This is a genomic window from Neptunomonas sp. (assembly GCF_016744175.1).
GTDB lineage: Bacteria > Pseudomonadota > Gammaproteobacteria > Pseudomonadales > Balneatricaceae > Neptunomonas.
In genome coordinates this window covers 18,240-75,910 of record NZ_JADGEV010000005.1, presented here as the reverse complement: position 1 = coordinate 75,910, position 57,671 = coordinate 18,240, and the positions used below count along the sequence as shown (strand labels likewise).

Here is a 57,671-nt window from a genome sequence, read left to right as displayed (position 1 = left end):
TTTTACTGTCCGCTCTGTAATACCTAGCGTTCGAGCTATCTCTTTATTTGAAGCGCCCGTAACCACATTATCGAGCACTTCTGATTCACGCCCTGTGAAGCCGTAACTAACCGATCCCTTATGCCCAGAAATAACTCCTGCCGCTTGGATGTTAGATAATACTTGTTTCATTAAAATTTGCGTTATAGAGGGACCAGCCCATATATCATTGTTAGCAACTGTGCTAATAAGCCTGCTGAATATCGCTTGGGATACATAAGTATTTATGTAACCACGAAAACCCTTCTCTAAATAAAAAAGCCCCTCGGCATCATCGGGATAGTCACTCATTGCAACCCACTTGATACTTGGGCACTTCACGCATAACTGTTCAAGAACATCATTGCTTAAGGCGCCCACATGTACCAGAACACATCCCTGATCATCCATCTTTTTTAAAAGCAACAGGTTTGGTTCTAATACTTCAACCTCGTGACCCTCTGCATATGCAGTCCAACGTTTTACCACTTCCTTATTGGCGGAAACGATATACAACTTCATCTTAATATTCCATTAACTCAAATATCAAAAAAGGATAGCTTAAAAAATGATATTCACCACAATCACACAGAATTTAAATGGCTATTATGAAACAAAGCACTGCGAAACATAACAAGCTTAACGTTCGGTTAATGCTCGATTTTTTCCTTTAAGTATTGGTTTCAACAAGTAATCCATTACTGTTTTTTTACCTGTCATAATATCAACGCTCACTGTCATTCCGCTGATAAGAGGCAAGAGTGCCTTTTCTTTACCTATATACGGTTTATCTGTTTTTAAGCGAACAATATAATGCGGCATACCTTCTTCATCTAATACCGTACTCGGAGAAACAAAGCTAACTTCTGCATCGACACCACCGTATATACTAAAATCATAAGCAGATACTTTAATCACGGCTCTTTGCCCTGCATTAACTTGAGCAATATCGGAGGGCTTTAGTTTAGCTTCAACCAATAACGTATCTTCCCACGGTATAATATTAATAAGCTCATCACCGGGTTGAATAACCCCTTCTATTGTATTTACTAATAGCTGCTTAACCGTTCCCTTTACCGGCGCACGCACTTCTGTACGCGTTATTTTGTCTTGCATACCATTCAGAGCTTCTTTCAAGCGCGACCCTTCTGATAAAACCTCGTTAAGCTCGGCTCGAGCGACACTGATAAATTGCAACTCAGCTTCAGCGAGCTTTTGCTTCGTTTCGCTCAACGAAGATTTAATACGAGGAATACTGAGACGAACCCCGTCTAACTCACCTCTTAGATCGTTAACTTGACGTCTTAAACGCAAAAACTCAACTTCGGAAATAACGCCCTCACTAACGAGAGGCTGTGTGATTTTAACTTCTTTATTTAACAACCCATAACTACGCGAAAGCTGCGTTTTCTTTGACTCAGCTTGACGTAATTCTTGACGTTTTTGAGCCACCTGCTGCTCTAAAATATCCAATGTTGCTTTTAGTTCATTATTACGCGCCACATGCAATGTCTGCTCTTGCACAATTAGAGCCTTATACTCCAGAGGAAAGTCATCAGGAATCACAAAAGGCTCGCCAGCCGCTTCAGCTTTTAATCTTGCCGCCTTCGCAAGCAACTCTAGTTCACGCACTTTATTCTCTTTAAATGAACTCGCAAACCTTGTGTCATCAATACGTAAAAGCACTTGCCCTTTTTCTACAAGATCACCCTCTGAGACTAAGATATCAGAAATAATCCCCCCCTCTAGGTTCTGCACTACTTGTAGCTGCTTAGAAGGAATAATTTCCCCTTCCCCTCTACTTATTTCATCCAACGTAGCCCAGTTAGCCCAAGCAATAGCGATTATCACAAAAACAACCATGCTCCAAAGAAGCATGCGAGCTCCTTTAGGCGTTTGCTCCAGCATCGCTTCACTAACACTGGGCATATATAACAAATCATCCGTAGATAATTTCTGATTCATAACATTTCCTTAACGCTGAATGTGCAGACGTCCCTGCTTAAGAGCGTCCAAAACCACTGCTTTAGGGCCATCAGCCACTACTAAGCCGCCGTCCATTACAATAATCCTGTCAACTAGCGACAACAGTGACATTTTATGGGTCACCAAAATGACTGACCGACCTTTGCCATATAACTCCAACTGCCCCCGGATATATTCCTCCGAAGCGTTATCCATTGAATTAGTCGGCTCATCTAAAATAAGAATGGAAGGTTTATGTATTAATGCTCGCGCTATAGCAACCGCCTGACGCTGCCCTCCTGACAATGCCGCCCCACGCTCCCCTACAGGCAAGTCAAAGCCTAAAGGGTGCCGATGTACGAAACTGTCCACACCCGCTAATGAAGCAACCTCTAACAACACCTCGTCTCCTACTTCAGGAGAGCCCATTACTATATTATCTCTTACTGTTCCGTCGAAAAGCATGATGTCTTGCGGGACATAACCTATGTGCCGGCGTAGATCAACAGGGTCAATCTGATTCAGATCTATGTCATCCAAACGAATAGAGCCACTATCAGGCTTATAAAGCCCCATAATCAACTTCTCTATAGTTGTTTTCCCCGAACCAATACGACCAATAAGTGCAACTTTTTCACCTGGATTAAGTTTAAACGAAGCTTTTTCAAGGGACACCTGCTCAGCGCCAGGGTATTTAAAATGCACGTCTTTAAATTCAATTTTCCCTGTTAACGTTGGTCGGTGCACAAACTGTCGATCTTTATCCCTCTCATCAGGGAGCTGCATAATACTATCGAGTGTTTCAAGTGCAGTACGAGACTGGTGAAAATTAGTTATTAAACTTGCTACTTGCGCCATAGGCTGAAGCACACGCCCAGTCAAAATCACACACGCGATTAGAGCGCCCATGGACAATTCACGCTCAGCAATAAGGTAAACACCATAAACAACCAAAGAAACAGAGCAAAGCTGTGTGACTAATCCTGCAAAATTCATTACCGAATTTGATAACATTTTTGCATGCATACCCCATTTGGCAATATACCCGACAGCTTGCTCCCAGCGAAGCTGCAAAGAAGAAGCTGCACGTTGTGTTTTTACCGTCTCCATAGCAGTTAAACACTCAACCAATGTTGAATTCTTCTCCGCAGAGGAGGCAAAAGTTTTTTCTACAGCAATTTTAAGCTTGCCTGTGATAAACAATGAATAGATAACAATAATGGGAACACCCACGAGCGGAACAATCACTAACGGACCGCCGATCATGCCAATAACGATAAGAAAGATCACAGCAAAAGGAAGATCAATCAAAATAGAGTTAGTCGTAGAGCTTAAGAAGCCTCGAATACTTTCAAATTCACGCAAATTATTTGAAAATGCCCCTACCGAGCGAGGCATTACGGCATATTGTAATGACATTACTTTTTCAAAAAGCATGGAAGATAATAAAATATCGGTTTTCTTTCCGGCCAACTCAATAAAGTAAGCACGTAACATTTTCAGACCAAAATCAAACAAGTAAACGATAAAAACACCTATCGCAAGCACCCATAAGGTTTCTATGGCGCTGTTTGGAACCACCCGGTCATAAACATTCATTACAAATAAAGGGTTCGCCAGAACAAATAAATTTATCAAAAACGATGCGATCAATACGTCTCTGTAAATTTTTGCAGACCGCCAAATAGTTCCCCAGAACCAATGTCCCTCTTGTTGATCTAACACTCGAGAAACTCGTTCAGTGAAGCGGTATTCTAATCGTACAAAAATAGCATGGCCGGAGTAATTGCTTTCTAAATCATCCAAGGACAATCGGTGAGCCCCGCCACTTTCTGGCTGGATAATGACGGCCTCACCTGTTTCAGTATCAATTTCTTGAAAAATACAGGCTTGGTCATCATTAAGTAATAAAACAACCGGCAAGGTAAGCGGCGAAATGCCGGATAACTTTCGCTTGACGATCCTGGAGGAAAAACCCGCTCTTTTAGCCGCTCTCACAAAGAGCTTGGGAGTCAGCTTATAATCAATAAGCGGCAACCCTTCGCGGAGAACATCAGCCGACATAGGGCGGTGGTTCTGCTGGGTCAAATGCACTAAACAATTAAGAAGTGGGTCTTGCACTGCATCCATTATCTTGACCAATATCTACGAAAGCCTACATACTAGCATGTATCTAAGTAACTGAAAGAAGAATGGTTTATGTTATATGCACTACGTAACTCAGAAGGTCGCATTACAGGCTTATCAGAAACTTTGCAAGAAGGCGCTGAAGCCGTCGATCTAAAAAACCCTGACGTTTTAGCTTTTCTATCACTCAACGACGGCGAAATGACTCCAGATGCTTATCTAGACAATTCAGATACAGGCATTGCCCGTATCGTTGAAGATTTGGTAGAACTTATGGTGTCACGAAACCTCATCACCTTCACTGATCTACCCGATGCTGCCCAAAGAAAACTACTAACACGCAAGCTAGCACGAAAGCTGATTAACCAGGATGATGACGAACAAGACGACAGAGAGAACACATCCATTTTATCTGATGATGACTCTTGGATTTAACGCGCTTCAATTCTCATCTGAATCTCAGAATAACGCTGTAAAAGCACCTTAAACCGCTTGTGTTGTTTTATTGAAAAAGCACCGAAATTCAATTGATTCAAGCGCAGTAAACAGTCTACCCAATCCTGAAGTGAAAGATCACTGCCTGCTTTAGGCTTTATTTCGAGCGTAACCTGGGTCAAATTAAGAACCAATGCAACACTTCCTTCGCGTTCTTTATCTGCCTGGCGAAATAAACCATTAGCACCCGCTAGGTCTTTATTTTTATATTTTTGCAACCCTGCCTTCATAAAAGTAACCCAAGCAGGTGTTTCTTTTGCTTGTAGCAACTGAGCCCTGATCAGCCTCACTTCATCAGAAAAAGACATACCGTCAGTAGCATCTACAACCCAATCCAACCAGCGCCACTGGTCAGCAATAGACATTTGCTTGAACAACTCCATTGCTTGGCGAATTTCTGCTTCCTCTAACTCCTCGTTCCCCAGCACTTTTCTCAACTCTGCGAGCACAAGATGGGCCCTAAATTGCACGGACATATCATCGGAGAAGTCCCTACTCACATCTTCCATTGCTCTAATCGCTTCAAGCTCAAGCTCTTCCTTCTTATCAGCTTTTACTTGGTATTGGGCTATAAGACAGCGCACTAACGAAAAATAATGATCAGGATGCTGAAACACCGAATAACGTGAATATTTCAATACCGCACGAAACGCCTCAATAGCCAACGGCCATTCTTCAGCGTAGGCTGCCAAATTACCCATTTCTGACTGCAACTGAGGCACCGTGGGTTGTAGCATCACAGCTTTACGCATTAAGGTGATTGATTGTGATACATCGCCGCATACCTGCATACTTCTCGCCAGCCAAGAAAAAGCTTCAACCGAAATATGCTGCTGATCTACAACTTGCTGTAAAATTTTAATAGCATCAGTATGGCGCCCCAGAAAATAAAACGACATGCCCTGCCCGACTTGCGCCCACACCTGTTTACGAGAAACAACGAGTTGACTAAACAGCTTTTCAGCATCCTGGTAACGCTTCGACTCCAATAAGCAAACACCTTGTAGACGCTCTAGGTAAACTCTAATACCGGGGTATACGTCAATTAAGCGCGCACAATAATCAAGCGCCATCCCCCATTCTTCTTTGTCCATCGCCTCTTCTACGCGATACACAACTTTTTTGACACGTTGCAATTTTTCTAACAGGTTTTGAATTTTCGCACGATCATATGGACGGGTGATATAAGCATCAGGCGCACTTTCAAGCGAACCTACGAGCAGAGATGATGAAGTAGAGTCAATAATCAGTAAAAAGCGTGTTTGGAAAAGACGTAATCGTTCAGCAAAAGCTTCCTGCACCAGTTGCAGGCCATTCTTCTCAGCTTTCCCCATATCATAAGCAACAAGAACAATATCAAACGCCTGCTCACGCAGGTAGCTAACCGCCATATTAACAGATGCAGCCCCTTCTACCTGCTCAAAACCCAAGCCCGACACGATATCTCTCAGCCCAGATAATTCATCAAGCTTATAGTCGACAATCAGAACTGATTTTCCGAAACGGCTGTTTGACATTAACTCGCATCTTTAAAAAACATAAACCAATATAAATCAGCCTATTAGAAAAACGCTTTTTATACAAAAAAACCCGCTATTGAGCGGGTTTTTTTCATATTTTACTTTTAGAAATCAATCCTCAAGCAAGTTACGACCTTTACCAGCAGCGATACGCATACGAAGTGCATTCAATTTAATGAAGCCTTCAGCATCTTTCTGATCATACGAGCCTGCATCATCTTCAAATGTAGCAATGCTCTCATCAAACAAGCTATCATCAGAACGACGACCAACAACAACTACATTACCTTTATAAAGTTTCAGACGAACATCGCCGTTCACATTACGCTGGCTATAGTCGATCATCTGCTGAAGCATCTTACGCTCTTCTGACCACCAGAAGCCATTATAGATCAACTTAGCATATCGAGGCATTAATTCATCTTTTAAGTGTGCAGCTTCACGATCCAACGTAATAGACTCAATAGCACGATGCGCTTTCAGCATAATCGTGCCACCCGGTGTTTCGTAACAACCACGCGCTTTCATACCCACAAAGCGGTTTTCTACGATATCCAAACGGCCAATGCCATTTGCGCCACCGATTGTATTCAGATTTTCTAGTACGGTTGCTGGAGAAAGCTCTTCACCATCAATTGCTGTAATATCGCCGTTAGTATAAGTCAACTCAATATATGTTGGCTTATCTGGTGCAGCTTCTGGAGAAACAGACCAACGCCACATGTCGTCTTCAGCTTCAGCCCACGGCTCTTCTAGAACGCCACCTTCATAAGAGATATGAAGCAGATTGGCATCCATTGAATAAGGTGATTTTTTCTTGTTCGTTGAGAAATCAACAGGAATATCATGCTCTTCACAATACGCCATCAGTGTTTCACGCGACGTCAGATCCCATTCGCGCCAAGGAGCGATAACAGTTACACCAGGCTTCAGTGCATAGGCACCCAACTCGAAACGTACCTGATCATTACCTTTACCTGTAGCACCGTGAGAAATAGCATCAGCACCGGTCTCATTGGCAATTTCAATTAAGCGTTTAGAAATAAGAGGCCTAGCGATTGAGGTACCTAACAGGTATTCACCTTCATAAACAGTGTTAGCACGGAACATTGGGAAAACAAAATCACGTACAAATTCTTCGCGCAGATCATCAATATAGATCTCTTTCACACCCAGCGCTTCAGCCTTAGCACGAGCAGGTTCAACTTCTTCGCCTTGCCCCAAGTCTGCTGTAAATGTAACCACTTCACAGTTATACGTTTCCTGCAACCAGCGGACAATAACCGATGTATCCAATCCACCAGAATAAGCCAGTACTACTTTTTTAATATCGGACATCAACAAAGAGCTCCACTGAATAACAGTTGTGCACAACCACAACTATGAGAATAGACTTTTCAAAGCGCGATATTGTAGCAGCTCTTAAGCAGAAGAAACACATCCATGATTAACGCTCAAGACGAATCGTCACGCGTCGATTTCGAGCACGGTTCTTTGCCGATGTATTTGCAACAACCGGGTAGCGCTCACCGTGGTATCGAGTAGTAAGCACTTTTTCATCAATACCTTGAGCAACAAAATAACGTGTTACTTCTTCAGCTCTTTGTTTTGATAAGTCGCGGTTTAAAAGCCTTCGCCCACCATTGTCAGAATGGCCATCTACATAAACAGACGCCACTCGATCGTCTGCTTTTATATACTCTATGATAAGATTCAAGCGATCTTTCGTTGAGTCAGAAAGGCGCCATTGTGCTGGCGGAAAAAGTACGGCGGTTCTTGCCACTTGTCGATAATTTACAGGCAGCAACTGATCTACACATTCAATATAGTTATTATAGGATTTCTGAAAGTTAGCTGCTGACAACCCTACACGCAGCACTTCGTTTGAACCCATCCAACCAGTCATTGTGAACGTCGGCGACATCCCACGATACAGGGACACCAACATCTCCCCAGCATAATCAGACTTAACACTCACAAGACGGTCACTTGCTTTCACATTTACTACACCGATAAGTTCAGGTGACACACCCGGCTGCCAAGCAGAAGCCTCTGCAACCAATTTAACTTTCCCAGACAAACTACCCTTTTGAGTAGGCAAAAGCTGAAAAACAGCTTTTTCACCCGCTTCATGAAAAAATCGAGCAACACCATAAGAAGGAATGACCTGTTCCAATCGACATGAAAATTGCGACGTTTCCACATCCCATGTCGACTGATCAATAGCCACCATAAAGGTTACCGCATGCACTGCATGCAGAGGTAACATAAACACGATCAAAAAGAACAGCTTAATTCTTAGTTTCATAATCCGGACAACAATTTAAGAGAAAACTTCCAACAGCCAAAGAACAACTATAAGCTCTAATACGAATATGGGACACTTCTGTTTGGCTAACATCAATTCTGGCTGCTAGAATGTCTCGAATGAAAGAACATTTCAAGCAGTCATTATTAAGGATACCTTTTGAGTAATAATACAATCTCTCAGTTAATGTCTGAGCGCTTTCGCGGTTATCTACCTGTGGTTATCGACGTAGAAACAGCTGGCTTTAATGCTCGCACTGATGCATTACTGGAAATTGCTGCAGTAACTCTGACAATGGACGAGCAAGGATACCTGATCATTGATCAAAGTTTTGTTGCTGAAGTTGAGCCTTTTGAAGGCGCCAATCTAGAGCAAGCAGCTTTAGACTTCACAGGTATAGACCCTTACGACCCTAACAGAGAATCAATACCTGAAATCCAAGCGATGGAACAGATATTCAAGCCTATTCGACGTGCGGTAAAAGCACATGGGTGTAAGCGAGCGATATTAGTCGGCCATAATGCTTCTTTTGATCATGGCTTTGTTAGTGCAGCGGCTTCTCGAGTAGACATGAAACGCAACCCTTTCCACCCCTTTTCAACATTTGATACAGCAGCGTTATCAGGGCTTGCCTACGGCCAAACTGTTTTAGCTAAAGCATGCGATGTTGCCGGCATTCCTTTTGATGGAAAACTAGCGCATTCAGCATTGTATGACACAGAAAAAACAGCTGAGCTATTCTGCGGAATTGTTAATCGCTGGAAAGACCTTGGCGGCTGGGACATGGTATTAGCTTTACAAGATCACGACGACTAGCTTAACGAATAACAACCTCGAAATTGATGTCTGCCATTGACTAGAGCAAAACACAAAATCTAGACATAAAAAAACCCGCCGCTTTAACAGCGCGGGTTTTTTATTGCCTCTAATTTATTACAGCTTATCAGACTCTGCTGTTAGGTATGCAGCAACACCATCTGGAGAAGCATTCATACCTTTATCGCCTTTATTCCAACCAGCAGGGCAAACTTCACCGTGCTCTTCATGGAACTGCAACGCATCAACTAAACGGATCAACTCATCCATGTTACGTCCTAATGGCAGGTCATTAACGATCTGCGAACGAACATTACCTTCTTTATCGATCAAGAAAACGCCACGAAATGCAACACCAGCATCATGCTCAACATCGTACGCTTTACAGATTTCATGCTTAACGTCAGCTACCAACGTATACTTAACAGGACCAATCCCGCCATCGTTGATAGGTGTGTTGCGCCATGCGTTATGCGTGAACTGAGAGTCGATTGAAACACCGATAACTTCAACGCCACGCTCTGTGAACGCGCCCATACGGTGATCAAGTGCGATCAACTCTGAAGGACAAACGAAAGTGAAATCCAGTGGGTAAAAGAATAGCAAACCACATTTTCCATTGATTGCTTCTTTAAGATTGAAACCATCTACAATCTCACCATTACCCAGTACTGCAGCAGCAGTAAAGTCAGGAGCCTGTTTTCCTACAAGTACGCCCATTGTTCTCTCCGATATCGTCCGGTTTAATATTCAAAAATAAGGATAGCAAAATGACTACCTTAAAAATTCTTACTCGCTTGCTGCGCTATCATCAGCTTCAGCAGCAGCTTTCACTAGAGTATCTAGTTCACCTGACTCAGCCAGCTCACAAATAATATCGCATCCACCTACTAGCTCACCGTTAATCCACAGCTGAGGAAAAGTAGGCCAATTCGCATATTTTGGTAACTCAGAACGAATCTCTTGGTTTTCCAAAATATTTACAAATGCAAATTTCTCTCCGCATGCCATCAGCGCTTCTGATGATTTTGATGAGAATCCGCACTGAGGGAAGCGAGGGGTTCCCTTCATATATAACAGGATTGCATTGCTATCGATCTGTTCTTTAATGGTATCAATTACGCTCATCTGGCTACCTTCTGAAGACACTGATGTTATTTGAGACTTATCATAATAAATTAGAAAAATTTTACCACATACCCAACCATATTACTCGGGTAAGGCATCAAAAAAAACAACACACAACCTGCCGCTTTTTTCTACTATTAGACCTTTTATGGTGTTTACCTCAAAGGATTTCAAGTTGATGATCCTTCATAGTTGCGAAAAAAGACTACTATCAATAGAATGATGTTCTTTAAATGGCAGCCATGGCTGCCTTTTTTCGTTGTAGGGAGAAAATAATATGGCGCAACAGCCTTTAATGAATACTTACAATCGACTCTCCGTCAGTTTTGAACGCGGAGAAGGCTGCTGGCTGTTTGATACTGACGGCAACAAATACCTCGATGCTCTTTCTGGTATAGCCGTCTGCGGACTTGGGCATGCACATCCTGCTGTCACACATGCAATTTGCGAGCAGGCTGGCCAGCTAATCCATACTTCTAATTTATACAAAATACCTTTACAAGAAGAGCTTGCTTCACGCCTTACTAACATTTCAGGGATGGATAAAGTCTTCTTTAGCAATTCAGGTGCTGAAGCAAATGAAGCGGCTATCAAAATAGCTCGCAAATTTGGTCATGCTAAAGGGGTCGACAAACCTTCCATCATTGTTATGGAAAACTCTTTTCATGGCCGCACTGTTGCAACACTGAGTGCTACTGGAAACCGGGCAGCCCAAGCAGGCTTTGAACCTCTTCTTAATGGGTTTGTCCGCGCACCATTTGACGATGTAGAGGCTATTCGCGCTATAGCCGCTAACAATAAAGATGTTGTCGCCATCCTAGTAGAACCTATCTTAGGTGAAGGCGGTGTTCAAGTTCCCGCTGACGACTACCTCGTTGAATTAAGGGCTATTTGTGACGACAATGACTGGCTTCTCATGCTGGATGAAGTACAAACCGGCAATGGTCGAACAGGTCGTTATTTTGCTTATCAGCACACCTATATCATCCCTGATGTTGTTACCACTGCAAAAGGCCTAGGAAACGGTTTCCCTATCGGTGCATGTCTTGCAAAAGGTCGTGCTGCTAGCACTTTCGTGCCAGGCTCCCATGGATCAACCTTTGGCGGCTCTCCACTTGCTTGCGCTGTTGGTTTAGCTGTAACTGACACGATCATGAATGAAAATTTATGTGAACGTGCAGCAACACTAGGAAAACGAATCCTCGATGGCTTTGAAGAGCAACTAGGTGGCACGAATTATATTAAGGAAATTCGCGGCAAGGGCCTAATGATTGCTATTGAGCTTAACGAAGCTGGCACAGAACTTGGCATATTAGCTAAAGTTAAAGGCATCCTTCTCAATATCACAGGTGGCGGTCATGTTGTTCGCCTATTACCACCATTGGTAATGACCGACACAGAAGCTGACCTGATGGTTAACACGCTTTCTAAGCTAATCAAAATTTATGCCGCTGACGAACGCTCTAAGCCTAGAAGCTAACTACTGCATTATTTCAACTTGGAAAGCCGCTTAGGCGGCATTACGGTATATGAATACAAGACATTTTTTAACACTTCAGGACCTTTCTTCTGAAGAGCTAAAACAGATTATTAAGCGCGCCATAGAACTTAAAGCCATTCGTAATAGAGGTGAAGTCTACTCGCCTCTTAACAACAAAGTCATGGCAATGATTTTTGAGAAGTCCTCGACCCGCACCCGCGTCTCTTTTGAAGCCGGCATGTCCCAACTGGGCGGCCATGCAATGTTCCTATCTTCTCGTGATACTCAGTTAGGCCGCGGAGAGCCCATTGAAGATTCTGCACGTGTGATTTCTAGCATGGTCGATATAGTGATGATCCGTACATTCGGTCATGACATTATCGAAACTTTTGCTAAGCACTCAACAGTGCCTGTTATCAACGCACTAACGGATGATTACCACCCTTGTCAGCTTTTGGCTGACATGCAGTGCTTCTTTGAACACCGCGGCGACATCAAAGGCAAAACGGTGACATGGATTGGCGACGGCAATAATATGTGCCACTCCTATATTAACGCTGCTGCACTGTTAGACTTTACATTAAACATTGCATGCCCAGAAGGGTTTGATCCTGATCCAGCCCTTGTATCAAAGCACCATGATAGAGTGAACATATTCAGAGATCCGAAAGAAGCAGTGAAAGGTTCACATCTTTTAGTTACTGACGTTTGGGCATCCATGGGACAAGAAGATGAGCAAGAAGCCCGTCTTAAAAGCTTCGAAGGCTACCAAGTAAACCAAACGCTAATGGATATGGCACACCAAGACGCTATATTCATGCACTGCCTTCCTGCACATAGAGGTGAAGAAGTCAGCCATGAGATGATGGATGACCCAAGATCTGTCGTTTTTAATGAAGCAGAAAACAGATTACACGCCCAAAAGGCACTCATAGAGTTCTTGTTAGTAAAATAAGAGTAAACGGCCGATCGACACTAAGATTGGCCGTCCCCCCCCTTTTCCGTCTACACTGTGAATATCTGGTATTTCATACAGCTCTATTTCAGGACTGATGCATGATTGAATTAAGACATCTCAAAACACTTTCAGCCTTAAGGGATGCTGGCAGCTTAGTCGAAGCAGCCGAACGCGTTCACCTTACACAATCAGCCCTATCCCACCAGATTAAAGATTTGGAAGACCGGCTTAATTGTTCGTTATTCATACGCAAAACAAAACCAATTTGTTTCACCTCTGCAGGACAACGACTACTAACACTAGCTGACGATGTTCTGCCAATGATACGTAACTCAGAAAGGGATATAGCCCGCCTTGCCGGAGGTGAAACAGGACGATTAAACATTAGTATTGACTGCCATAGCTGCTTTGACTGGCTAATGCCTACCATTGATCGTTTTCGCCAAAATTGGCCCGAAGTAGAAATGGATTTATCTAGCGGCTTCACTTTTCAGCCATTACCCGCACTAGCTCGAGGCGATTTAGATTTAGTTATAACCTCCGATCCCGAAGAACGAAATGGTATTACTTACATTCCTCTTTTTAGCTACGAGTCTGTTTTAGCACTCAGCAAACGCCACAAATTAATTTCACGCAAGTTCATACAAGCACAAGATTTAGCACACGAAACTGTCATTACTTATCCCGTCGACCAAAACCGACTTGACCTATTTACTCGCTTTCTTGAACCGGCTTCTGTTGAGCCCCACGCTATTCGCACTGCTGAGCTTACGCTAATGATTCTCCAGTTAGTAGCCAGTGGACGAGGGGTTGCCGCACTGCCTAACTGGGCACTACATGAATATTTACAGCGTGAATATGTGGTAGCAAGACCTCTAGGAGAAAAAGGCGTTTGGTGCACACTTTATGCCGCTATTCGCAAAGACCAAAAAAACGCTGAATTTATGGTCGACTTCTTAAGCACCGCTAAAGAGGTCTCCTTTAGCACACTAACAGGTATAAAGTCGGCGTAGATAAGCTTTGTTTATATCTGCCATCACACATCAATAACTCTGTAATCAGTACACAGAGTTATTGAACAACAGACCACTTAACAATTTATTTATTACTCGCTTCATATTCATCTAGCGCTTCTTTAGCTGCTCTAAATGCTTCTTGAGCTGCCGGTGCACCGCAATACACAATGGAGTGCAATAACACTTCTTGGATCTCTTTCGGTGTGCAACCATTATTCAGCGCGCCTCGAACATGCCCTTTCAATTCTGCCGGTGCCTTAAGCGCAGCCAGCATACCAATAGTAACCAGAGAGCGAGTACTTCGAGGCAAGCCATCGCGCTGCCAAGTAGATCCCCAAGCATGCTCATTTATCCAATCCTGAACAGGCTGCGTTAGCTCGGTTGTATTGTCGATAGCACGCTGAACGAACTCCTCACCCATCACTTCTGTACGGACCTTTAACCCATTTTCATAATCTTCTCTCGACATACCATTACCCTCGTTGCAATTTTATGATGATTAATTTGCTTAAAATGACCCAAAGGTTACACCATAGCAGCGCTAGAAATGAGCTTTATACCTGCTTAAACCCTTACTACAGGCACTATCAACTCTTCTCAAACACATTTCATGACTTCAACACTTGTTTATTAGTGATGATTCCTTACACTGTGTTGCTCTTATAAACCCTGATGATATAGACGGATCACCATGACTATCTGGACCCCAAGCAGCTGGAGAAACAAACCCATTGTACAACAACCAACCTACGCAGACGCCAACAAGGTTCGTCTTGTAGAACAACAGTTGGCAGACTTTCCTCCCTTGGTGTTTGCGGGCGAAATCCGCTCATTACACAAAAAACTCGAACAGGTATCACAAGGTAAAGCCTTTTTACTTCAAGGCGGTGATTGTGCCGAAACCTTTACCGAGTTTAATGCCAATAAAATTCGCGATACATTTAAAGTCTTATTACAAATGGCTGTCGTCATGACATTTGCAGGCAGTGTTCCTGTGATTAAAGTAGGACGTATGGCAGGACAATTTGCCAAACCTCGCTCTTCTGATGTTGAGACAAAAGATGGCATTACATTGCCTACTTACCGCGGCGACATCATCAATGATAACGCCTTCACACCCGAAGCACGCATCCCAGATCCAGAGCGTCTATTAAAAGCATACAATCAATCAGCAGCCACGCTTAATCTTCTACGTGCTTTTGCTCAAGGCGGCTTTGCTGATTTGCACCAGGTACACCGCTGGAACCTTGGCTTTGTAGCAAAAAGCCCATTGGGTGAAAAATACCAACACATGGCCGACCAAATTGATCAAACTCTCGCCTTCATGGAGGCGTGTGGCATTCATGCAGAGAACACTTCGCAGATCAATGAAACGGCGGTTTATACCTCTCATGAGGCGTTATTACTAGGCTACGAGCAAGCGCTTACTCGCCAAGACAGCATAAGCCAAGATTGGTATGACTGTTCTGCTCACATGCTCTGGATTGGTGACAGAACACGCCAAGCCGATCATGCTCATGTTGAGTTTCTACGCGGTGTACAAAATCCAATTGGTATCAAAGTAGGTCCAACCACAGCACCAGATGACCTCATCCAGCTGTTAGACATACTAAACCCCAACAACTTGCCTGGGCGCATAACACTGATTGCTCGGATGGGCGCCAAACAAATTACCGATAAACTGGCGCCTTTAGTAAGAACAGTCAAAAGTGAAGGGCGCCATGTAGTATGGAGCTCTGATCCAATGCATGGAAATACCATGACAGCGACTAGCGGTTACAAAACCCGCAGTGTTGACGCTATTCTGGAAGAAATCCAAGGCTTCTTTGCAGTTCATCGTGCCGAAGGAACACACGCAGGTGGTGTTCACTTAGAGATGACGGGCAATAACGTTACTGAATGTATCGGTGGTGCATTTAAGATTACTGAAGAAGGTTTAGCGCATCAATATGACACTTTCTGTGACCCTCGACTTAATGGAGAGCAAGCACTAGAACTTGCTTTCATGATTACTGACACAATGAAAGCTGCAAGAAGTCAGTCATGAAAGATCAACATGACGAACTCTTAAACATTCTTAATGCCATTTCAAGCGAAATGGCACTTAAGAAATTATGGCAGTCTACGCCCCCGGCTGATGAAGCCCTTAGCAGTACCCAGCCTTTTTGTGTTGATACGCTAACATTTTGCGAATGGATACAATGGATAATGCTGCCAAAGCTAGAAAGCATGGCCCAGTCTAAAGTCCCACTACCTAACAATAGTGATATGTTTTCGATGGCCGAAGAGGCATTCAAGCGTGCCGAGCAAGATACAACAACCTTGCTTGGTTTAATTTTACAACTAGATAACTGTTTACGTACTGCTCATTAGAACGAGAATAGTTACAGCAGAGAACCAGAGTCTGCTGTAACTTTCAAAGTTCATATCGGCAAGTCACTGCTTGTATAATTACAAGCGCAAACCTTCCAATACAATTTCATTGTAACTAACAACACCCATGACAGCCCCATCTTGAATGACCGGTGCAGTAGATAAGCCGAAGTTCTCAAACAACCTAGCGCAATACTTCACATCCATTTGCGGATCTACAGCTACAACCGGCTTTGCCATCACCTCATAAACATTCACTCGTTCAGGAGCTCGGTCTTTCGCTACCACCTGCTTAGCTATGTCAGAGATAAGCAAAATACCATACTCATCGTCATCGTGGCGCTTATTAATAATTAAGACAGACGCCTTACGGGCCTTGAAAATATCCAAAGCCTCACGAATAGTCGTTAACCCATCAACCATTCCATAATCTTGGGTCATTACATCACGTACGCGCACAATGGTATGTTCGCGGCTCATAGCTCTTCCTCCACCACATCAGACAATGCTTCTATTTGGTGCGCCACACCTACTGCATCTTCAACGTCTAGTTGAATAGCGATTCCTCGCCCTGGGGCCTCATCAAAACCAGCAACGTCTGAGATAGTTTCTAAAATCTTACGACTTAGGTGCTCCTCAACAATAAACAACAATACATCACGCTGAGTTTCTAAGGACAAACCAAAAAAAGTCTTGGTCTTAACGACCCCCTCTCCTCTGGCGTTGTTAATAATAGTTGCCCCTGTCGCTCCCGCTTCTCGTGCAGCCTTCATCACTGTATCGGTTTTACTGTCTTCTACAAACACCAACAAAAGTTTGAAATGCATCTATTCACTCCTTGCTGCCAGCCAAACTGGCAGACTCGCTTTTCTTAGCACGTTTTTCCATCCATTCAATCATTTGCGCGTAACCCATTACGGTAATAATAGGAAACAAACTAGCAAAAGCAATCAGACCAAAACCATCAATTAAAGCACTGCGCCCCGGTACAGTTTCAGCCAAGCCAAGACCTAGCGCAGCCACCAACGGCACTGTAACTGTCGAGGTAGTTACACCACCAGAGTCATAAGCAAGCGGGATAATTAACTTAGGCGCAAACATAGTTTGTGTCACCACAACAATGTAGCCACTGATAATAAACCAATGAATTGGGTAACCTGTAACGATTCGCCATGCCCCCAATGAAATGCCGACAGCCACGCCTAAAGCAACAGCTAAACGTAAACCCCATACACCAATTGCACCACCGGATACTTCATTGGCTTTAATCGCAACAGCAATGAGTGAAGGCTCGGCTATTGTAGTACTCGCACCAATAGCAAAAGCAAAAATATATACCCAGTAATAATCGCTCCAGTGCAGCACATCACCAACAGAGGACCCCCATTGGCGAAGAAAATCAGGATTTGTCAGCTGTTCAGCCATAAGTCGACCAATAGGAAACAGAGCCTTTTCCAGCCCTAACAAGAATAGAGCCAAGCCGACTAGTACATAGACAAAACCAATAATGACTTTTTTAAGATTAGGAATACGCCTACGAATAACCAGAAATTGAAAACCAAACAGTATCACGGCAATAGGGATAACATCCCTAACGGTTGATTGAAGTACAACCCAAAACTCATTCAATAAACCCAACATCAAATCACCATGCCGTAAGCCATCACAAAAATCATCGGCGTTAATGAGGCAAATGCGATCAAACCAAAGCCATCTATCATAGGATTACGTCCCTCAATAGCAGACGCTAATCCAACCCCTAAAGCAGTTACCAAAGGCACCGTTATAGTAGAGGTTGTAACACCTCCTGAATCATAGGCAATACCAATGATTTCTTTGGGAGCCAGCATAGTCATAATAACAACTAAAAGGTACCCACCGATGATCATCCACTGAATAGACCAGCCTTTTAGAATTCTTAGCACCCCCAAAACAATCGCCAAGCCTACAGAAAACGCAACGGTTAGGCGCAGGCCCGAGGCATAGCTTTCTTGTGCTGCTTTATCAATGGCTATCATCCCCCCTTCCGCAGCAACAGTAGCCGCCTCAGCGGCCACCGCTATTAACGCGGGTTCGGCGATGGTTGTACCAAACCCCAATAAAAAAGCAAAAGCGAGCAACCAAAAGACACTACCTTTTCGGGCGAATGCATGAGCCATGCTTTCACCGATCGGAAACAATCCCATTTCCAACCCAAAAATAAAGAATGTCAGCCCCAAGACGACACACAACAAACCTATCACCAACCCTAAAAAGTCAGGTATGGGCTGTTGCAGCACAAGTAGCTGAAAAAAGGCAATAACAAGAATAATTGGCAGTAAATCTCTTAAACTACCTAACATTGAACGAAAAAGTGCGACCATTCCTACTTTCAATTTCCTTAACACGTCCCTAAGACTAATATACTGTTTAGTTTAGCTTTTTTTTATCAATCCGTATCGATCCAACAGAAAAAATCAAATAAATCATTCTTATGTAATTAAAGATAAAACTAACTCACAAGCACGACTAGTTAAAAGCACGACATTAGTATAGTAAGAATATAACTGCTCTGGCATTGCTCGTAATGATTTACTATCTACGGGAGAGGCTACAGCTAGTTTCTTCCTCGCAATTATCATGACATGCATAATCCCTGCAATACCTATTCCTTTGTCCATAATGAGTGCCTATCCTTTTTTATTACTTCGCTTTCAATATGCCTGACAGATATCTAGGTTAATGAAAAATAGTACCTAGCCCTCCTATAAAAAAGAAAAGACTATCTATGTTGAGAAACATAGTGCTTCCCTTGAGCGATCAAGCTTCCTCACTAGGGACGACAAGCTTCGGCTTTAAATTCTTGCTATGCTTTTATGACGTACATGATATAAGTGAAAGTAACGATTCTACGTTTCTGACTAAGGCCATTAACAATGGACCAAAGTTTTTTTGAGCAGTTTTTAATTATTCTACTCAGCGCAGTCATTGCCATAACATGCCTGCGTTATTTACAGCTGCCTCCGATACTCTCGTATTTGTTGGTAGGCGTTGTTGTTGGCCCGTATTCTCTAAACCTCGTCGGGTATACAGACACCATCCACCTACTCAGTGAATTAGGCGTAGTTTTTCTGTTATTTATGCTCGGGTTAGAGTTTTCATTACCTCGCATGATTGCTATGCGAAAAACAGTATTTGGGCTGGGGTTTCTACAGGTTTTAAGTACGAGTCTTTTAATCTTACTAATTGCCATACTTCAAGACATTCCTCTAGCAACTGCCATTGTCATTTCAGGTGCTTTAGCCTTGTCTTCAACGGCCATCGTGACGCGCGAACTAATACAAGCCAATGAACTAAATACAGGCCACGGCCAAATCTCTATTGGGATATTGTTATTCCAAGATCTAGCTGCAGTTTTCTTTCTTATTATTGTGCCATCCCTTAGTGGTCAACAAGGCATAGACACACAAAGCCTAATGATCATGCTGCTTGAAGGTATTGCCTTACTATTAATTCTTCTTCTGCTAGGAAGAACATTACTACCGACACTGTTTCACGAAGCAGCTAAAGCCCACTCTGATGAGCTGTTTGTTATGATGGCATTGGTCGCAGCACTAACCGCAGCATGGCTTACTCATACTGCGGGCCTTTCTATGGCTCTTGGAGGCTTTTTAGCAGGAATGATGCTTGGGGAGAGTAGCTATAAACACCAACTGGAAGCTGATATTCGCCCCTTTAGAGACCTCCTCCTTGGGTTGTTTTTTGTATCCGTCGGTATGCAACTAAACTTAGTCGCCTTACAACAAAACTGGTTTTGGGTAATCCTAATTACAGCAAGTTTACTCACGCTTAAAACGTTAACCACCACTGGACTAGCTTTTGTACTGCATAAAGACCTAAAGAATGCTTTTAGGGCAGGGTTAAGCCTTTCTCAAGGAGGCGAATTTGGTTTTGCCCTACTAACACTCGCCATGAGCTATCATCTGGTTAGCTCACAACTCAACTCTGTGATCACCTCTACTATCATTCTCAGTATGGTTTGCACCCCGCTGCTCATAACTCTAGGGCGAAAATTATCACACTATTTGAATTCACAGGAATTACCATCAACACCTGACCCCTTTACGCTAACGCATACTCTTCAACAGGAAACACACGAACTAAATAACCATGTTGTTATTTGCGGATATGGCCGTGTTGGGCAAGTTATCACTCGTTTTTTAAAGCCTCTTAACATTCCCTACGTGATTTTAGATTCAGACCCGCTTCGCGTTAGGGAATCAGCTGCCGCTGGAGAGCGCATCTATTACGGGGATGCTAAGCGCCATGACATAATGAAATCAATTGGCGCAGATCGAGCCAACCTGATTATTATTACCTTCCCCGAGGAAGAGGAAGCACTTAAAACACTAAACAGCTTACAGAATCATTTAACACATGTGCCAATACTAGTACGCACAAGAGATGACTCTATGCTGGAAGCACTTCAAAACGCTGGTGCTACCGAAGTTATCCCTGAAAAATTAGAAGGAAGCTTAATGCTTGTTTCTCATGTATTAACCATGCTAAAAATCCCTGCTCCAGAGATTCGTGAGCGCATCCGCAAAGTACGTAGTGAACGCTATCAAATGTTGCAAGGCTATTATCACGGAACACGTTCAAAAAAAGTGGATGATGAAGGCGCCCCTAATACCATCCTACACCCGATTTTTCTATCTCATGATAGTGCAGCCTGCAACCAATCCATCGCTGCACAAGAGCTAGAACACTACCACTCCAGTATTAAGCTAATACGTCGCCAACAAACATCTCTACAAAAACCGACTGGCAATACAAAACTATTGGCAGGTGATGTCCTCATAGTCCAAATGCCTGCTGACAAGCAAGAACTCATAGAAAGTAAACTATTAGGCGGCTGAACAATCTTTCAGTTACTGATAAAATAGTGCTTTTTTATATCATCGTTAACGAGGCTTGTATGTCCCAATTCAATAGCATCAGTGATCTCCTGCGCAATAGCGGAGCACAATTTCGCATTTTTGATATGGGACGTCGTATTTCAAAAATAAGCAGCGGTCAATTTGAAAAACTAGAACAAGGAATGATCCCTTATCCCTCTCCTTACCTGCACCATGCTTGGTTAGCACTGATGCTTTGGAACACCAAAGATAAGCAACAAAACGTTGTTTGGTTCTTGAAATTCCCACTAGACGAACAAGGCTTTTTAGTGCAAGCCGTTCGTGATGATTTTTTAAATCGTTTAATGCAAAACATTAGCCAGATGTTACAAAAAGAAAACTTAGACCAAACCAACGATGCCTTGAAAGACAACCCGTTTTCTTTCACTCCCGACCAAGAAAAAATGGCAATGTTTCATGCTCAGTCTGCTGTCATTATTAACCAGCCTCCCAGCCAGTTTTATAACGACACAAAAACATACTTTAGTGGTGATATTGGGTGGGTGAATTGGTCTTCAATTGGTTATCAAGGTATTGCAGACTTAACTGCTCGTATAGAAGAGGGCAACAATAGCGCTTATTTACTGAATGCTATTCCACAATTACCAACCGAACCACTTAGCGCCCTTTGCACCTGTCTTGAACATATAGAGATAGACCACCGTATCGCACAAGCACTATCAAAACGCATAGAACAACTTTTACAACAAGAAAACGGTAACGTAAACCTATTAGCTTCCTTATTACGCGGCCTATCAAATAGCCACAATGAAGAAGCCAAAAAAGCAACAATTCACAACACACTGAGGTCGCCCTACGCACAAAAAGCAGAGGTGCTGGTTGCCATCGCTACTCGGTGCAATTTATCACTGCAATATCCAGAGCTTCTGAGCCTATACCTTGAGAAACTTGCCATATCTGAAGCAGGGCAAACCGGATTTTCTCGTATATTGGCAGATTTGATGTTTATTCCAGTGATGCGGGTACTCATTCTACAAGCTTTCAGAAGCCCGGAGCGCAGTGATAGCCTAGCAAAAGCTATCGGTGAAATGTTTGGTGCTTCATTTGAGAGCGATACTAAAAGTACAACAAAAAACTAACCTTTAATATCTGTACTCTCAGGAAGTGTTACATCTAAACCTTCGCCTTTGATTTTCTGTTCGGCTTTCTTTTGATAGGAGGCCCGAGCACGAGAGCCTTCAGGCTTAGTCAAGTAATACAACAATGAAGAAGCCTTTTCTTCGCTGATAGACTGAGATTGACTCCATTGCTTAATGAAAGCGTATAAAGTTGCATCTCGGTTATCTGTAATCCCTTGAGCATGTGGTTGGTCTAGCACTTCCCCCTCTCGGAATCTACGAGCAACCATTTCATAATGGTAGGAGAACACCGGGAAAACAGCTCGCTCTTCTTCCGAACGGATACGAAACCATTCAGTTTCACGGCCTGCATGATAAACAACGGGATGACTCCAAGCATGTTGCGTTGGCTGGTTAGCATACCGACAAGCTTCCAAATAAGCCTGCCTAACACCAGGAATACCATCTCCTGCGCCAATTGTTTCCAGAGTATTCAAAAACTCTGAAACTGTCGGCATCCACGCAAGTGTTTCTTTACAACGATCAACGGCTGCCACTAACTGGGCTTCTGAAAAAGAAGCAAGGCTTAACGCCCACTCCCTTTTAGCTATTCGTATTTCATCTTGGGTTTCAAAACAACTTTTGAATTTATGTCCATATATCGCCATAAATCGAGCAAAAATCATATTTACAAGCGCCTTTGTCTCAAGGCTGATCGGATCAGACTGCCCTTTTTGCTTTGCCGTCTTTTGCAGCTCACCAGTCGGTGTCTTTGATATCCATGATGGCTGCTGTAACCCGTTTGCGTTTTTCTTTAGTATCTCGGCGGGTGTTTTCATCATTTTTACCTGAACCTGAAGTATATCGTTGCTGCTCGTTACGCTGCTCTCTGGCATCACGCGTCTGCTTTTGAACCCATTCGCGTTTAATCCATGCTAAAAATTTTTGATCCCAGTTACTCTCTTTACGCTCTTTATCAATATAATAAAGAATAAACTCATCCAAACATGTTTCAACAAACTCACGCGGAATTTGATGGCGCGGCAGGATAGAAAAAAACATCTCTGAAGGAGTCCAGCCGAGATGCATTACGTGAAGTTGTTGATTTCGTTTTTCGTGGCGATCAAACGTCTGCTCTAATTCATCTTTTTGACGGTTCCATCCAATACTACCACCAAAAGCAGGAGCCGGCCCGCGATCTCTCATGGTGTTACGCGAAGGTAAGGGGCGCCTAGGGTATGGGGGTGGCGTTTCCAACACTGGCAGCGTTGCTGTTGAAACCTGTTCTAACGAGCTCTTTTGATAAGGTTGACTTTGAGGGGCCGTTATTGAAGGTGAACTAACATCATAATTTACTTCAACACGTGATGCATGAGTCGCTAATGACTGCGAATCGTAAACTGATGGTGGCGGGCGTTTCGAGCGAGATATTACTTCGGAAATGCGTACCGAACCGCTAGTGTTCTTAATGACGTGAATCGATGTTTTCTCTGATAACACTCTAACCAATTGGTCAACTGTCCCTACCTCCCAAAATTCAGTTACACGCTGCCATTGTTGTGCAGAAAGTACAGCAGAGGAATTACCTGACTCATCTGTTATACCCGTAACACCTAGCTGCTCATGGCAGAGGTATAAAAGTAACGCAGCTTCTACGCCGAGCTCTCGCGCTAACGATGGATAAACAAATAGCGGTTTTTCCGGAATCTTAAACGACATTCAAATACCAAAAAGGGTTAGTACTGAACCACAACCCTCATTGGCAATGTTCCAGCGTATCATTATCTGTTCTGAGCGAACTCTTCTACCGCTCGCAAAATATCACTTCGGCTAATTTGCCCTACCAATTTACCATCTCGCGTAACAGGTAAACGACGACGGCCTTTATCTATAAAGATTCTAGCAACTTCAATAATATTTTCATCGAAATTGATTGTTTCAACATTTGCCGTCATGCAATCAGCAACACGTCCACCCACTTCTTCTTCATGATAAGTAAGCGTTAGGATAGCTTTTAAGCAGTCAACTTCAGAAATCAAGCCGACTAATTCACCTTGCTCATTCGTTACCGGCGCACCTGATATTTTGTATTTCAATAAGCTGTTAATAGCTTCAAAAAGGTCAGTGTCAGGATGAAAAGTTACCAACCCGGTAGCCATATAATCTTGAACTTTTACAGATTTTAACATGTTACACCCTCCAACCTGATATCAATTTCTCTTGCTAACATCACTTTTCTTATTACATAGTAATTCAGCTAACAGACAACACATATTGATTTCAGTTAAAAACAACAGTTTTATTTCCATGCACCAATATCCGGTCTTCCAGATGCCAGCGCAAACCACGTGACAACACATTTTTTTCTACATCACGACCTAATCGAACCATCTCTTGCGGCTGGTTTTGATGACTGATACGAATAACATCTTGGTCGATAATTGGTCCTTCATCGAGATCCTGAGTAACGTAGTGGCACGTCGCTCCAATTAATTTAACACCACGGTCGTGAGCCTGATGGTAAGGCTTTGCTCCCGCAAACGATGGCAAAAAGCTGTGATGAATATTTATAATTTGATGTGGGTACGTATCACATAGTTCATGCGGAAGAATCTGCATATAGCGAGCTAAAACAATCACATCAGCGTTATGTTCATTTATAAGAGCTTTGACCCTATCAAAGTGATCTTGTTTATTATTTTTATCAACGGGTACGTAATGGTAAGGAATATCATGCCATTCAACCATTGTTCTTAGATCATCGTGATTCGAGATCACACAAGGAACATCACAGAACAACTCTTTTGAGTGAAAGCGATACAATAAATCAGCCAAACAATGTGATTCCCTGCTAGCCATCAAAAGTACACGTTTAGGCACACCAGAGTCAGTAATTTTCCATTCCATCTGAAATGACTGCGCTATAGGCGCAAAAGCATTTATTAATTCTTCAAGCTCAAACGGTAAAGAGGCAGCAACAATCTCTACTCGCATAAAGAACCAACCAATGGAAGGATCCGAATGCTGGTTAGCGTCAGTAATTGAACCGCCGTGGCTAGATATAAAGTTACTGACCATCGCTACTACACCTACTCTATCAGGACAGGACAGCACTAATCGATATCGACGTTCCATTGTTTCTGTATTCCATTCAAAGTTAAAGAATTATGACAATAATAATAGCAGCTTAAATACCATTCAGGCATTCAATCTTTACTGATTCTATTACCAATAAGGACTATGTCTTGCCACCACTCTACTATTTTCTTCTTTTCTAGCTATGATAAGAATAAACACAAGTACCGGAGTTGGTTTTTATGCATTTGCCCCCCGAGCGTATGACACCATTAAAAGCGTTACGCCTTGGGATTGACACCCATAATGAATTAATTATTTATCTTCGTGCGGACTCTCCCGTCTGCCGCTCTGAAGGCTTTTCCGCTATGTCTCGGGTACTTGTATCATCCGAAGAGCATCACGCGATAGCTACGCTTAATATTGTCACTGGCGATTTATTGAAAAAAGGGCAAATTGGTTTTTCTGAACCCGCTTGGCTACGCCTGCAACTAAATGACAATGATGCCATATGGCTATCACACCCCAAACCCGTTCAATCGATTTCCTATGTTAGAGCAAAGGTATACGGGCATACTCTCGATGAAATGGCTTTTCAAAGCATTATCAATGACATCGTCGATGGTCGTTATGCAGATGTGCATGTAGCCGCTTTTGTTACCGCATGTGGTGATAAAAGCCTTAACAATGATGAAATTACTGCACTGACACATGCCATGATTAAGGCGGGAAGCACCATTGACTGGGGGTTGCCCATTGTCGTAGATAAACATTGTGTTGGTGGATTACCAGGAAACAGAACAACGCCTATTATTGTTCCAATTTTGGCAGCCTGTGGTTTAACCATGCCAAAAACATCTTCTCGTGCCATTACATCACCAGCAGGCACTGCGGACACAATGGAAACGCTCACTAACGTTTGCTTATCACAAGATGAAATGCGAAACGTTGTTAAACAAGAAGGAGCATGCTTAGCATGGGGAGGGTCGATGCGACTAAGTCCCGCTGACGACTTACTCATCCAAGTTGAACGTGCGCTAGATATAGACAGCGAAGGTCAGTTAATTGCATCAGTACTTTCTAAAAAAATTGCTGCTGGAGCAACACATGTATTAATTGATATCCCTGTTGGAACAACAGCAAAAATACGTACCCCAGAAGCAGCAAAGCAACTCGCCGAAAGCTTTAAAAGTGTTGCGAAGAAGCTAGGGTTAATCCTAAAAATATTGATATCAGATGGCTCTCAACCCGTCGGAAAAGGTATCGGGCCAGCCCTTGAGGCCTATGACATTCTTGCTGTTTTACAAAACCACTCTGATGCCCCCGTAGACTTAAAGCAGCGTGCTTGTATGGTAGCGGGCGCCATGCTCGAAATGATCGGTTACGTAAAGGCAGGCAAAGGGCTACCGAAAGCACTAGAAATTATAGAAACTGGACAGGCTTGGAAGAAATTCCAAGCGATTTGTCATGCACAAGGCGGGCTTCACGTCCCACCCATCGCGTCTTATCGTTATAGTCTTGTTTGTCATTCATCTGGGGTAATTTCTGGAGTAGACAATCGAAAACTTGCCCAAGTAGCTAAGCTTGCTGGAGCCCCCGCAGATCCAGAGGCGGGTGTTGAATTCTTCATAAAAATAGGTCAACACGTTGAAGCGAATCAAATTCTGATGACCATTCACTCGGCCAATGCAGGAGAATTGAACTACGCTGTTGAGTTCCTTAAAGAGCACAAAAATATAATCTTGATTGAACCTGGAGAAAAGACATGTCATTGATAGTTTTCAATTTAGATTCTGATGCTTCTCTTTTTGACAGGCTTGCAACAGCCATGTCTGCGAATAAAGGTGAACTAGAGCAACGAAAGTTCCCTGATGGCGAATCCTACCTTCGCGTTCTTACTGATTGTAAGCTGCATGATGTCGTGATTTTTTGCAATCTATACCAACCCGATAATAAGATATTAAGGCTTTTATTCTTAGCTTCCACCTTAAAGGAAATGGGCGCGAATCAGATCGGACTCATTACCCCTTACCTCCCTTACATGAGACAAGACAAGCAGTTTCATCATGGCGAATGCGTCAGCTCACGCCCCTTTGCAAAGCTCTTATCAGGCTCGATAGATTTGTTAATAACAATGGACCCTCATTTGCACCGGTATGACTCGCTTGACGAGATATACACATTAAAATCGCGCGTAGTGTCTGCCGCGCCATTAATTGCACATTGGATCCAACAGCATATCTCCAATCCTTTGCTAATTGGTCCAGATATGGAAAGTGAACAATGGGTCTCAGAAGTAGCGCGTCTAGCAGATGCACCTTTTCAAATACTAGCGAAAGTTCGTCATGGCGACACTCTTGTCGAAATATCGCCTCCGGAACTAGAACCTTATGCAAACACGACCCCCGTTCTTATCGACGACATTATTTCAAGTGGCAATACTATGCTGGAAACCATTCACCATCTCACACTAGCGAAGATGAAACGACCTGTCTGTATAGGTGTACATGGAATTTTCGCTGAAAGTGCATTTGCACAACTCCAGCAATTTGCAGACGTAATAACCACTCAGTGCATTTCTCACCCAAGCAACAAGATAGATATTGCGCTCGCGTTAGCTGAAGCTACGCTCTCACTGATAAATGAAAAGAGAGACGAGACCCCATGTAAACTTTAAACAACACACTGTTCCGCTACCAGCCAGTTCCCAAAGAGAGCAATTAAATTTAATCTTTCGCTATGTCTTTTAATAATCGAGCAAAACTACATGAACCCTACAATTGATCTACTTAACAACCACCGGTCTATTCGTACTTTTAAAGAGCAAGCTGTTAGCCAAGAAATAATCAACACACTTGTTACTAGCGGACAAGCCGCTGCCACCTCAAGCTTTATCCAAGCATGTACTGTCATCCAAGTGGAAAACCCGCAAAAAAGAGAAAAACTAGCTGAGTACGCTGGTAATCAAAAGTATGTGCAATCTGCTCCTGTTTTTTTAGTCTTTTGTGCTGATATGAATCGTCATGAAATCGCTTGCAACATGCATAATGAGCAAATGAAAAGTGGCTTTACCGAGCAGTTCATCACCGCCACTGTTGACTGTGCTCTCTTCGCTCAAAATGTTGCTATTGCAGCTGAGTCGTTGGATCTTGGTGTTGTGTATATAGGTGGTATTCGCAACAAGATAAGTGATGTCTGTGATTTACTCGACCTTCCAAAACTAGTTTACCCTGTATTTGGAATGTGTATAGGTTACCCAGATCAAGAGCCTGAAATTAAGCCCCGCTTACCGCTACCCATTGTATTAAAAAAAGATTCTTACTCAAATATTCAAGATTCTGAGCTTTTGGCCGATTACGATAAAGCCATTCGCGATTATTACCTTTCACGTAGCGGTGGCAATAAAGATATGAGTTGGAGCGAACAAATTGCAGGGATGCTAGTAAAAGAAGCTCGACCACACATGCTCGATTTTTTACAAGAGCGTGGTTACCTACTTAAATAATTTACGAGTATTCCTTGGCAGGTAGAATTCAATACTATACTGCATTGATATTAAGGGTGCTTTATCAGTGAGTATTAATGGACGCACTAGACAATCTGAAGATAAATTTATCTCCAGATCCAACACCATCAAGTAACGATTCACAGCCCTCTGTTCAGGACTTGAATCGCTTACTTATTTTGCAGCGAGATTTACTCGAAAAAATCACGCTCAATTTACCATTGGAAGCAGTGTTAGATGGCCTCTGTCTGGATATTGAAAAGATTGTGGGCTCTTGTCATGTGTTCATTATGCTACTGAGTAATCGTGGCTACTTAGATTTGCTTAGTGCTCCCAGTATCCCGAAAGCACAAACCCACCTGTACAACCATTTATTTCCTGAACCGGATGCTCGATCAAGTGGGACTGCCGTTTTCTCCGACCAACCTGTTTTTGTGATAAACACACATACTGACAACCGATGGTCAAAACATCAAAACCTCGCGATTTCAAACAACATTGGCGCTTGCTGGTCGTATCCATTGCACGAGTCAGCAAACAAACCAATGGGGAGCATTTCAATTGCAAGTCCCAGCCCAAGAAGCCCCTCAACATTCCACGCGAGGCTACTCGAAAGTGCGGCACATATTGCGGGTATCGCCATTTCTCGCCACATTAGCCATACGAATCTAAAAAACTCAGAGCAGCGCTTTTCACATATAGCGTCATCCATTCCTGGGGTCGTATTACAAACTGAATTTGATCTACAAAATAATCCTTACTTTACTTATGTAAGCGAAGGAATAGAGAACCTCTGCGGCATCACGTCTCGTGAAGCAATGCAGCATTTCTATGGTGTTTGGAAATGTCTACATGAGGATGATCGTAGCCGTGTCGCGAAACACTTAACAAATCAATCCATTGAAGAATCACTCTGGACAATAGAATGCCGCTTAATTGATAAGCGGGGCAACCTGAAATGGATTCATTTAGCATCGACTCCCGAATGGGATAAGCACAAGCGGCTCAAGCGCATAAACAGTATTGTTTTAGATATAAGTAGCGAAAAAGAAGCCAACGCTCAACTTGAATTAGCGGGTATCGCATTCGCCTCTACCAATGAAGGAATAATGGTTGCTGATAGAGATAACCTAATTGTTGACGTTAATCGTGCATACTGCGAAATGACAGGGTTTTCACGAGAAGAACTTATTGGAACAACACCTTCACTCCTGAATTCTGGTCGGCATGAAGTACAGTTTTTTGAAAATATTTACGACACTATCAAAGAGCATGGTTTGTGGCAGGGAGAACTCTGGAATAGAAGATCTAACGGAGCAGTCTACCCTCAATGGTTAAACATTAATGCGGTATATAATGACCAAGGTGAACTAACACATTATGTAAGTGTTGCAGCAGACGTTACTAACATAAAAGAGTCAGAAGCAAAGCTGCGACACATGAGCCAACATGATGCATTAACAGACTTACCCAATAGACAGTTGTTTAAGGTTCTCCTTGATCATGCGTTAGAACACAGCAAAAATGACCAACACACCGTTGTCATGATGATCGACCTAGATCGCTTCAAGCATGTCAATGAAACCATGGGGCACCAAGCGGGAGACCAATTACTTATTCAGGTCGCACGACGTTTGCGAAATGTAATTGCTGATAGCAACCTTCTTGCTCGCGTGGGAGGAGATGAATTTGCCGTTATGATAGAAAACTGCCCTCATCAAGGAGAAGCAGAACGCATTGCAATGCGTATTGTGAATGCCTTGGAAGGTGCTGTTGACCTCGACGGACATAACTTTTTCACAACCGCTAGTATTGGTATCACGCTGCATCCTGAACATGGCTTTGATGGCGAAACCCTTATTAAAAATGCAGATACGGCCGTCCACCAAGCCAAAGAAGATGGCCGAAATAACTACGCCTTCTATCAACCAGAGCAAACACAATTCATTGAACAGTGGGTTCGCCTAGAACCGGAATTACGAAGAGCACTTGCACTTGGCCAGTTTAAGGTTTTCTATCAACCACAAATAGATGCAGTGACAGGCCACATTTCGGGGGTAGAAGCCCTACTACGATGGCAGCATCCAGAAGACGGATTAATTGCGCCGGGTATGTTTCTTCCAATTGTCGAAGAAATAGGTCTCATGAACCAAGTAGGAAACTGGGTATTAGAACAAGCCTGTGAGCAGGCCGAAAAGTGGAAAAAGGCAGGTTATCCAAAATTTCGCATTGCCGTCAATATCGCTGGCCAGCAAATATTAAGCCACTCATTAGTAAATACCATCAAAGATTTACTCGCCAAATATGATATGGAAGCAGATCAACTAGAGTTAGAAATTGTTGAAAATATTGTTATGAAACATGCCGATGCAGCCCAGCCCGTTCTAAATGAATTACGCAATCTCGGTGTACGCTTGGCACTTGATGACTTTGGAACAGGGTACTCATCTTTAAGCTACCTTAAAATGCTGCCTGTTCAAAAAGTTAAAATAGATCAGTCTTTGGTAAGAGATATTCCTGATGACCCTAACGATGAAGCCATCGCTCGAGCCATTATTGCGCTCAGTCATAGTTTAAATCTTAGTGTCTGCGCTGAAGGCGTAGAAACTGAAGAACAAAAAGCTTTTCTAAGAAATGAGAATTGTGATCAATTACAAGGCTACCTCATCAGCAGACCCATTCCAGTTAACGAGCTTAATCTATGGCTGGATCAACAAGCAGCCCGCACCATAAAAAACTAAATTTTCTGATGCAGCAACCCCATCCATTCAGTAACAGCTTCCTCTGGGTCTGGCGTTTCACACGCATCAATTATCAACATTTCTTGCACTTGTTTTGCTTGTAGCTCAATCATTAGCTCATTTATCTGGCGACCACCGTCTGCAAAATTGTCATACGAGCTATCACCTAATGCAATCACCCCATATTTCAAGTGCGCTAATGTCGGCAGACTATCTCGCAACTGCTGATAAAACGGCAGCAAGTTATCAGGAATTTCTCCTTCGCCTATCGTTGCCGCACATAGGACAAAAATATCAGTCTCTTCGCTAAGAACATCGTCAATCGACGGGCGGCTAATAACTTTCACTTGATGCCCTAACGCTTCAAATTGGTCCGCTGCATCTTCTGCTACTTGCTGAGCATTTCCATAAGTAGACCCGACTAAAAACTTAACGCTTGCCATTCCTATACACCTTACTTGCCTTCACATATATTGACGCCACACTATATGTAAAATCGTGCAGACTAAACACCTGAATTTCACAGGGAAATCTTTTTTTAGCGTTAGCGATAAAATCAGATAACGCTATACTGATTATATACTTAATACATGTAGGGGTGTTTTTATGGGAAATCAAAGTCTGTCAAAACTGCTTCAATCGTGGGAAGACCACGCAGCTAAGGTAAGCCAGCAAACAGAACTCAACGTTTCAATCAATCAAAGTGATACGGTAAGAATAGCGGCGCTAGCGGAAGTCTACAAACTTCCAGAAAATGAAATTATTGCTACGCTCATACATGAAGCGCTTAACGAACTAGAAGCAAAAATGCCCTATATACCTGGGAAGAAAGTTATTCGAATTGAAGACGGCGACGAAATTTTTCAGGACACAGGCCCAATGCCCGGCTATTTAGCTGCCCAAAAGCGTCATATGAAAAAGTAATTTCATAAGTTAGGTATTGTATTAGAAAGCATGATCACCGAGAATTGTTACTTTATAACATCACGGTCTGTTTTTAATGCTATCCGAAATCCCTACAAATATTATCACTGGCTTCTTGGGTGTTGGCAAAACAACGGCACTAAACCAACTCATATCACAAAAACCAGCAAACGAAACATGGGCCATTGTTGTAAATGAATTTGGGCAAATAGGTGTTGATCAATCTCTATTGCCTGACGAAGCAGGACTTCAAATAAAAGAAATTGCAGGAGGGTGTGTGTGCTGCGCCTTAGGGCCTGCATTAACAATTAGCCTAGCAATGCTGATACGCCGTACTCAACCAGACCGTGTCATTATAGAACCCACCGGATTAGGTCACCCCGAAGGGTTAATCGATATCCTTCAGGGCGAATCATTCAAGGATGTGCTTTCACTACGTAGCATTATCTGCTTGTTAGATCCTCGGGTACTGGAGCAACCTGAAGTTTTACGCCACCAATCTTTTATTGATCAATTAAACCTTGCTGATATTGTTGTTTTAAACAAGTGCGACCTTGCTACCCAAGAACAAGTAGAGGAAGCCCAACAGCTGTCAGAACAAATGTTCCCTCCAAAACAACATATTATTCAAGCTACTCAAAGCATATTTCCTATTCAGTTGTTAGATTTAGCGCGAAATACAACGCTCACATCAAGCCACCCTGATGCACACAAAAGCCAGCAACCCAGCACGTCACTGCCCTCACTTTTTCTTGCTGAACCAGGAAAACCCATAAGAAAAACAGGATCCAATCAAGATGCATACAGCTGCGGTTGGGTTTTTCATTCTGAGGACCAGTTCGATCATGATCGTTTATTAGAGTTTTTTACGTCACTTAACCATATTTGGCGTTTAAAAGGCGTTTTCCACATTGGGCATGCCAGAGTATTATATAACCGTGTGCATAGTGAGATGACAACACAACCTATCGCTTGGCGGCGAGATTCAAGAATCGAGATCATCACTAAAGTGGAACTTGACTGGAATCTGCTTGAAAGTGAACTCATCAACACGATAAAAAAATCACCATCTTAATATACGATGAATAATCATTTTCTCAACTGCCCCCTTATTAGAAAAGGCTGGTATAATGCGCGCCTAATATGATATTTGGTTCGAAAAATGTTAAACATGACTGCCCATAAATCCCGTGCTTCGAAACTCATTACCTTATTAACAGTACTCACACTTTTTTTGAGTAGTGTTTCGCGTGCTGAAGAAGCTGTCTGGGAATACGAAATGCAGCCAGGAGACAATATCTGGAAAATAGCGCATGAGCTATTAACAGACTGGCGCAGTTGGCAGGAAGTAAAGCAGTTAAATAATGTAGACAATGATCGCTTAATGGCGGCAGGTACCATTCTTAAGATTCCTGCATCAATGATCCAGCGTCGCCAAGCAAGTATTCAGCTTATTGAAGTCTCAGGCCCTGTCACTTTGATTAGTGGGCAAGAAAAGTATGAACAGCCACTCTCTAACCAATCTCTCAAGGTTGGAGATGTAATAAAAACAGGCTCTAATGCAAGCGCACTTCTAAAGTTTGAAGATGATACTCAAATTTTACTGAACCCAAAAAGTGAGTTCGTCATCAATCAAGCGAGCATCATTGGCTCTAATAGAAATGTAATAAATATTAATGTTCTTCTTAAATCGGGTGAAGCTGAAGTTCGTGCAAATCCGATTAAAGCTTCCGGGTCGCGCTTTATAATCGAAACACCTTCAGCCTTTGCAACGACTCGTGGCACAGTATACCGTGTGCGAGCCAGCAAAAACCAAACAGCCGCTGAAGTTACACAAGGAAAAATTGACGTTACCAACACCTTTGGTAGCACTCAAGTAGTTCAAAAATTTGGTACGTTAACCACGAAAAATACCCCCCCACAAAAACCAATACGCTTGTTAGCAGCACCTGCTGTTCCTACGATTAAAACCATTCAGTACTTACCGGCACGATTAAGTTGGAATAAAATCAATGGGGCTGTTTCATACCGCAGCCAACTATCAGATCAAAAAGAATTCTCGCGTATACTTCTCGATAATTTGGCAAAGCCTGAAAAGCTAAATATTCCAGCTTCCTTAAAAGATGGGAAATACTGGCTACGAGTCAGGGCGGCAGATAAAGAAGGCCTGCAAGGTCTTGAGTCACTACAACAATTCATTGTTGCGGCTAGACCTTTTCCACCAACTATACAATCACCACGCCCTAAAGCTCCTTTATATGAAGGCGATATTACATTCGTATGGACTCAGCCTGAAGAAGCAAAAAACTACCGTTTTGAATTATCTCAAGAAGAAAATTTTGAGACGTTGACTGAATCCGCTCAAACGCTAAACGATCAAGAAACCACTATTACAATTCCAGAACCCGGTGCTTATTTCTGGAGAGTCACTAGCATCAACGCCCAAGGTAAAGTGGGCCCTGCGGGCCATACCAATAAAATAACAGTGCGTCCGACACCTGCCACGCCTGATTTAAAAGAACCCGTTACGAGCGAAACAGAGCTTGGGTTTTCTTGGAAAGAGGACGCTGCTTCAGTTAGTTACCAGATTCAACTAGCTAACGACAAAAAATTCAATGATATTATTGCTGATAAAAAGGTAAATGAAGCAGAAGCCGCTTTTGAAAAACCTATGTCAGGCACCTACTACATGCGCGTTCGTGGTTTTGATAACGATGATTACGCCGGTAGCTGGTCAAGTGTGCAAAAAATAAAAGTCCCTATTGATAGCTACCTTCCTGCTATTATCTGGAGTGCTTTTGCTATTCTCATTATGCTGTAAGTGACAACTACTCACTAATGAATCTATTTCGCCAAAAGGATATCGGCTTCCTGCTTTGTCAGGCATTTGTGCTAATTATCGCATTTATGCCTGTTCAAGCCTCTTTTGAAAATTTCTTCTACGACCTTTTTACTCAGAAGGAACTGAAACAGTCCAGCAACGAACTTGTCATGATTGATATTGATGACAAAAGCTTAGAAGCGTTAGGACGATGGCCCTGGCCCCGTTATCTACACGCCGAAATGATTAGCAAACTGAGTTCGGAAGGCGCGAATATCATCGGCTACAACATAGCCTTCGTAGAACCAGATAACACCTCAAACTCCAGCGATACGCTACTTAAACAAGCCATCACCGAACACGGCAAAGTGATTCTGCCTATTTTTGCAGAACGCGGCTCTCTGATTTACCCATTTAGGGGAAAAGCAGCAATACCTGGTAGCACTCTCGGTCATGTAGATGTCGAGGTAGACAATGATGGTTATGTTCGGCGCACCTTTCTTAAAGCAGGTATCGATAGTGCCGAATGGCCTGCATTTGGCCTAGCGGGCTTACATGGACTGCCCTACACCGGCTTTTTACCCGGAACACGCAGCCCATCATCTCGTGTTGGCATCAATAGTAAGTGGGTTCGTGATTTAGAGGTACTTGTGCCCTTTCACCGCAACCCAAAATCTTATCAACACTTCAGTTTTATTGATGTGCTAGAAGGCAGTGATTTTGAAAACGAATTTAAGAACAAAACGGTTTTTGTTGGAATCAAAGCAACAGGATTAGGGCCAACATTTCTCGCGCCCATTAAAAATAGCCGTGAAATGCTATCAGGCACAGCCCTGCAAGCAAATTTATACACTGCCCTTAATAACAGCTCCCTGTTAACACCTATCCTATCAATTTGGGGAGTATCGTACGCAGTATTAATTACAGCCTTGAGCTACAGCCTTCTCTTCTTTTTGAAACGCTTCCCAATCATCAGATACATTGGCATTGCTGTTGGTATTTTCTTGCTAATACTACCTGCCATAGCTATTAAATACGGGTACTGGTTACCTCTTTCTCCTGCTGTTTGCGGTGTGGGTCTCGTCCTTATTATGCTGATATCTAGAATGCTAAATCATGCAGGCATGCAACGGCGAAACGATAATATTACCGACCTTTCTAACCACCGTATGTTTGAAGAAACATTAAAACTAGAGTGGGAACAGAGTTTAAGAAAACGCACTCCACTTTCCTTAATTTTACTAGAAATCGATTATTTCAAACGCTTCGTAGACACATTTGGCCCAGAGCGTGGTGACTGGCTTCTCGCTCGGATTAGCCCTATTTTGCAAAGTCATAAGCGGAAAACTCGTGATTTTGTAGCGCGTTATGATGAGGACACTTTTGCGATCCTTTTACCAGTAACCCCTAACAACATTGCACTTTCTATTGCCGAAAAGATTAGAAAAGATATCGAAGAGTTACAGATAGAACATACAGGCTCAGAGTCCGCAAAAATCATTACGGCAAGTATAAGTATTGCTACAACACAGAAACCAACGCTATCTAGTAGCGATGACAACATGGACTCCTTCGTTCTCAAAAGCTTAAAGGCCGTATCAAAAGCTCACTTACAAGGTGGAAACTGTCTATACAATACTGAAGTCGACCATTAACAATATGATACACATAAAAAAAGCGGCTTAAGCCGCTTTTTTTATCGTCTAAATACTATGCTATGCCTGCTTAGCAATAATATCTTTCCATTTTGCAGGGCCTGTATTGTGAACAGACTCACCGTTAACATCTACGGCAACTGTCACAGGCATATCTTTCACTTCAAACTCATAGATAGCTTCCATCCCCATCTCAGGAAATGCCAGCACCTTAGAGCCAACAATAGCCTTAGATACAAGATAAGCTGCGCCACCCACTGCCATGAGATAGACCGCTTGGTTATCTTTAATAGCTTCTATCGCCACAGGACCACGTTCAGATTTACCAATCATACCTAGCAAACCAGTGCTTTCTAAAATCTGACGTGTGAATTTATCCATCCGTGTGGACGTTGTAGGGCCCGCAGGACCAACCACTTCATCACCCACTGGATCAACTGGGCCAACGTAGTAAATAAACCGGCCTTTCAAATCAACAGGAAGCTCTTCACCATTGTTCAGCATTTCAATCATGCGTTTATGGGCAGCATCACGACCGGTGAGCATTTTACCGTTAAGTAGAACCGTCTCGCCTACTTTCCAGTCTTTTACATCTTCAGGCGTAATTTCATCCAAGTTCACACGACGAGTACTTGCTCCAACTTCGAAGGTCACTTCAGGCCAATCATCCAAGTTAGGCGGAGTAAGGACAGCAGGGCCATTACCGTTTAGCTTAAAATGTGTGTGACGAGTTGCCGCACAGTTAGGAATCATTGCAACCGGCAAAGAAGCTGCATGAGTTGGATAATCCATAATTTTCACATCTAGAATCGTCGTAAGACCACCCAAACCTTGTGCACCGATGCCCAGCGCATTTACTGCATCCATGATTTCAAGACGCAATTCTTCAATGCGGTTCTGAGGCCCACGCTCACGCAACTCATGAATATCAATAGAGCCCATCAACGACTCTTTCGCTAATACAGCAGCCTTCTCAGCCGTTCCACCAATACCTATACCCAACATGCCTGGAGGACACCAACCAGCACCCATAGTAGGAACTGTTTTAACAACCCAATCAACAATGCTGTCAGATGGATTTAGCATTACCATTTTAGATTTATTTTCAGAACCACCGCCTTTGGCTGCGATATGAACTTCTACTTCGCCACCCTCTACTATTTCATAGTGAATAACAGCAGGGGTATTATCTTTTGTATTTTGGCGCTTTCCTGCAGGGTCAGCCAAAATTGAAGCGCGCAATACATTATCCGGATGCATGTAAGCTCGGCGTACGCCTTCATTCACCATATCGGTCACACCGATTTTGGCATCCCACTGAACATCCATTCCTACTTTTAGAAATACGGTAACAATACCCGTATCCTGACAAATAGGGCGGTGTCCTTCAGCACACATACGTGAATTAATAAGGATCTGAGCCATGGCGTCTTTAGACGCTTGGTTTTCTTCTTTTAAGTATGCTTCGTGCACCCCTTTGATAAAATCAATCGGGTGATAGTAGGAGATAAACTGTAATGCATCTGCAATGCTATCGACGAAATCGTCTTGGCGAATAACGCTCATTCGAGGCTCTCCACTGCTCTGGTTCTATATTATGATATGACTCTAATGAGTCTATGTGTGGCTGGATTATACACCAAATCAATCACTGTGCGGGGTTGGGCGTTAGTCTTAACCTCGTGTAGAAACAAGGTTAAACCCAGAGCCATTAAAAGCTACTTGAGCATGAACGCAGACACCAATGTAACTTTGTTCCTTCCGTTTTCTTTGCTTAGATACAATGCATCATCGGCACGTTTTAGACATTCTTCAAATGTTACACCCGTTGTACATTCAACCACGCCAAAACTAACTTGCACTGCATAATTAGTATCGTTTTCTACCTTCACTTCTTTCTCAAAAAATTGACGGAGTTTATCAATTTTTGAATATGCTGAGTTCCCATCGACTCCCGGCAAGACAATAAGAAACTCCTCTCCACCCCAGCGCGAAATAATATCCGCTTCACGTAACCTAGACCTAAAAAATAACGCGACTTCACGCAGAACGTGATCACCCTCAGCATGCCCAAACGTATCATTAATTCTCTTAAAGTAATCAATATCACCTAGCGCTATGCTCACTGGCTCCCCCTTCCTGGATGCTTGCTGCATAGTTTTCAATGCGACTTCTGTTGCCATTCGGCGGTTATAGAGTCCTGTCAGGCTATCTAACGATGCTTGCTTATTCATAATCTCCTCTTGAGTAACAGAGATAAAACGAATAACCGTAAGGGATATTATAAAAGGGATCCCTGCAATCATAATATTTATAAAATGAGCAACTGTTACATATTCGCTAAATTTATATTGATACGATATGTCTCCACAAAACTGATATAAGAGCGCAAATGTCAGGATGAAAGAAAAGCTATAAAGCGAAGCGTATAAAAAGTTAAGGCGCGTATTCAAAATAGCTAATGCTGAAATAGCCCACAAGTAATGCTGAAAGCCGACATCTAGCCCAAGATAGATAACCGCTAATACCGAATGAATCCATACCTCAGTGCATATGAGTATGATGGCATTAGCATGCTCACCTCGACTATTAAGTAATAAGCTGTACCCCCATGCAATTACACTAATTACATTTATGGCGGACATTTCTACCGCCCCAATGCTAAAGAAAAATGGAATAAGTACGAGATGAACAGCACCCGCAAATACGCCTAAAACTGAAATAATAACGAAGCGTCTAAAGTCCTTTTCCTCAATGCAAGAAGGACGTCCAGAATGGGTGAGGTAGTTAGTGATTTTTCTCACATCTCATCCTTATTTCGAAGAAAAATACGCCTATCAATATGCTGTTCAACGCTAATAATATCTAGTGTAGCTATCACTTGTCGGCCATTTTATTGTCTTTCAGTAAATATCTGCTGAGAATAATCCAAGGTTAACTTATCATATACGAGTCTGTATGTTTTTTCGTTGAATTGTCTCTGTATTCTTTCATTAAAGGTTACTCATATGAATAAGATCCTCATTAAGCGACAAGCTTCATTGCCGGATCCCATGAGAATCAGTCGTTACCATAAAAGCCCGGAACTAGGCCCTCGTATCTTATTTTTTTCCGGGGGGAGTGCTCTAAAACAAGTAAGCAGGACACTTAAATACTACACTCACAATTCGATTCATTTGGTCACAGCATTTGATTCTGGCGGCAGTTCTGCCAAGTTGCGCAGTGCATTCGACATGCCAGCCATTGGCGATTTGCGCAGCCGTTTGCTCGCATTAGCAGATGAAACAGTAACGGGTAATCCTGCTATTTTTGCATTGTTCAATTATCGTTTGCCAGAATCGGCTAATGATTCCGAATTAGTGGCTCAGCTTTCAAACATTGCAGATGGCACAGACCCACTCATTACTGCCATCCAACAACCTATGCGAGATTTAGTTAGAAACTTGCTGACTTTCTTTATTAACGTCATGCCTGACAATTTTAATTTACGTGGTGCCAGTATCGGCAACCTATTAATTTCTGGCGGCTATTTAACACATAACAGGCAACTTGAACCAGTCATCTTTCTTTTAAGCAAATTAATTAATACGCTCGGCAAAGTTCATGCTATTACGGAAGAAAGTTTACATTTAACGGCACACTTAGAAGATGGGCAATGCATTGTCGGCCAACATAGGATTACAGGCAAAGAAGCACCGCCATTAGAGTCACGCATAAAAGATATCAGTTTAAGCAGTGATCCAGACTATTATCAAAAAACACAATGCCTATTAAATAGCACGCTCAGTACTTTCATTAAAGAAGCCGACCTGATTTGCTATCCTCCTGGCAGCTTCTACAGCAGCATTCTTACTAACCTATTACCCATTGGCGTTTCAGAATCCATTCAAGAAAATACCTGCCCAAAAGTATATGTACCTAGCCTGGGACAAGACCCTGAACTTTATGGAACAACAATATCGCAAGCTATCCACCAACTATTAAAATACTTAAAAGCTGAATGTATTAAAAAAGAGAATGAACAGTTTCTAAATATTATTTTATTAGATTCTCGCTTTACTGATATTGATACAGAGACTCAACAGTACCTAGTATCTTATAACATTCAGATCATTGATACCCCTCTTGTAACATCAGACAGTGCTCCCTACTACAGCGCGGAGAAACTGGTTCATGCACTCCTTTCATTAACATAGCATGCACTTTTCGTGGGCAAAAAAAAGAGTGGCCAACAAGGGCCACTCCAAAGAGCAAGCGCTCACTACAGGAGGGTGTTTCCTATCTTTGATAAACATTGATGAATCATGGCCATAAAGCGCCCTGCATCCGCTCCATTGACAACTCGGTGATCAAAAGACAAGCATAACGGTAGCTGTTTTCTCGGTATAAAAGCCTCACCATCCCAAGAGGGTTTAATATCAGCCCTTGCCACCCCTAAAATAGCCACTTCTGGCCCATTAATAATGGGGGTAAAACCAACACCACCACTGGCCCCAAGACTCGAGACGGTAAAACAGCCACCTTGCATATCGTCAATCTTCAGCTTTCGATCATTCGCTTTTTTCGCTAATTCAGCGATCTCTAGCGTTAATTCACTGACTGACTTTTTATCAGCATCTCTGATAACAGGAACAACTAATCCCGCTGGTGTATCAACAGCCACACCGATATGCACATAGTCTTTATAGATGATCTGCTCACCATCTGCATGCAACGAAGCATTAAACTGCGGATGTTTACGCAATGCTTTAGCAACAATCATGATGATAAACGGCAGTATGGTTGGCTTCTTCAACAATCCATAAAGCTCAGGGTTAATCGCTGCACGAAATGCATCTAGATCAGTAATATCCACCTCATCAAACAAGGTCACATGTGGAATATTTAACCAACAGCGCGTCATATGTGCTGATGTTGCTTTAGCGATACCAGAAAGGTTCTGAGTATCGATTTCACCAAACTTGCTAAAATCTATACTCGGTATAGCGGGTACCCCAGATTGAACCACAACATTAGCGCTATTCGCTGTAGACATTTGCTGCTTCACAAACTGCTTCACATCTTCTTTTAAGATACGTGCTCGCTTGCCAGCACCTTTCACTTTCGCTAAGTCAACGCCTAACTCTCGTGCAAGTTTTCGAGTAGCTGGGCCAGCATAAACTTGGCTAGTGCCCACTGCAGATAACGATGTATTCAAAATGCTACTGACTGCAGCGATTGATGCTGCGGCAACAGTTGAAGAAGAAGCGAGTGTTTTCGGTGTACTCAAGGGTTCACTAGTTTTGCTATCGCTCTGAGTAACAGACAAAGCAGCGGTGCCTTCAACAGAGTTCGACTCAACAGCGCCCAAGGCCTTAATTAAGATAGCCCCTTCCTCGACGGTTTGACCAAGCTCAGCCACTAGCTCAATAACACTCCCTGAAAAAGGTGCGGGGATTTCCATAGCTGCTTTGTCAGACTCCACCAACAGCAGCATATCTCCCTCTAAAAAACTGTCACCGGGCTGTACAAAAAACTCTATAAGATCACCTTTACCACCCGCATCAGGCATCAAAACCAGCTTTTCCGATGCCGCTGAGGGTGCTGCAGAAACCGCACGAGGAGAAGCAGTATCCGCGCTCTGTTCAGCCACCAAAGTTTCAACTTCAGCGATAACGTCTTCGGATATTTCGACCTTAGCTAACGGGCGGCCTTTTTCAATGCCATCTCCCATCTCAACCAGCCACTCAACCACGGTTCCCTCTATGGATGAAGGCACTTCCATGGATGCCTTGTCTGACTCAATAACAATTATCGAGTCACCAGCAACTATCTTGTCGCCAATTTCAACACAGAATTCTATTACATCACCACTGCCATCAGCATCTGGCATTAACACTATTTCCGTAGCCATGTATCACTCCCATAAAAGTGGGCACTCTGGGCTACAAAAGCCCAAAGTGGTTACGAATGTTTATAAAAATATCGACAAGATAAGCAACCCTTAAAATAGGGCGGGGTCAGCTTTTTCATGTGGGATATCCAGCGCTTCACGTGCACGTAATAGTTCACCGGAAGTGACTGAGCCTTTGCGATATAAGCTAGTTAATGCAGCCCACGCAATATAACGAGCATCCACTTCAAAGTGATCACGGAGTGTAGGACGGCTCTCGCTCAACCCAAAACCATCAGTTCCCAGTGCAGTTAATCCGCCGGGGAACCAACGTGCTATACCGTTAGGAAGTGATTTCATAAAATCAGACACAGCGACAAACGGGCCACTCTCCCCCTCAAGCAATTGCTCTACATAATTCAGTGATGGCTTCTCAGGATTAAGCAAGTTATGCCGCTCGATTGATTGCGCTTGTCGCGTTAGTTGGTTGTAACTCGTCACACTCCAAATATCGGTACTACAGCCGTATTCAGCCAAGATATCAGCCGCTTTTAAGACTTCCTGCATTAAACTACCGCTGCCCATTAGATGTACTTTATGGCCATCGCTAGTATCTTCTTTAAAGCGGTACATCCCCTGCAAAATTCCATCTTCAACATTGTCAGGCATCGCTGGCATCGAGTAGTTTTCGTTATATAAAGTCAGGTAGTAGAAAATATTCTCTCCCTGCTCATACATACGCTTGATACCATCTCGCACAATAACAGCCAGCTCATATGCAAAAGAGGGGTCGTAGCTGTACATATTAGGGACAGTCGCTGCTACAGCATGAGAGTGACCATCTTGATGCTGCAAACCTTCACCATTCAAAGTCGTACGCCCAGCAGTCCCCCCTAGCAAAAAGCCTTTTGCTAAACTGTCTGCACATGCCCAAATCATGTCACCAACGCGCTGAAAGCCGAAGATAGAATAGAAAATATAGAACGGAATAGTCGGCACACCATAATTTGCATACGCGGTACCTGCTGCCAAGAAAGAAGCCATTGCACCGGTTTCACAAATACCTTCCTGCAACAGCTGACCATCTTTTGCTTCTTTATACGGCAGCAAGCTGCTGGAATCGACCGGCTTGTATTTTTGTCCCTCACAGGAATAGATACCAAACTGATTAAACAAAGACTCCATACCAAAAGTACGCGCTTCATCAGGCACAATAGGAACAATATATTTACCTAATGTTTTATCTTTAAGCATGCGTGACAACATTTTAACAAACGACATCGTTGTAGATTGGTCACGCTTTGTGCCTTCTAGTGCTTCTTTAAACAAGCTCAGTTCAGGCGCAACAACAGGTTTGAAATCAACTTTTCTCGAAGGTAAGTAACCACCTAAATTTTGGCGCTTTTCATGCATATACTGCATAACGGCACTATCTTCAGCTGGTTTATACAGTTGTGCAGCAGCCAATGCATCATCATCTAATGGGATCTCGAAGCGACGCCCAATATCCACTCGTTCTGCCACCGTAAACTGTTTCTTCTGATGTGAAGTGTTCTGCCCTTCTGCAGACGCCCCCATACCATCACCTTTAACCGTTTTCATTAAGATGACAGTCGGCTTACCATCACTGCGCAATGCTAAATCAAACGCACCGAAGATCTTGCGGCGATCCTGACCACCGCGTTTAATACAACGAATTTGCTCATTGCTGAGTGTTTTCATTAGCGCATCAAGCTTTGGATCACCTTCTGTCCAGTGATCACGAACCGTTGGACCATCTGAGACAGTATAAAATTGATAATCACCATCTACGGCGCGATCCATACGCGCTTGTAAAATGCCATCGTGGTCGCGTGAAAAGAGTTCATCCCATTCGCTCCCCCAAATTACCTTGATAACGTTCCAACCAGCACCGCGATAATTACGCTCTAACTCTTGGATAATTTTCCCATTACCCCGTACAGGTCCATCAAGACGCTGCAAGTTACAGTTAACCACCATAACCAAGTTATCAAGGTTATCGCGTGTCGCCATATTGATGGTGCCAAGCACTTCTGGCTCATCCGACTCACCATCGCCAATAAAGCACCAAATTTTCCCGCCATCTTGATTTTTCAAACCACGATTTTCTAAATACTTCATGAATCTAGCTTGATAAATCGCCGAAGGCGTTGATAAACCCATTGATGCGGTAGGCCCTTGCCAAAAGTCTGGCATACGCCTTGGGTGTGGATACGAACTTAACCCACCACCGTCTTGTAATTCTCGGCGAAAATTCTGCATTTGCTGCTCAGACAAGCGGCCTTCCAGATAAGCCCTGGCATATAAACCCGGAGCAGCGTGCGCTTGAACTAACAGCTGATCTCCGCCGTATTGGTCTGTTTTGTTTTTGAAAAAGTGATTAAAGCCGACTTCTAGCATGGTCGCGGCAGATTGGTATGTCGCAATATGCCCTCCAACCCCAGTACCTTGGTCATTTGCTTTAAGGACCATGGCAGCCGCATTCCAGCGGATAATATTTTCTAACTGCTGCTCTAATTCAGGATTACCGGGGTACGCTGGTTGATCATTTGTAGAGATACTATTTCGATAAGGAGTATTGAGCGTTGCTTCTGTTAAGTTAATATTTTTACTCAACATATAATTTTGTAATAGGCGCAAAATATCGCGACCACGGTTCTCTCCCTGGGCGCTCAAAATATCATTTAGAGCCTCAATCCACTCTTTATTCTCTTGAGTCATTTCATCATTACTAAATGACTCAGTTATAGGATTAATTGTATTCATATTATTTTTCCCAAAGGACATAAACGACAGAGTAATAATGGGACTCGAATAGAGTCCCTTAATGACGCCCCTTTTAAGGACAAAAGCAACCAGCCTTGTGAACTGACATTCATCGGGAGAAATGGGTAATTATCATCGCCGATTCTTAAATTAATTTAGCATTTGCGTGTTAGCTTTAAATTGCGAAGTTATCTACAAAAAACCAATTTCATGGTGATACACACCAATTTATGAAGAAGAATTAGCACAAAAATCTCACAAATTTTAAAAACAACAAAATCAATGTCAAACGTACTCTTACAGCACCTGTGACAGAAACTTCGCCAAACGCGGATGTTCGGGGTTATCAAAAAACAAGGTAGGAGTATCATCCACCAGCAACTCACCCTCCTCCATGAACAACACTCGGTCAGCCACTTCTCTGGCAAAACCCATTTCGTGGGTCACTACAACCATGGTCATACCTTCTTTGGCTAAGCTTTTCATAACATCCAGAACTTCACCCACCATTTCAGGATCCAGGGCAGAGGTTGGTTCATCGAACAACATGATATTGGGCTTCATGGCCAAAGCGCGTGCAATAGCAACACGCTGCATCTGCCCACCCGATAGTTGCGATGGGTAGTTTGTCATCCGAGATTCCAAACCCACTTTGCATAACAACGCGCGAGCATGCTCCTCCACTTCGCGACGATTTCTTTTCGACACTTTCAATGGCGCTAGCATCACATTTTCCAGCACACTCATATGTGGAAAAAGGTTAAAGCCCTGAAACACCATGCCGACTTCTTCACGCAATTTATTAATATCAGTATCTGTGGCGTACATATCTGTCGCATCAATACTAATAGAGCCGCTGCTAATAGTTTCCAGTTGATTCAACGTACGTAAGAATGTTGATTTTCCTGATCCAGACGGCCCAATGACAACCAATACTTCACCTCGGTGAACCGTTGCCGAAACCTTTTTCAAAGCATGGCAACCATTGGGATAAAACTTATCAATGCCGGTGGCTACGATCATGTCGTCGCCTGTATATTCTTTAATCACTGTTAGCTAACCTCTTCTCTAATAGTTTCACCATCCATGACAAGCTTCCGGTCAACACGAGATAAAGCAACGCTACCGTAAACCACACTTCAAAGGGTGCAAACGTGCCACTAACAACCTCACGACCGGCTTTTGTTAAGTCGGTAATCGAGATAACTGACACTAAGGATGAGTCCTTAATTAGGTTGATAAACTGCCCAGCCATAGGCGGCAAAGTGCGTTTAAACGCCTGAGGTAGAACGATATAAATCATCGCTTGGGCATAATTCATACCTAAGCTTCGAGCCGCTTCCATTTGGCCAGCAGGTATTGATTGAATTCCTGAGCGGATAATCTCTGCTACATAGGCTGCGGCAAAAATAGATAACGCAGCAGCACCTGCGGTAAATCTATCAAGCCCCAATACCGTTCCAATGAAAAAATAGAAGATGAAGATCTGCACCAGCAAAGGTGTTCCACGTACGATCTCCACATAAATAAGCGAGAGATACTTAAGCGCCGGGTTGGATGAGACTCTCGCCAAGCCTACAAACAACCCAATAATGACAGCGAAGATGAGCGAGACGATGGAGATTTTTAAGGTCATCACCAAACCATTCATAATGGGGCCTAAGCGCCAATCATTAGTGGTGGCAACAACATCCCCCTCAAATATCAGATCACCATCCCCAACCACTATCTGTGAGAACTCGTTAAACACCTGCACAGGTTCTGCACTGTTATCTGATTCAATCGATACAGACAAACCATCTGTGCTGATGCTAGCCACCCCATCAAAAGGTGACGTAACCGGCATAGGTTCTGTATTAATCAGATAAGGAACAACACGCTCCCAACGCCAGGTATATTGAATACTCTGGCTAGCCAACAAAACCGAATAGCCAACACTCAGCAATATAGCTAACAGCACACCATGCCATAATAGTTTGTTTGGTGTTTTTTCCATCTTCACTCAACCCCTGTCAATTAGTTACTGTGTAATTACTGAACGTGCTTTAACCAGGAGTCACTGTTGAACCACTTGTTATAAATACGATCGTAAGTACCGTCGCCTTTGACTTGGCGTAAAAATGTATTCAGGTAGCTGGTGAAGTCAGGATCGCCTTTACGAATAGCCCAACCCAATGGCTCATACGTAAATGCCTCGTCAATATGTGTTACACGCGCTTTATTTTGAGCTGAGAAAATTGCGTTAGACGCCAAATCATAAACTAAGGCATCGGCATTACCGTTAGCCACTTCAAGAGCACCTTCGGCCTCTGATTCAAACAAACGAATATTAGCTTTAGGGATAAGCTTTTTAGCCGCAATCTCACCCGTGGTTCCTAGCTTTGCAGCAATGGTATATTTAGGGTTATTTAAGTCTTTATAGCTTTTTATCTCTGCGGCAAGAGAGGGCTTAATAAGAAGGGATTGTCCTACGACAATGTACGGATCTGAAAAATTAACCTTGAGGTTACGTTGCGAAGTGATCGTCATTCCACCAATAAGAATGTCGCATTTATTTGTTAGCAATGCGGGAATAATCCCATCCCAAGCAGTATTCACCGGCGTATGTTTAACACCTATTGATTTAGCCAGTAACTTTGCCATATCAATATCAAAACCTATGTAGCTGCCATTTTTTGCTTTCATTTCGAACGGCATATAGCCCGCTTCAAAACACACTCTTAATTCATCGGCCTCTATCACTTTATTAAGCGTTGATTCCTTCCATAGTTCTGATGAACCAGAGAACGCAACCGTACTGACGGCCATCATCGTAAGAAAAGCCGAGACTCTATTTATTTTTTTCATTTCTACTGCCTTTTATATTTATTATTGATAGATGATTTTTACATTGTGCTAATACACATCCCTGTGCCTCCTGCTCCTACTACACGTGTCTATTGATGATTAATTCACCATCAACAGCTGCTCCTTTCATAATGGTCATTGCATTTGGACTTTGCTGTAGCGCGGTTTGACGCAGTTTTTCAAATTGCTCTGGCGTGCCATCACCAGACACTTCGATGCAATAATTCAGCTCAGTGAATGGCACTGGTGATTCAGGATTGATATCCAAAAAGCCAGCTAAATCAAGCTGCCCGCGAACAGTGACCTTGAGGCTCTCTAGTTGAATCTCCATCACAGAGGCCCCAACCGCAAAGCCAACTAAAATGCAGGCACCAACACCAGACAACAGATACTCCTGTGGGTTGGGCGCATGATTGCAGCCTAGTAACTGCCTAGGCTCATCAATCTCCCACGTGAAATCACGGCTCACGGTATGTGGACCAACACTCATAGGTAAGGCGGTAACTCTTGAGCGAGTACCACTTTGCCAATTCAGCTCAACACCGTATTTGGCAATTGCTTCACGAGGGTCATTTTTAATTTCGTTAACAAATTCACTCAGTGCAGAAACTGCAATTCCATTACGCATTATTTGTTCTCCAGTAAAATTGAGTTAAGAGCCTGCTCAAAGTCATTAATAAGATCTGCTGCATCTTCAATGCCCACAGATAAACGAACACAACCGGGATTAATGCCCATGTCTAAACGTTGTTTTGCAGTGAATCCCGCATGAGACGTGTTATAAGGAAGGCTAATAAGTGATTCCACGCCTCCCAAACTAGTGGCCTGCTTAGGTATACGTAAGCGGTCCAATAAATCGAGCGCTGCGCTATCGCCTCCTGCTATCTCAAAGGCAATCATGCCGCCGCCATTATTGAGAACACGAGAAGCCAACTCATAGTCAGGATGACTATTAAGCAAAGGATAAAAAACGCGCTTGATCACGCTCTGCTTTTCGAGAAACTCCGCTAACTGATAGGCCGATCTTTCATGCGCCTGCATACGTATTGCTAGGGTTTTTAAGCCACGCTCAAACATGAAACAGGCATGCGGGTCCAAACACCCTCCGTAAGTCAGCAAACGCGGCCAGATCATATCTACCAGCTTACGGCTACCCATCACCGCACCGGCAATCAAGTCACTATGACCATTCAAGTATTTAGAGGCTGAATGAATAACCACATCAGCACCTAGCTCGATCATTCGACAGCTAATAGGCGTAAGAAACGTCCCGTCGATAATCAAGCGCAATTGATGGCGCTTAGCAATTTCAGATAAGCGCTTAACATCCACCAGCTTGAGCAAAGGATTGGTTAACGCTTCAAAATAAAGAATCTGTGTATTGGGCTTAATAGCCGCTTCAATCGCTGTATAGTCACGCGGATCTACATAGCTAACCGTCATATTGAAAGTCGGCAGCTCCTGATTGAATAAGTTATAGGTCCCGCCATACAACTCATTAGAGGCAACGATATGCGCACCTTTATCAACCATCGCCATGACGGTTGCTGTAATGGCTGCCATACCAGAGCTGAAGACCAAAGCCGACTCAGCCCCCTCTAACGCAGCTAACTTGGTCTGTACTGCCCACTGGTTAGGATTGCCGTAACGTGTATAGATAAAGCGGTCTCGCGCATACCCTTCTTCTACAGAGCGATACTGCTCACTTCCCAAAAGGAAAGTTGAAGTCTGATAAATTGGCGTACCAACCGCACCAGAAACCTGATCATCCAACGTCCCGGCATGAACAGCCGCTGTTGAAGGCCCTGCTTCTGACCAGTCTTTATGAACTTGTGCAGGCCCTGTGTGGCGCTTACGCTTTAGTTCTGAAGTCCAATGCACTCCTTCTGAAAGAGCACTTTGACCAAGGGAATCGCCTTTAATCGATTCTGATACAGTAGATCCTTGAACTTTTATCATTCTTACGCCCTGTTATATGTTTTCTTATAGGGATGTAAGAGCAAAGAACAAACCAACTATTTAAATATCTTTAATATCAAATAGTTAAGATAAGAAAGCATTAAACAGGTCAAAACAACCGTCATATTTTTATTACAGAAAAACTTGAAAAGCATATTGAACACTCATTAATAGGTAATAAAAACAAAGAAGTAGAATGTGTGTAATAATATAATTACACTGTAATAAAAATAATACGGATTAAATTCCATGCGATTCGATATACGATCAAAAGATAGAATAGGCATTACGCAAGAGATACTCGCCGTGTTCTCTCAGCAAAACTGGAACCTTGCAACCGTCGAGATGCACTTGCACCACACCTTTGTTGAGTTGGACGATAACGCCACTCTAGGGGAATTAAAAAAGCGCTTACACAAGATCGAAGGCATCACTGAGATCGTTGAAGTTGACCTACTACCGGGCGAGCGACGTAGCCAGCACTTAGATGCGGTGTTATCTAAGCTGCAGGACCCTATTCTAGATATCGATATTGAAGGCCGTATTTTATTAGCGAACACTGCCGCGGCTGCTTTGTTAAAAATGGATAAAATTTCATTACAAGGAGTATCACTGGCCGAATTTATTGACAGGCCTCTCTCCTCCATTTTATCAAGCACGGCCAAAACACTGGATATCAACGTAGACGGTCATGCATTTATTGTCGATATCACACCTGTTTTTTCATATAACCAAAGTGAAGCTCAAGTCTCGGGTGCGGTACTACTTTTGCAAAGCTTGCGCCGTATCGGGCAGCAAATATCGGCTGTCAGCCACACTCCTAGCGACAGCATTACGTCACTCATTGGCAGCGCTGAAGCAACCCAGACACTCATCAAAAACACACAGCGTTTTTCACGCTTAGATATGCCAGTACTCATTCAAGGTGAAACGGGAACAGGCAAAGAGCTCCTCGCTCATATGCTGCATGAAAAAGGTGCACGTGAAGATGCGCCTTTTATGGCGATAAACTGCGCTGCATTGCCTGAAAATTTGCTCGAAAGTGAGCTATTTGGATACGCACCTGGCGCCTTTTCAGGGGCCAATAAAAACGGCAAACCCGGCCTTTTTGAAATTGCCAATGGCGGTTCAGTCTTTCTTGATGAAATAGGCGAAATGTCTGCGTACCTGCAAGCGAAACTACTCCGTTTTTTACAGGAGTATTCTTTCAGGCGTATTGGCGGAGAGAAAGAGATCTCGGTTAATGTCCGTATTATCAGTGCAACGCATAGAGATCTACTCAGCATGGCTGATGACAACACGTTTCGTGAAGATCTATTCTACCGACTTAATGTGTTAAACCTACAAGTACCGCCTCTGCGTAATCGCCGGGCTGATATTCCAGCCCTCAGTAAGCATTTCATTATGCGTGCTGCTGAACAAACTAATAGAACGCCACCTCACATTTCTGAGAGTGGTTTAGATCTATTAATGACATATCACTGGCCAGGCAATATTCGAGAACTGCAAAACGTCTTATTTAGGGCGGTAGCGATGTCAGACGACGACATGCTTGAAGACCATGACATCTTAGTAGACTCAAAGCCTGAGCAACGCTCAGATAACGGCACCCAAGGTGCATTTGGAAGCTGGGAAGCGGCCCAAGACAACTTTGAAAAATCCTTACTGAGTGAGCTGTACCCTCAATACCCCTCTTCACGAAAGCTTGCGCAGCGCTTAAAGGTATCTCACAACACCATAGCGTTAAAGTTAAAAAAATACGGGATCAGCTCAACCTAAAGAACAAAATAGAACGTGGCCCTAAGGCCACGTAAACATATCAAACGCGCTGTAGTGCTTGCGCAATATCTGCATAAATATCTTCGATATCTTCTAAACCAACAGAGATTCTAACTAGACCTTCACTAATGCCATGCTTAGCTCTTTCTTCTGGTGTGTAAGTCGCGTGAGTCATACTCGCAGGGTGCTGGCATAGTGTTTCAGCATCCCCCAAGCTCACCGCTCTTTTGATCATCTTAAGCTCATTCATAAACTGCACACCCGAAGCAAAGCCACCTTTTAGCTCCATTGCTATCATGCCACCGCTGCGTGTCATCTGAGCTTTGGCTAGCGCATGATAAGGATTATCAGCAAGGCCCGGATAGTAAATATTCTCAACTGTATTATGCTGTTGCAAGCGTGTTGCAATCTCGTGCGCACTGTTGCAATGGCGCTCCATGCGCAGTTCTAATGTTTTCAGACCACGGAGAATCAAAAACGCTGTTAATGGCGCAATAACTGCACCCGTCATATCTTTTAATCCAAAAACACGAATTTGATCAATAACCGATTGCTTACCAATCACAGCCCCTGCAATCAAATCACCGTGCCCACCTAAATATTTGGTCGCTGAATGCACCACCAAATCAGCACCTAAATTAATAGGCCGCTGTAACGCCGGCGTACAATAGGTATTATCAACCATCACTTTAATATCAGGGTTATAGTCATGTACAAGCTGGCTAATCGCTGTGATATCCATAACCCGCATATTCGGGTTCACAGGGCTTTCAAAATACACAACTTTAGTATTTTCAGTTAAGGCCGAAGCCACTGCCTCTATATCAGTGCAATCAATAAACTCAACATCGACACCAAACTTGCGCAAACCGTGCTGAAGGTAAGCAAAAGTGCAGCCATACAATGTTTTATCAGCTATGACTCTGTCTCCCGGTGCAACAAGTGTCCACAAGGCGGCGGTAATTGCTCCCATACCTGATGCAGTAGCTAAAGCGGCTTCGGCATCTTCCAGATCAGCTAAACGCGTCTCAAGCAATGCCTGCGTCGGGTTAGAAATGCGGCTATAGAAATGCCCCTGTTCTTCACCAGCAAAGCGTGCAGCGCCTTGTTCTACGCTGTCAAAGCAGAAAGTTGATGTCATATAAACAGGCGGATTTAACGCACCTTCATTTTCAGACGCATCGTAACCGGAATGTATTGCACGGGTTGAAAAAGACAGGCTCTTATTATTGTTCATCATAATCTCCACTTAGACACGCTTGATTCTAAAAAAACTAAGTGGTTAGAATAGCTATCATAGCGTAGCCAATCTGGTCTTATTCGACCCGAATAATACGTAAATTGGCACACAAAACTAAAAAATACCTAAAAAGCGATTAATTATGCCAATTAAAAAATTAGACCGAATTGATCGTAAAATTCTTGATGAAATTCAGCGTGAAGGCAATATCAGTAATCTTGAGTTAGCAGATAAAGTTGGGCTGTCTCCCTCCCCTTGCTCTAGACGAGTGAGACAACTAGAAGATGCTGGCATTATCGATAAACAAGTCACGCTCCTTAACCAAAATGAACTGGGGCTCCCCTTAACCATCTTCATCCATGTAAGCCTTGAAAAGCAGCTGCCTAAAACACTGGATAACTTCGAGCGAAGCATTTCAACGTACAACGAAGTATTAGAGTGCTCATTGATCACTGGTAGCGATGCCGACTACCTGTTAAAAGTAGTCATGCCCGATATGTCTTATTACGAGAAGTTTTTATTGAAAGAGCTTAATCAAATAGAAGGCGTATCGAGTATCAGAACGAGCTTTGTAATGCGTCAGGTTTTAAATAGAACGGCCTTGCCTCTTTCTCACATCAAATAGCAAAGCCAGATTTTTTTGGCACAAAAGGAGGTAATAATGGCACAGGAAAGTGCACCGATGCGCACTTCAACTTTATACACTGATTCATAGACAGAACAACGGCTATAACAATAAAAAATTATAGGATGCTGACAATGTTAAAACATAACACTCTCGCTATTTTAATCAGTGCGGCGCTTGTCTCAACACCTGCACTGGCCACCTCTCAAGTAGCAGACTCCGTGGCTCCGGAAGTTGCAAGTGGCACTAGCACCAAAACTAGCGTATCCGCTACAGACTATATGGTTGCTGCAGCAAACCCACTGGCTGCAAAGGCAGGTTACCAAGTACTAAAAGCAGGAGGCTCCGCAGCAGATGCGCTGGTCGCCGTGCAAGTAATGCTTGGCCTTGTTGAGCCACAATCATCAGGACTCGGTGGCGGTGCATTTCTCGTTTATTACGATGCTAAAACTAAGCAGGTCACTACCTTTGATGGGCGTGAAACAGCACCGCTAGCAGCAACACCTGAGCTATTTCAAAACGCTGACGGCAGCACCATGAAGTTTTATGATGCGGTAGTTGGTGGGCGCTCTGTAGGTACACCAGGTACCGTAAAGCTATTAGAAAGCGTCCATAAACGCTATGGAAAACAATCTTGGGAATCTCTACTAAAACCTGCCATTAGCCAGGCACAGCAGGGTTTTATTGTTTCACCACGTTTAGCTGGCTCAATTGCCGCTGATGCTGAGCGCCTAAGCCGCTATCCAGATACTAAGGCATATTTTTTCAATGAAGATGGCTCGCCACTCTCTGCAGGGCAACGACTCAAAAACCAAAAATATGCTGACACGTTAACAACATTATCCAACGATGGCGCCGATGCTTTCTACAATGGAAAAATAGCACAGGATATTGTTTCCAGAGTACACGAAGCAGATGGCAACCCCGGTGTTTTATCCACCCGTGATTTTGCGGCTTATCAAGTAAAAGAGCGCCCTGCTACGTGTGCGCCTTATCATCAGTATGATGTATGCGGCATGGGGCCTCCCAGCTCAGGTGCACTTACCGTTGGGCAAATTCTTGGTATATCGAGTAACTTTGATTTAAGAAGCTTAGGAAAAGACAGCCCACAATCTTGGCAAGTTATCGGCGACGCGTCACGTTTAGCCTTTGCTGACCGAGGACGCTACATGGCTGATAGTGACTATGTACCGATGCCCCAAGGGCTACTTGATCCAAGCTACTTAGCAGAACGCGCCAAACTGATAACACTGGGAACAGCCCTTAGCAAAAAGCAGGTAACAGCAGGAGAGCCTGCATGGGGGAGCATGCGAAAAGTTGCGCTTGAAGATGACGAGTCAATCGAGCTGCCATCCACCAGCCACTTCGTCATAGCAGATAAAGAGGGCAATATTGTCTCAATGACAACCACCATCGAAAACGGTTTTGGCTCTCGCTTAATGAGTAACGGCTTTTTGCTCAACAACGAGTTAACTGACTTCTCATTTGCTTCACATAAAAATGGCTACCCGATCGCCAACCGCCTAGAACCTGGCAAACGCCCCCGCTCATCTATGTCGCCAAGCATTGTTATGAAAGATGATGCGCCCTATATGGCTATCGGCTCACCCGGCGGCTCGCGCATTATCGGTTACGTGGCTAACACCTTAATTGCCCACTTTGATTGGGATATGCCGATTCAAGAAGCCATCAACCTACCGCACCTAGTAAACCGCTTTGGCACCTACGACCTAGAAAAAGGCACCAGTGCCGAACAGTTCAAAACACCACTAGAAACGATGGGCTACAAAGTTAACGTGCGAGACTTAAACTCGGGTATTCACGCTATTTTATTGAAAGATAATAAGCTTACCGGAGCAGCCGATCCACGCAGAGAGGGAGAGGTATACGGGGATTAAGGTTTAGAATCTGCGTGATAAACGTTCATCGGGCATTGTAGTCCGCATAAATAATTTACCCAAAGTGAGCCTGAGCTATCAGGCTTGCTGTTAACTCTTACAACAATAACAACTTCCTAGTGAAGCACTAAAGAGCATGATCTTTGCATCATGATTCACTGTATTGCTGTACATTACAGTGAATCCTTTAATGCAGGATGCAACCTCTTCAAATGCGACTGAATACTCTACCCCCAGTTCTGGCCTGCTTCTATTTAGGGTTAGTGATCACAAGCTGGAACGTTCAGGCTGATTCTTTTTTGAATGAAAAAGAAAAAGCATATTTATCTACTAACCCCAAAGTCGTTTTTGGGGTCGGGAAATCCTTTGAACCGTTTGTAATTAAGAACTTAGATGGCAGCTTCAGTGGTCATGATATCCAGATTGCTGAACTTGTGTCTGAACATACAGGCTTAAACATTCAATTCAAAATGCGTATCTGGAAAGATATTCAGGAAAAAGCAAAGCGCAAAGAGGTCGATGGACTGCTTACTGCTGTTTTTTCTGAAGATCGTGCATTGCATTTTGTTCCCTCTCATCCATACCTTTCTATGACCAGCTTAGTCCTAGTAAAGAAGGGCAACCCCCAGAAAATACGAAGCCCATCAGATATTGAGGGGAAGACGGTTGCAATGCAGAGTGGCAATGTACTTTTTAAAAAAGTACTAGAGAGCATAACTGATAATACTGAAGTCATTTATTTTGATCAAATTCATGAACTTATTAGTGCGGTTGTATCAGGACAAGTGGATCTATGCATACTTGATGAAACAGCGCCTTTTATTGCAAAAAAAATTGGTTTAACTGATTACATTGAAGTGGCATTCCCTGTGGGAGAGCCAATAAACATACATTTTTTATTACGCAAGGATCAACCAGAATTACGAACCATTATCGATAAAGGGTTAAGCCGTATAAGGGAAGAAGAAAAAATTAAAATCAGAGATCTTTGGTTTGGAATGCCAAAGAAATCATTGGATTGGTCGCTTTTATTGAAGGTTGCTGCCCTAGTCCTGATTCTGTTTGTCGTAGTTCTATATTGGAACTATACATTGAAAGCCGCTCGTCGAAGAGCAGAAAACGCTTTAACTCAGCTTAAGATAAAAGATAAAGAGTTAGAGGAAGCTAATAAGATTCTTGCTAAGTTATCTGTCACAGACCGCCTAACTCATTTGTATAACCGAGAGAAGTCGGATGTAGTGCTTGATCAAGAACTGGAGCGTGCCGTCAGATACGGTACTAATTTCGGAATCATGATGGTAGATGTTGATCATTTCAAAAAGGTTAATGATACACATGGGCACCCTGTAGGAGATCGCATACTCATAGAATTAGCGACAATTTTACGATCCAACTCACGTACAGTGGATCTCGTTAGCAGATGGGGTGGTGAAGAGTTTTTGATTATATGTCCTGAGCTAGACAGGGACGGACTTATGACAATGGCAGAGAAGATAAGGACTGAGATCGAGAAGCATCATTTTCCTATAATAGGTCACAAGACGGCTAGTTTTGGCATCACCGTCTACAAGACTGGAGATGAAATCTGCGACCTTATCGATAGAGCCGATAGAGCCGATAGAGCCGATAGAGCCGATAGAGCACTGTACCAAGCGAAAGAGAATGGACGAAATCAAACGACAGAATTGCTGTAGATCAATACTTAGCAGTGAATGTCCGCTTT

The 57,671-nt window shown here is 43.2% G+C and carries 51 protein-coding genes (1 of these 51 only partly in view); 22 read left to right on the top strand and 29 right to left on the bottom strand.

Features of this window, described 5'->3' with window-relative positions; translation table 11 throughout:
• The 3 genes from QZZ55_RS03430 to QZZ55_RS03420 all read right to left on the bottom strand — a co-directional run.
• On the bottom strand, positions 1-540 hold the 5' portion of the coding sequence (locus tag QZZ55_RS03430) for a response regulator transcription factor (RefSeq protein ID WP_293265332.1). Its footprint begins 84 nt before the window's first position; only the first 540 of its 624 coding nucleotides appear in the window; the start codon lies at positions 538-540; the stop codon falls past the left edge of the window.
• A gap of 117 nt (positions 541-657) precedes the next feature.
• The gene (locus QZZ55_RS03425; protein WP_293265330.1) at positions 658-1,983 is read right to left on the bottom strand and encodes an HlyD family type I secretion periplasmic adaptor subunit; all 1,326 of its coding nucleotides are present in this window, start codon (positions 1,981-1,983) and stop codon (positions 658-660) included.
• A gap of 9 nt (positions 1,984-1,992) precedes the next feature.
• Positions 1,993-4,113, bottom strand: a complete 2,121-nt coding sequence (locus QZZ55_RS03420; RefSeq protein WP_293265328.1) for a type I secretion system permease/ATPase — start codon at positions 4,111-4,113, stop codon at positions 1,993-1,995.
• Positions 4,114-4,182: 69 nt separating this feature from the next.
• Here QZZ55_RS03420 and QZZ55_RS03415 point away from each other — a divergent pair, with 69 nt between their 5' ends.
• Positions 4,183-4,545 carry a hypothetical protein gene (locus QZZ55_RS03415; protein ID WP_293265326.1) on the top strand — a complete coding sequence of 121 codons (363 nt, stop codon included), beginning with the start codon at positions 4,183-4,185 and terminating at the stop codon, positions 4,543-4,545.
• On the opposite strand, the gene QZZ55_RS03410 is transcribed toward QZZ55_RS03415, so the two are convergent.
• The 3 genes from QZZ55_RS03410 to QZZ55_RS03400 form a co-directional block, all read right to left on the bottom strand.
• Positions 4,542-6,122: a tetratricopeptide repeat protein gene (locus QZZ55_RS03410; RefSeq protein ID WP_293265324.1), complete on the bottom strand. Its 1,581-nt coding sequence runs from the start codon at positions 6,120-6,122 to the stop codon at positions 4,542-4,544. The genes QZZ55_RS03415 and QZZ55_RS03410 overlap by 4 nt on opposite strands.
• 114 nt (positions 6,123-6,236) lie before the next feature.
• Complete coding sequence (locus QZZ55_RS03405; protein WP_293265322.1) at positions 6,237-7,463, bottom strand: argininosuccinate synthase; 1,227 nt, start codon at positions 7,461-7,463, stop codon at positions 6,237-6,239.
• A gap of 109 nt (positions 7,464-7,572) precedes the next feature.
• Positions 7,573-8,433, bottom strand: coding sequence for an OmpA family protein (locus tag QZZ55_RS03400; RefSeq protein WP_293265320.1), 861 nt, complete (start codon positions 8,431-8,433; stop codon positions 7,573-7,575).
• Positions 8,434-8,619: 186 nt separating this feature from the next.
• Here QZZ55_RS03400 and rnt point away from each other — a divergent pair, with 186 nt between their 5' ends.
• Positions 8,620-9,249, top strand: a complete 630-nt coding sequence (rnt, locus tag QZZ55_RS03395; protein ID WP_028471436.1) for a ribonuclease T — start codon at positions 8,620-8,622, stop codon at positions 9,247-9,249.
• A 117-nt stretch (positions 9,250-9,366) separates the two neighbouring features.
• Here the strand turns inward: rnt and QZZ55_RS03390 are convergent, their stop codons facing one another.
• Positions 9,367-9,969, bottom strand: a complete 603-nt coding sequence (locus QZZ55_RS03390) for a peroxiredoxin C (RefSeq protein WP_293265318.1) — start codon at positions 9,967-9,969, stop codon at positions 9,367-9,369.
• 69 nt (positions 9,970-10,038) lie between these two features.
• Entirely contained in the window at positions 10,039-10,377 is a 339-nt protein-coding gene (gene grxD, locus QZZ55_RS03385) for a Grx4 family monothiol glutaredoxin (RefSeq protein ID WP_293265315.1), read from the bottom strand.
• Between the two features lie 277 nt (positions 10,378-10,654).
• Between grxD and QZZ55_RS03380 the strand changes: the two genes are divergently transcribed.
• From QZZ55_RS03380 to QZZ55_RS03370, 3 genes are all read left to right on the top strand, one after another.
• Positions 10,655-11,857: an aspartate aminotransferase family protein gene (locus tag QZZ55_RS03380; protein WP_293265313.1), complete on the top strand. Its 1,203-nt coding sequence runs from the start codon at positions 10,655-10,657 to the stop codon at positions 11,855-11,857.
• Between the two features lie 49 nt (positions 11,858-11,906).
• On the top strand, positions 11,907-12,812 hold the full coding sequence (gene argF / locus QZZ55_RS03375; protein ID WP_293265311.1) for an ornithine carbamoyltransferase: 906 nt from the start codon (positions 11,907-11,909) through the stop codon (positions 12,810-12,812).
• A gap of 101 nt (positions 12,813-12,913) precedes the next feature.
• A complete protein-coding gene (locus QZZ55_RS03370) occupies positions 12,914-13,828 on the top strand; it encodes a LysR family transcriptional regulator (RefSeq protein ID WP_293265309.1) in 915 nt (304 codons plus the stop codon).
• 85 nt (positions 13,829-13,913) lie between these two features.
• On the opposite strand, the gene QZZ55_RS03365 is transcribed toward QZZ55_RS03370, so the two are convergent.
• Positions 13,914-14,300, bottom strand: coding sequence for a carboxymuconolactone decarboxylase family protein (locus QZZ55_RS03365; protein WP_293265307.1), 387 nt, complete (start codon positions 14,298-14,300; stop codon positions 13,914-13,916).
• A gap of 222 nt (positions 14,301-14,522) precedes the next feature.
• Here QZZ55_RS03365 and QZZ55_RS03360 point away from each other — a divergent pair, with 222 nt between their 5' ends.
• Entirely contained in the window at positions 14,523-15,878 is a 1,356-nt protein-coding gene (locus tag QZZ55_RS03360; RefSeq protein WP_293265305.1) for a class II 3-deoxy-7-phosphoheptulonate synthase, read from the top strand.
• Positions 15,875-16,204 carry a YqcC family protein gene (locus tag QZZ55_RS03355; protein ID WP_293265303.1) on the top strand — a complete coding sequence of 110 codons (330 nt, stop codon included), beginning with the start codon at positions 15,875-15,877 and terminating at the stop codon, positions 16,202-16,204. Before QZZ55_RS03360 ends, QZZ55_RS03355 begins: the two co-directional genes overlap by 4 nt.
• A gap of 78 nt (positions 16,205-16,282) precedes the next feature.
• On the opposite strand, the gene QZZ55_RS03350 is transcribed toward QZZ55_RS03355, so the two are convergent.
• From QZZ55_RS03350 to QZZ55_RS03330, 5 genes are all read right to left on the bottom strand, one after another.
• Entirely contained in the window at positions 16,283-16,684 is a 402-nt protein-coding gene (locus tag QZZ55_RS03350; protein ID WP_293265301.1) for a CBS domain-containing protein, read from the bottom strand.
• Positions 16,681-17,031 (bottom strand): P-II family nitrogen regulator, encoded by a 351-nt coding sequence (locus QZZ55_RS03345; protein WP_293265299.1) that lies wholly within the window; start codon positions 17,029-17,031, stop codon positions 16,681-16,683. Before QZZ55_RS03345 ends, QZZ55_RS03350 begins: the two co-directional genes overlap by 4 nt.
• Positions 17,032-17,035: 4 nt before the next feature.
• Complete coding sequence (locus QZZ55_RS03340) at positions 17,036-17,845, bottom strand: DUF1538 domain-containing protein (RefSeq protein WP_293265297.1); 810 nt, start codon at positions 17,843-17,845, stop codon at positions 17,036-17,038.
• Positions 17,845-18,567, bottom strand: coding sequence for a DUF1538 domain-containing protein (locus QZZ55_RS03335; protein ID WP_293265295.1), 723 nt, complete (start codon positions 18,565-18,567; stop codon positions 17,845-17,847). Before QZZ55_RS03335 ends, QZZ55_RS03340 begins: the two co-directional genes overlap by 1 nt.
• A gap of 108 nt (positions 18,568-18,675) precedes the next feature.
• Positions 18,676-18,864: a hypothetical protein gene (locus tag QZZ55_RS03330; protein WP_293265293.1), complete on the bottom strand. Its 189-nt coding sequence runs from the start codon at positions 18,862-18,864 to the stop codon at positions 18,676-18,678.
• Between the two features lie 255 nt (positions 18,865-19,119).
• Here QZZ55_RS03330 and QZZ55_RS03325 point away from each other — a divergent pair, with 255 nt between their 5' ends.
• Together QZZ55_RS03325 and QZZ55_RS03320 are read left to right on the top strand one after the other, a co-directional pair.
• Positions 19,120-21,102 (top strand): monovalent cation:proton antiporter family protein, encoded by a 1,983-nt coding sequence (locus QZZ55_RS03325; RefSeq protein ID WP_293265291.1) that lies wholly within the window; start codon positions 19,120-19,122, stop codon positions 21,100-21,102.
• A gap of 59 nt (positions 21,103-21,161) precedes the next feature.
• Positions 21,162-22,241, top strand: coding sequence for a DUF3549 family protein (locus QZZ55_RS03320; RefSeq protein ID WP_293265289.1), 1,080 nt, complete (start codon positions 21,162-21,164; stop codon positions 22,239-22,241).
• On the opposite strand, the gene QZZ55_RS03315 is transcribed toward QZZ55_RS03320, so the two are convergent.
• The 4 genes from QZZ55_RS03315 to purU all read right to left on the bottom strand — a co-directional run bounded on the left by QZZ55_RS03315 (position 22,238) and on the right by purU (position 25,355).
• A complete protein-coding gene (locus tag QZZ55_RS03315) occupies positions 22,238-22,906 on the bottom strand; it encodes a replication protein P (protein WP_293265287.1) in 669 nt (222 codons plus the stop codon). The genes QZZ55_RS03320 and QZZ55_RS03315 overlap by 4 nt on opposite strands.
• A 70-nt stretch (positions 22,907-22,976) precedes the next feature.
• A complete protein-coding gene (locus QZZ55_RS03310; protein ID WP_293265285.1) occupies positions 22,977-23,939 on the bottom strand; it encodes a DnaT-like ssDNA-binding domain-containing protein in 963 nt (320 codons plus the stop codon).
• Between the two features lie 62 nt (positions 23,940-24,001).
• On the bottom strand, positions 24,002-24,409 hold the full coding sequence (locus tag QZZ55_RS03305) for a CBS domain-containing protein (protein WP_293265283.1): 408 nt from the start codon (positions 24,407-24,409) through the stop codon (positions 24,002-24,004).
• 91 nt (positions 24,410-24,500) lie between these two features.
• Positions 24,501-25,355, bottom strand: coding sequence for a formyltetrahydrofolate deformylase (purU, locus tag QZZ55_RS03300; RefSeq protein ID WP_293265281.1), 855 nt, complete (start codon positions 25,353-25,355; stop codon positions 24,501-24,503).
• A 182-nt stretch (positions 25,356-25,537) separates the two neighbouring features.
• Here purU and QZZ55_RS03295 point away from each other — a divergent pair, with 182 nt between their 5' ends.
• The 4 genes from QZZ55_RS03295 (at position 25,538) to QZZ55_RS03280 (ending at position 31,541) form a co-directional block, all read left to right on the top strand.
• Entirely contained in the window at positions 25,538-27,070 is a 1,533-nt protein-coding gene (locus QZZ55_RS03295) for a thymidine phosphorylase family protein (RefSeq protein ID WP_293265279.1), read from the top strand.
• Positions 27,061-27,972, top strand: coding sequence for a ribose-phosphate pyrophosphokinase (locus QZZ55_RS03290; RefSeq protein ID WP_293265278.1), 912 nt, complete (start codon positions 27,061-27,063; stop codon positions 27,970-27,972). The genes QZZ55_RS03295 and QZZ55_RS03290 overlap by 10 nt, the downstream gene beginning before the upstream one ends.
• Positions 27,973-28,062: 90 nt before the next feature.
• Positions 28,063-28,800 carry an oxygen-insensitive NADPH nitroreductase gene (gene nfsA / locus QZZ55_RS03285; protein ID WP_293265277.1) on the top strand — a complete coding sequence of 246 codons (738 nt, stop codon included), beginning with the start codon at positions 28,063-28,065 and terminating at the stop codon, positions 28,798-28,800.
• Positions 28,801-28,877: 77 nt separating this feature from the next.
• Entirely contained in the window at positions 28,878-31,541 is a 2,664-nt protein-coding gene (locus QZZ55_RS03280) for an EAL domain-containing protein (RefSeq protein WP_293265276.1), read from the top strand.
• Here the strand turns inward: QZZ55_RS03280 and QZZ55_RS03275 are convergent.
• The gene (locus QZZ55_RS03275; protein WP_293265275.1) at positions 31,538-31,984 is read right to left on the bottom strand and encodes a flavodoxin; all 447 of its coding nucleotides are present in this window, start codon (positions 31,982-31,984) and stop codon (positions 31,538-31,540) included. The genes QZZ55_RS03280 and QZZ55_RS03275 overlap by 4 nt on opposite strands.
• A gap of 163 nt (positions 31,985-32,147) precedes the next feature.
• Here QZZ55_RS03275 and QZZ55_RS03270 point away from each other — a divergent pair, with 163 nt between their 5' ends.
• From QZZ55_RS03270 to QZZ55_RS03255, 4 genes are all read left to right on the top strand, one after another.
• Positions 32,148-32,465: a hypothetical protein gene (locus tag QZZ55_RS03270; protein WP_293265274.1), complete on the top strand. Its 318-nt coding sequence runs from the start codon at positions 32,148-32,150 to the stop codon at positions 32,463-32,465.
• A gap of 76 nt (positions 32,466-32,541) precedes the next feature.
• The gene (locus tag QZZ55_RS03265) at positions 32,542-33,540 is read left to right on the top strand and encodes a GTP-binding protein (protein ID WP_293265273.1); all 999 of its coding nucleotides are present in this window, start codon (positions 32,542-32,544) and stop codon (positions 33,538-33,540) included.
• 87 nt (positions 33,541-33,627) lie between these two features.
• Positions 33,628-35,286: a FecR domain-containing protein gene (locus QZZ55_RS03260; RefSeq protein WP_293265272.1), complete on the top strand. Its 1,659-nt coding sequence runs from the start codon at positions 33,628-33,630 to the stop codon at positions 35,284-35,286.
• Between the two features lie 17 nt (positions 35,287-35,303).
• Positions 35,304-36,941 carry a CHASE2 domain-containing protein gene (locus QZZ55_RS03255; protein ID WP_293265271.1) on the top strand — a complete coding sequence of 546 codons (1,638 nt, stop codon included), beginning with the start codon at positions 35,304-35,306 and terminating at the stop codon, positions 36,939-36,941.
• A gap of 60 nt (positions 36,942-37,001) precedes the next feature.
• Here QZZ55_RS03255 and QZZ55_RS03250 read toward each other — a convergent pair whose 3' ends face one another.
• Complete coding sequence (locus QZZ55_RS03250) at positions 37,002-38,507, bottom strand: fumarate hydratase (protein WP_293265270.1); 1,506 nt, start codon at positions 38,505-38,507, stop codon at positions 37,002-37,004.
• Between the two features lie 152 nt (positions 38,508-38,659).
• Complete coding sequence (locus tag QZZ55_RS03245) at positions 38,660-39,745, bottom strand: diguanylate cyclase (RefSeq protein ID WP_293265269.1); 1,086 nt, start codon at positions 39,743-39,745, stop codon at positions 38,660-38,662.
• Positions 39,746-39,949: 204 nt separating this feature from the next.
• On the opposite strand from QZZ55_RS03245, the gene QZZ55_RS03240 reads away from it, so the two are divergent.
• On the top strand, positions 39,950-41,137 hold the full coding sequence (locus QZZ55_RS03240) for a GAK system CofD-like protein (RefSeq protein ID WP_293265268.1): 1,188 nt from the start codon (positions 39,950-39,952) through the stop codon (positions 41,135-41,137).
• 65 nt (positions 41,138-41,202) lie between these two features.
• Here QZZ55_RS03240 and QZZ55_RS03235 read toward each other — a convergent pair whose 3' ends face one another.
• The 7 genes from QZZ55_RS03235 to QZZ55_RS03205 all read right to left on the bottom strand — a co-directional run bounded on the left by QZZ55_RS03235 (position 41,203) and on the right by QZZ55_RS03205 (position 50,406).
• Positions 41,203-42,834 carry a 2-oxo acid dehydrogenase subunit E2 gene (locus QZZ55_RS03235; protein ID WP_293265267.1) on the bottom strand — a complete coding sequence of 544 codons (1,632 nt, stop codon included), beginning with the start codon at positions 42,832-42,834 and terminating at the stop codon, positions 41,203-41,205.
• Positions 42,835-42,924: 90 nt separating this feature from the next.
• Complete coding sequence (gene aceE, locus QZZ55_RS03230) at positions 42,925-45,600, bottom strand: pyruvate dehydrogenase (acetyl-transferring), homodimeric type (RefSeq protein WP_293265266.1); 2,676 nt, start codon at positions 45,598-45,600, stop codon at positions 42,925-42,927.
• Positions 45,601-45,897: 297 nt separating this feature from the next.
• Entirely contained in the window at positions 45,898-46,623 is a 726-nt protein-coding gene (locus QZZ55_RS03225) for an amino acid ABC transporter ATP-binding protein (RefSeq protein ID WP_293265442.1), read from the bottom strand.
• A gap of 19 nt (positions 46,624-46,642) precedes the next feature.
• The gene (locus QZZ55_RS03220; RefSeq protein WP_293265265.1) at positions 46,643-47,596 is read right to left on the bottom strand and encodes an amino acid ABC transporter permease; all 954 of its coding nucleotides are present in this window, start codon (positions 47,594-47,596) and stop codon (positions 46,643-46,645) included.
• 35 nt (positions 47,597-47,631) lie between these two features.
• Complete coding sequence (locus tag QZZ55_RS03215; protein ID WP_293265264.1) at positions 47,632-48,447, bottom strand: transporter substrate-binding domain-containing protein; 816 nt, start codon at positions 48,445-48,447, stop codon at positions 47,632-47,634.
• A 79-nt stretch (positions 48,448-48,526) separates the two neighbouring features.
• Positions 48,527-49,075: an OsmC family protein gene (locus tag QZZ55_RS03210; protein WP_293265263.1), complete on the bottom strand. Its 549-nt coding sequence runs from the start codon at positions 49,073-49,075 to the stop codon at positions 48,527-48,529.
• Positions 49,075-50,406, bottom strand: a complete 1,332-nt coding sequence (locus tag QZZ55_RS03205; protein WP_293265262.1) for a PLP-dependent aspartate aminotransferase family protein — start codon at positions 50,404-50,406, stop codon at positions 49,075-49,077. Before QZZ55_RS03205 ends, QZZ55_RS03210 begins: the two co-directional genes overlap by 1 nt.
• 249 nt (positions 50,407-50,655) lie before the next feature.
• On the opposite strand from QZZ55_RS03205, the gene QZZ55_RS03200 reads away from it, so the two are divergent.
• Complete coding sequence (locus tag QZZ55_RS03200) at positions 50,656-52,185, top strand: sigma 54-interacting transcriptional regulator (RefSeq protein ID WP_293265261.1); 1,530 nt, start codon at positions 50,656-50,658, stop codon at positions 52,183-52,185.
• Between the two features lie 40 nt (positions 52,186-52,225).
• Here the strand turns inward: QZZ55_RS03200 and megL are convergent, their stop codons facing one another.
• Complete coding sequence (gene megL / locus QZZ55_RS03195; RefSeq protein ID WP_293265260.1) at positions 52,226-53,425, bottom strand: methionine gamma-lyase; 1,200 nt, start codon at positions 53,423-53,425, stop codon at positions 52,226-52,228.
• 148 nt (positions 53,426-53,573) lie between these two features.
• Here megL and QZZ55_RS03190 point away from each other — a divergent pair, with 148 nt between their 5' ends.
• The 3 genes from QZZ55_RS03190 (at position 53,574) to QZZ55_RS03180 (ending at position 57,642) form a co-directional block, all read left to right on the top strand.
• Complete coding sequence (locus tag QZZ55_RS03190; protein WP_293265440.1) at positions 53,574-54,050, top strand: Lrp/AsnC family transcriptional regulator; 477 nt, start codon at positions 53,574-53,576, stop codon at positions 54,048-54,050.
• A 134-nt stretch (positions 54,051-54,184) separates the two neighbouring features.
• Positions 54,185-55,948: a gamma-glutamyltransferase gene (ggt, locus tag QZZ55_RS03185; protein WP_293265259.1), complete on the top strand. Its 1,764-nt coding sequence runs from the start codon at positions 54,185-54,187 to the stop codon at positions 55,946-55,948.
• A gap of 212 nt (positions 55,949-56,160) precedes the next feature.
• Positions 56,161-57,642: a diguanylate cyclase gene (locus QZZ55_RS03180; RefSeq protein ID WP_293265258.1), complete on the top strand. Its 1,482-nt coding sequence runs from the start codon at positions 56,161-56,163 to the stop codon at positions 57,640-57,642.
• The last annotated feature ends 29 nt before the right edge of the window (positions 57,643-57,671 follow it).

Excerpts from the sequence above, each read along its gene's own strand:
- QZZ55_RS03425 (WP_293265330.1), bottom strand. The coding sequence starts at position 1,983 with ATGAATCAGAAATTATCTACGGATGATTTGTTATATATGCCCAGTGTT.
- QZZ55_RS03420 (WP_293265328.1), bottom strand. The coding sequence starts at position 4,113 with ATGGATGCAGTGCAAGACCCACTTCTTAATTGTTTAGTGCATTTGACC.
- QZZ55_RS03415 (WP_293265326.1), top strand. The coding sequence starts at position 4,183 with ATGTTATATGCACTACGTAACTCAGAAGGTCGCATTACAGGCTTATCA.
- QZZ55_RS03410 (WP_293265324.1), bottom strand. The coding sequence starts at position 6,122 with ATGTCAAACAGCCGTTTCGGAAAATCAGTTCTGATTGTCGACTATAAG.
- QZZ55_RS03405 (WP_293265322.1), bottom strand. The coding sequence starts at position 7,463 with ATGTCCGATATTAAAAAAGTAGTACTGGCTTATTCTGGTGGATTGGAT.
- QZZ55_RS03400 (WP_293265320.1), bottom strand. The coding sequence starts at position 8,433 with ATGAAACTAAGAATTAAGCTGTTCTTTTTGATCGTGTTTATGTTACCT.
- rnt (WP_028471436.1), top strand. The coding sequence starts at position 8,620 with ATGTCTGAGCGCTTTCGCGGTTATCTACCTGTGGTTATCGACGTAGAA.
- QZZ55_RS03390 (WP_293265318.1), bottom strand. The coding sequence starts at position 9,969 with ATGGGCGTACTTGTAGGAAAACAGGCTCCTGACTTTACTGCTGCTGCA.
- grxD (WP_293265315.1), bottom strand. The coding sequence starts at position 10,377 with ATGAGCGTAATTGATACCATTAAAGAACAGATCGATAGCAATGCAATC.
- QZZ55_RS03380 (WP_293265313.1), top strand. The coding sequence starts at position 10,655 with ATGGCGCAACAGCCTTTAATGAATACTTACAATCGACTCTCCGTCAGT.
- argF (WP_293265311.1), top strand. The coding sequence starts at position 11,907 with ATGAATACAAGACATTTTTTAACACTTCAGGACCTTTCTTCTGAAGAG.
- QZZ55_RS03370 (WP_293265309.1), top strand. The coding sequence starts at position 12,914 with ATGATTGAATTAAGACATCTCAAAACACTTTCAGCCTTAAGGGATGCT.
- QZZ55_RS03365 (WP_293265307.1), bottom strand. The coding sequence starts at position 14,300 with ATGTCGAGAGAAGATTATGAAAATGGGTTAAAGGTCCGTACAGAAGTG.
- QZZ55_RS03360 (WP_293265305.1), top strand. The coding sequence starts at position 14,523 with ATGACTATCTGGACCCCAAGCAGCTGGAGAAACAAACCCATTGTACAA.
- QZZ55_RS03355 (WP_293265303.1), top strand. The coding sequence starts at position 15,875 with ATGAAAGATCAACATGACGAACTCTTAAACATTCTTAATGCCATTTCA.
- QZZ55_RS03350 (WP_293265301.1), bottom strand. The coding sequence starts at position 16,684 with ATGAGCCGCGAACATACCATTGTGCGCGTACGTGATGTAATGACCCAA.
- QZZ55_RS03345 (WP_293265299.1), bottom strand. The coding sequence starts at position 17,031 with ATGCATTTCAAACTTTTGTTGGTGTTTGTAGAAGACAGTAAAACCGAT.
- QZZ55_RS03340 (WP_293265297.1), bottom strand. The coding sequence starts at position 17,845 with ATGTTGGGTTTATTGAATGAGTTTTGGGTTGTACTTCAATCAACCGTT.
- QZZ55_RS03335 (WP_293265295.1), bottom strand. The coding sequence starts at position 18,567 with ATGGTCGCACTTTTTCGTTCAATGTTAGGTAGTTTAAGAGATTTACTG.
- QZZ55_RS03330 (WP_293265293.1), bottom strand. The coding sequence starts at position 18,864 with ATGGACAAAGGAATAGGTATTGCAGGGATTATGCATGTCATGATAATT.
- QZZ55_RS03325 (WP_293265291.1), top strand. The coding sequence starts at position 19,120 with ATGGACCAAAGTTTTTTTGAGCAGTTTTTAATTATTCTACTCAGCGCA.
- QZZ55_RS03320 (WP_293265289.1), top strand. The coding sequence starts at position 21,162 with ATGTCCCAATTCAATAGCATCAGTGATCTCCTGCGCAATAGCGGAGCA.
- QZZ55_RS03315 (WP_293265287.1), bottom strand. The coding sequence starts at position 22,906 with ATGATTTTTGCTCGATTTATGGCGATATATGGACATAAATTCAAAAGT.
- QZZ55_RS03310 (WP_293265285.1), bottom strand. The coding sequence starts at position 23,939 with ATGTCGTTTAAGATTCCGGAAAAACCGCTATTTGTTTATCCATCGTTA.
- QZZ55_RS03305 (WP_293265283.1), bottom strand. The coding sequence starts at position 24,409 with ATGTTAAAATCTGTAAAAGTTCAAGATTATATGGCTACCGGGTTGGTA.
- purU (WP_293265281.1), bottom strand. The coding sequence starts at position 25,355 with ATGGAACGTCGATATCGATTAGTGCTGTCCTGTCCTGATAGAGTAGGT.
- QZZ55_RS03295 (WP_293265279.1), top strand. The coding sequence starts at position 25,538 with ATGCATTTGCCCCCCGAGCGTATGACACCATTAAAAGCGTTACGCCTT.
- QZZ55_RS03290 (WP_293265278.1), top strand. The coding sequence starts at position 27,061 with ATGTCATTGATAGTTTTCAATTTAGATTCTGATGCTTCTCTTTTTGAC.
- nfsA (WP_293265277.1), top strand. The coding sequence starts at position 28,063 with ATGAACCCTACAATTGATCTACTTAACAACCACCGGTCTATTCGTACT.
- QZZ55_RS03280 (WP_293265276.1), top strand. The coding sequence starts at position 28,878 with ATGGACGCACTAGACAATCTGAAGATAAATTTATCTCCAGATCCAACA.
- QZZ55_RS03275 (WP_293265275.1), bottom strand. The coding sequence starts at position 31,984 with ATGGCAAGCGTTAAGTTTTTAGTCGGGTCTACTTATGGAAATGCTCAG.
- QZZ55_RS03270 (WP_293265274.1), top strand. The coding sequence starts at position 32,148 with ATGGGAAATCAAAGTCTGTCAAAACTGCTTCAATCGTGGGAAGACCAC.
- QZZ55_RS03265 (WP_293265273.1), top strand. The coding sequence starts at position 32,542 with ATGCTATCCGAAATCCCTACAAATATTATCACTGGCTTCTTGGGTGTT.
- QZZ55_RS03260 (WP_293265272.1), top strand. The coding sequence starts at position 33,628 with ATGTTAAACATGACTGCCCATAAATCCCGTGCTTCGAAACTCATTACC.
- QZZ55_RS03255 (WP_293265271.1), top strand. The coding sequence starts at position 35,304 with ATGAATCTATTTCGCCAAAAGGATATCGGCTTCCTGCTTTGTCAGGCA.
- QZZ55_RS03250 (WP_293265270.1), bottom strand. The coding sequence starts at position 38,507 with ATGAGCGTTATTCGCCAAGACGATTTCGTCGATAGCATTGCAGATGCA.
- QZZ55_RS03240 (WP_293265268.1), top strand. The coding sequence starts at position 39,950 with ATGAATAAGATCCTCATTAAGCGACAAGCTTCATTGCCGGATCCCATG.
- QZZ55_RS03235 (WP_293265267.1), bottom strand. The coding sequence starts at position 42,834 with ATGGCTACGGAAATAGTGTTAATGCCAGATGCTGATGGCAGTGGTGAT.
- aceE (WP_293265266.1), bottom strand. The coding sequence starts at position 45,600 with ATGAATACAATTAATCCTATAACTGAGTCATTTAGTAATGATGAAATG.
- QZZ55_RS03225 (WP_293265442.1), bottom strand. The coding sequence starts at position 46,623 with ATGATCGTAGCCACCGGCATTGATAAGTTTTATCCCAATGGTTGCCAT.
- QZZ55_RS03220 (WP_293265265.1), bottom strand. The coding sequence starts at position 47,596 with ATGGAAAAAACACCAAACAAACTATTATGGCATGGTGTGCTGTTAGCT.
- QZZ55_RS03215 (WP_293265264.1), bottom strand. The coding sequence starts at position 48,447 with ATGAAAAAAATAAATAGAGTCTCGGCTTTTCTTACGATGATGGCCGTC.
- QZZ55_RS03210 (WP_293265263.1), bottom strand. The coding sequence starts at position 49,075 with ATGCGTAATGGAATTGCAGTTTCTGCACTGAGTGAATTTGTTAACGAA.
- QZZ55_RS03205 (WP_293265262.1), bottom strand. The coding sequence starts at position 50,406 with ATGATAAAAGTTCAAGGATCTACTGTATCAGAATCGATTAAAGGCGAT.
- QZZ55_RS03200 (WP_293265261.1), top strand. The coding sequence starts at position 50,656 with ATGCGATTCGATATACGATCAAAAGATAGAATAGGCATTACGCAAGAG.
- megL (WP_293265260.1), bottom strand. The coding sequence starts at position 53,425 with ATGATGAACAATAATAAGAGCCTGTCTTTTTCAACCCGTGCAATACAT.
- ggt (WP_293265259.1), top strand. The coding sequence starts at position 54,185 with ATGTTAAAACATAACACTCTCGCTATTTTAATCAGTGCGGCGCTTGTC.
- QZZ55_RS03180 (WP_293265258.1), top strand. The coding sequence starts at position 56,161 with ATGCGACTGAATACTCTACCCCCAGTTCTGGCCTGCTTCTATTTAGGG.